The organism is Streptomyces sp. NPDC045955 (assembly GCF_056430805.1).
Genome location: NZ_JBWKKY010000007.1, coordinates 113896 through 170249, shown reverse-complemented (window position 1 = coordinate 170249; position 56354 = coordinate 113896). Strand labels below are relative to the sequence as shown.

Genomic DNA, 56354 nt, shown 5'->3' with positions numbered 1-56354 from the left:
ACGTGGACACGGACCCGCGGCCCCGCATCATCGTGGCCCTCTTCGGCGGAGTGATTCGCGTCACCGAGCGACTGTGGTCCGCGGGGGACGACCTCACCCTCGAAGGAATGCGCCAACTGACCGCCACCTACCTCGATCAGGTGGGTCCGGCCCTGGCCGGGAACTGGCGTACAGATCAGTCCCCTTAGCACATCCACCGAAACGTGATCCCGGTCACTTGGTTAACGCGAGACCCTCTCGTTCTCCTAGTGTGTCCTTTCAGTGACTTCCTTCGACACCACCCCGCAGCTGAACGTCTGGCGCGCACTGCTCGCTCTGGCCGTCGTGTTCGTGATGCTGGCCACCACCGGCTGGACCGCCCTGCGCAACCAGCGGGGCGACTCGCCCCTCCAGGCCTCGCTCTCCGCCTGGGAGCACGGCCGGATCGGCGGCTACCGACTGCCGGACCCGCAGTCCCAGCCGACGAAGCTCGCCCGCTTCTTCTCCTCGCTCACCGAGCGGGACCGCGCGAACCTGGTCCGCAAGTACCCGCTCGCGGTCGGCAACATGAACGGCGCCCCGGTCGAACTGCGCTACCGCGCCAATCGCGTCGCGCTCGGCAAGGCACGCGAGGTCGAGCGGGAGCGCATGCACGACAGCCGTCTCACCCCGTCCGGGAAACTCGAGGCGCGCCGCCGGATGCACCGCTTCGAAGACCTCATGGAGAAGGGCCGCCACATCCTCGCCTTCGACCCCGAGGGTTCGGGGCGGGTGGCGGAGGTCTTCGGCGACCTGCGCGAGGCGGACCGGGTCTCGGTCGTCGTGCCCGGCGTGGACACCAACCTGCTCACCTTCCAGCGCACCCAGCGCAAGTACGCGGCGCCCGTCGGCATGGCCGAATCCCTGTACGCGGCCGAGCGGACGGCGAGCCCCTCGACCCGTACAGCGGTGATCGCCTGGGCCGACTACACGGCACCCAGCGGACTCGGCATCGACTCGGCCACCGCGATGCGCGCCGAGGAGGGCGCCGTACGGCTGAACGCGCTGGTGCGGGCGCTGCCGGGCAGCTCGCCGGTGTCGCTGTTCTGCCACAGCTACGGCTCCGTGGTGTGCGGGGTCGCCGCGCACTCGCTGCCGGGCCGGGTGTCCGACATCGCGGTGGCCGGCAGCCCCGGCATGCGCGCGCAGAAGGCCGCCCAACTGCACACCACCGCCCGGGTGTGGGCCATGCGGGACGCCGACGACTGGATCCAGGACGTGCCGTACCTGGAGTTCGGCGGGCTCGGCCACGGGGCCGATCCGGTGTCCACCGGGTTCGGTGCGCGGGTGCTGTCGGCGCAGGGTGCGAAGGGTCACGCCGGCTACTTCGAGCCGGGTACGGCAAGTCTGATGAATTTCGCAGAGATCGGCGTTGGCGCATACCGCTCGGTGCACTGCGCGCACGAAGACGGCGTCTGCCGGACCGGTTTGTCCGGCACGGCCGCGGCCTGACGCGCGTAGAGGCGAAGAAACTGCGGTCTGCTCGGGAGGGGGACGGAGGAGCGCGTGCCGCATACGATGAGCCGCATGGGTGACGTACTGGCCGGATTTCATGCCGCCTGGGAGTTCGAGTCCGACTCCGTGCTCATCCGCTACGAACGGGGGATTCGAACACCCAAGCTCTTCCAGGCGCTGGGGGAACGCCGTGTGCCCCTGGACGCGATCGCCGGCGTGACGCTGACGCGCGGCAAGCGCGGCACGGTGGTGCTGCGCGTCGAGCCCCGGCCCGGTGCGGATCCGTTGATGGAGGCCGCCGCCGGGCAGCTCAAGGACAGCGGCGATCCCTACCGGCTGGTGCTGCCCGCCGAGCGCGAGGTCCTCGCGGAGTACTACGCCGACGAGTTGCGGTCGCTGCTGACGGAGTCGGAGTCGGGGCCGGCGGATCGGTTCCTCGTGGAGCCGCCGAAGGGGCCGCTGTCGTTCAAGGCCTACGACGGGAAGGCCTCGTTCGACGGGCGGACCGTGAACTTCCGGTGGTTCTGGACGGGGGCGTCGTCGGCGAAGTGGAAGGCCGGGGACCAGAGCTTCCCCGTCGGGGAGCTGAACGGGGTGGAGTGGCGCTCGCCCGAGGTCTTCGAGGGGCATCTGCGGTTGTTGCGGCGCGACGAGTCGGGGGCGGGGGCTGCCGCGCAGGCCGACCAGGATCCTGCCGCGGTGGTGTTCGGGCTGGGGTACGGGCCTGTGCACGAGTCACTGCCGTTCGCCGCGGCGGTGCTGGCGGCGGTGCGGGCGTCGAGTCCGGTGGCGGCCGTGTCCGCGGCGGGGCCGCGGCGTGATCCCGCGGACATCGCTGAGCGGATTCGGCATCTCGGGGAGCTGCATCAGGCCGGGTTGGTGACGGATGAGGAGTTTTCGGTCAAAAAGGCCGAGTTGCTGGCGGAGCTTTAGCGTCTGCGAGGTTCTCGCCGTGGGCGGGCGCGGGTTGTGCGTGGTTGATCGCGCTCACGCGGCGGAGCCGCATATTGACACAGCCCCGCGCCCCTGAGGTTCCTCTCACTCCCGTCCGGCGGACGTGAAGGCCATGTCCGCGTAGCGGTTGCCTGCCACCTGGGCTGCTATCGGGTCCAGGAGGGTCAGTTCCTCGTCCGTCAGGACGATCCTCGTCGCTGCCGTGTTCTCCTCCACCCTGGACGGCTTGCGGGTGCCCGGGATCGGGATGACCGGGAGGTCGTGGACAGCCGCCTGCTGCTGGACCCAGGCCAGGGCGATCTGACCCGGGGTCGCGTCGTGGGACGAGGCGATCGTGCGGATCGGCTCCAGCAAGGCGGCGTTGCGCGCCGCGTTGTCCCCCGTGAAACGGGGCTGCTGGCGGCGGAAGTCGTCGGAGGACAGGTCCTCGGCCGTGGCGAAGGAGCCCGTGAGGAAGCCGCGGCCGAGCGGGGAGTACGGGACCAGGGCCACGCCCAGGTCGCGGGCCGCGGGGACGACCTTCGGCTCGATGTCACGGCTGAACAGCGACCACTCGGACTGCACGGCCGTGATGGGGTGCACCGCGTGGGCGGCGCGCAGTTCGTCCGCCGTGACCTCGCTCAGGCCCAGGTGCTTGACCTTGCCCTCGCGGACCAGGTCGGCCATGGTGCCGACGCTCTCCTCGATCGGCACGTTCACATCGCGCCGGTGCATGTAGTAGAGGTCGATGACGTCGACGTCGAGGCGCTTCAGGCTCTCCTCGACGGCCTGGCGTATGTAGGGCGAGTCGTTGCGGACGATGCGGCGCGTCGGGTCGTCCGGGGGGATCGACAGGGCGAACTTGGTCGCGATGACGACCTCGTCGCGGTGTGCCTTGAAGAACGGTGACAGGAACCGCTCGTTCTCGCCGGCGCCGTACGCGTCGGCCGTGTCGTAGAGGGTGACGCCCAGTTCGAGCGCCCGTTCGAGGGTGGCCCGGGACGCGTCCGCGTCCGAGGGGCCGTAGCCGAAGCTCATGCCCATGCAGCCGAGGCCCTGGACGCCCACCTCCGGGCCGTTGTCGCCGAGCTTCGCCGTCGTGATCCTGCCGTCCGTCATCGGGACCTCTCCGACGCCAGGGCCCGCCCGGCGTCCGCGTAGAAACTGATCTTCCGGTCGAGCACGGCGAGCGTGCCCCGGAGTTCGTCGATCCTGGCCAGCACGTCCTCGCGCGTCGTCTTCAGCAGCTCGAAGCGCTCGCCGTAGGTGTGGTCGCCCTCACGCACGAGTTCCGCGTACCTGACCATGTCGGCGACCGGCATGCCCGTCAGGCGGAGCTTGCCGACCAGGTCGAGCCAGTCGAGGTCGCGGTTGGTGTAGCGTCGCTGGCCGGTGTGGGACCGGTCGATGTGCGGCATCAGGCCGATGCGCTCGTACCAGCGCAGAGTGTGCGCCGTCAGGCCGGTCAGGGCGACGACCTCGCTGATCGTGTACCGGTCCTCGCCGTCCGGACGCCGGTTCTGCTGGGGCGGGCCGGCGCAGCTGTCGGTCCTGGTACCCGTGGTCTCCATCACCGTCATGACCCCAACGCTAGAACCTTGGAGTGCACTCCAAGCAAGCGCGGACGGTAAGAAATCGGCAGGACGCTTCTTGATCCGGCTGGTTAGCGTAGGGCGTCATGAGTGCCGTACGCCGCGCCCTGCCCGAGGACGCCGAGGAAGTCCTCCGCCTGCGCCAGATCATGATCGACTCGTTGTTCGGTGACCCCTCCGCCGTCTGGCACGGAGAGTCGCTCCCCACCCTGAGGGCCAAACTGGGCGAGTCGGACGGGGACTTCACGGCGTTCGTCGTGGACCACCCGGAACGGCCGGGGGCGCTGGCGTCGCTGGTCGCCGGGACGATCGACTACCGCATCGGGAAGCCGGGCGACCCGCGGGGCAGGGTGGGCTTCGTCTTCAGCGTCGCCACCGACCCGTCCGCCCGGCGCCGTGGATACGCGCGCGCGTGCATGACGACGCTGCTGGAGTGGTTCCGCGAACGCGGCGCCCGGCGCGTGCAGCTCACCGCCTCGCCGGAGGCCGAGCCGCTGTACGTCTCCCTCGGCTTCCGCCCCAAGCCCGACCCCTTGCTGGAACTGACGCTCTGAGCGCATAGGCTCGAACGCATGTCGCTGAAGAGCCTCGCGCTGATCGAGAACTGGCCGGTTCCCACCGCCGCGGCGGGTGTCGTACGGGCGGACGGCACCGTGCCGGGTACCCACGGACCGGCCGGACAGCGGTTCCCGCTCGCGTCGGTGACCAAGCCGCTCGCCGCCTACGCGGTGCTCGTCGCCTACGAGGAGGGGGCCGTCGAACTCGACGAGCCCGCCGGTCCGGCCGGGTCGACGGTCCGGCACCTGCTCGCGCACACCTCGGGCCTCGCCTTCGACGAGCACAAGGTCACGGCCCCGCCCGGGCAGCGGCGGCTGTACTCCAACACCGGTTTCGAGCAGCTCGGCGACCACATCGCGAAGGCGACCGACATCCCGTTCGGTGAGTATCTGCGGCAGGCCGTGCTGGAGCCGCTGGGGATGACCTCGACGACCCTGGACGGCTCTCCCGCCAAGGACGGCGTGTCCACGGTCGAGGACCTGCTGCGGTTCGCGGCCGAGGTGCAGGCTCCGCGGCTGCTGGACCCCCGTACGGTCGCCGAGGCGATGACCGTGCACTACCCGGGCACGAAGGGCGTCCTGCCGGGGTACGGGCACCAGAACCCCAACGACTGGGGGCTCGGCTTCGAGATCCGCGACTCCAAGTCGCCGCACTGGACGGGCTCTTCGTCCTCGCCCCGCACGTTCGGGCATTTCGGGCAGTCGGGTACGTTCCTGTGGATCGACCCCGACGCGCGCGCCGCGTGCGTGGCGCTGACGGACCGGGCGTTCGGGCCGTGGGCGATCGAGGCGTGGCCGGCGTTCACCGACGCGGTGCGGGCCGAGCTCTAGGGTCCTGGTTCATTTCCCAGACGAGCAGCTCCGCCTCCGTCACTCCCTCGGCCTCCAGACCCTTCGCGTCGGTGATCCGGGCCGCGTCGCCGGTGCCCAGCCTCTCGCCGTCCAGGTGTACCTCACCGCGTACGACGTGCACGTACGCGTACGCCGCGTCCGGTACCGCCGTCCGCTCCCCCGGCCCCAGGCGCCGGACGTGCAGCATCGCGCCGGCCTCCGGGACGGCGTACGGCGTCGAGTCGGCGATGCCGTGGACGACCTCGTAGTACGGGTCGCCGCCGGGCCGGAGCGGGGCCAGCCACATCTGGACGAAGGTGAGGGGGCCGGGGCCGTCGTTGCGCTCCACGTGCCGCACCCCGCCCGCCGAGCTGAGCCGCTGCACGTCTCCGTGACGCACCACCGACTCGTGCCCGGTGGAGTCCCGGTGCGTCAGCTCGCCCTCGACCACCCAGGTCACGATCTCGGTGTGGCTGTGCGGATGCTCGTCGAAGCCGGCGCCGGGCGCCAGGTGCTCCTCGTTGCAGGCGATCACCGCGCCGAAACGGAGGTTGTCGGGGTCGTAGTGAGGCCCGAAGGAGAAGGCGTGCCGGCTCTCGATTCCGGCGGCCGGGTCACCGCCCTGGTAGCGCTCTTCGGCGCGCCGAATGTCCATCACGCAGTCCACCGTAGACCCGGCGACGCACCCTCCCGTCCGGATAAGGCAGTCTTGTCCCGTGCCCGAACCCGAAACCAGCAAGCACCAGGCCGCAGCCCACGACGTCCATCCGCATGCCGCGACGCTGAAGCGGCTGGAGAAGTCGTCCGGATCGCTCGCCGCGCAGGCCATCGCGCGGATGGACGAGACGCTGCCCTGGTACCGGGCCATGCCCCCGGAGAACCGTTCCTGGATCGGTCTCGTCGCGCAGGCGGGTATCGCCGCCTTCACCGAATGGTTCCGGCATCCGGACGCCCCGCAGGCCATCTCCACCGACGTGTTCGGAACCGCGCCGCGGGAACTGACCCGGGCGATCACGCTGCGCCAGACCGTGGAGATGGTGCGCACCACCATCGAGGTCATGGAGTCCGCGATCGACGAGGTCGCGGCCCCCGGCGACGAGCGGGTGCTGCGCGAGGCCCTGCTCGTGTACGCCCGGGAGATCGCCTTCGCCACCGCCCAGGTGTACGCGCAGGCCGCCGAGGCGCGCGGCGCCTGGGACGCCCGCCTGGAGTCCCTGGTCGTGAACGCCGTGCTCAGCGGCGAGGCCGACGAGGGCGCCGTCTCGCGCGCCGCCGCCCTCGGGTGGAACTCCCCCGAGCACGTGTGCGTGGTGCTCGGCACCGCGCCCGACGGGGACAGCGAGCTGACCGTCGAGGCCATACGGCGCGCGGCCCGCCACGCCAAGCTCCAGGTGCTCACCGGGGTGCTCGGCGACCGGCTGGTCGTCATCGCGGGCGGCAGCGACAACCCGCTGGCCGTCGCCAAGTCGCTCATCGGCCCGTTCGCGGCCGGACCGGTCGTGGCGGGCCCCGTGGTGCCCGACCTGCAGGCCGCGACCCGGTCCGCGCAGGCCGCCGCGGCGGGCCTCAAGGCGTGTTCCGCCTGGCAGGACGCCCCGCGCCCGGTCCTGGCGGACGACCTGCTTCCGGAGCGGGCGATGGCCGGCGACCCCTCGGCCCGCGACCAACTGGTGGAGGAGATCTACAGACCGCTGGAGGAGGCCGGGGCCGCGCTCCTGGAGACCCTCAGCGTCTATCTCGAGCAGGCGAGCAGTCTCGAAGGCGCCGCCCGGATGCTGTTCGTGCATCCCAACACCGTCCGCTACCGGCTTCGACGTGTGACTGACGTCACCGGCTGGTCACCCTCCGATGTACGCTCTGCGTTCACCCTGAGGATCGCGCTGATCCTGGGGCGTCTGGTCGATGGAGATCTCCAGCCCTAAGGTTTTGTCGAGGCTCGACAAAACCCCCTCGTGTTCTTCGTCCCTGTCCCCACGGGCGGCCGTGCCCGTCCCCAAGAGAGAGTGTGAGAGTGCTCGTACTCGTCGCTCCCGGCCAGGGCGCCCAGACGCCCGGCTTCCTGTCAGCATGGCTCGACTTCCCCGGTGTCCGCGGTGCCCTCGAGGCCTGGTCGGACGCCGTGGGACTCGACCTGATCCGTTACGGCACCGAGGCCGACGCGGAGGAGATCCGCGACACCGCGGTGGCTCAGCCGCTGCTGGTCGCGGCCGGACTGGCGTCCGCGTACATGCTCTTCGACGACCCGGCCGAGCTGCCGAGCAAGGTCGGTGCCCTCGCCGGTCACAGCGTCGGTGAGATCACCGCGGCCTCGCTCGCCGGGGTGCTCCCCCACGAGGAGGCGCTCCGCCTGGTCCGCACCCGCGGGCTCGCCATGGCCGAGGCCGCCGCCGTCACCGAGACCGGCATGGCCGCGCTCCTCGGCGGCGACCCCGACGTGACGGTTCCGCACCTGGAGAAGCTCGGCCTGACCCCGGCGAACATCAACGGCGCGGGCCAGATCGTCGCGGCCGGCACCAAGGAGCAGCTCGCCGCGCTGGAGGCGGACAAGCCCGAGGGCGTGCGCAAGGTCGTCGCGCTGAAGGTGGCCGGCGCCTTCCACACGCACCACATGGCCCCCGCGGTCGACACGCTGGCGAAGGCCGCCGAGGCCCTGGCGCCCGGCGACCCGACCGTCACCTACGTCTCGAACAAGGACGGGCAGGCGGTCGCCACCGGCACCGAGGTGCTGGACCGTCTCGTCGGCCAGGTCGCCAACCCCGTCCGCTGGGACCTGTGCATGGAGACCTTCAAGGAGCTCGGTGTCACGGCCCTGATCGAGGTGTGCCCCGGCGGGACCCTCACCGGCCTGGCCAAGCGTGCCCTGCCCGGGGTGAGGACGCTGGCCCTGAAGTCCCCCGCCGACCTCGACGCGGCTCGCGAGCTCATCGCCGAGCAGAGCGCCTAGAAGGAGCCCGAGAGCATGGCGAAGATCAAGCCCAGCAAGGGCGCCCCGTACGCGCGGATCCTCGGCGTCGGCGGCTACCGCCCGACCCGGGTCGTGCCGAACGAGGTGATCCTGGAGACGATCGAGTCGTCCGACGAGTGGATCCGATCGCGCTCCGGCATCGAGACGCGGCACTGGGCCTCCGACGAGGAGACCGTCGCCGCGATGTCGATCGAGGCGTCCGGCAAGGCCATCGCCGACGCCGGCATCTCCGTCGAGCAGATCGGCGGCGTGATCGTCTCCACCGTCTCGCACTTCAAGCAGACCCCGGCCATCGCCACCGAGATCGCCGACAAGCTGGGCACCGACAGGGCCGCCGCCTTCGACATCTCGGCGGGCTGCGCGGGCTTCGGCTACGGCCTCACGCTCGCCAAGGGCATGATCGTCGAGGGCTCGGCGGAGTACGTCCTGGTGATCGGCGTCGAGCGGCTGAGCGACCTGACCGACCTTCAGGACCGCGCGACGGCCTTCCTGTTCGGCGACGGTGCCGGCGCGGTCGTGGTCGGCCCGGCCCAGGAGCCCGCGATCGGCCCGACCGTGTGGGGCTCGGAGGGCGACAAGTCCGACACCATCAAGCAGACCGTGCCGTGGACGGACTACCGCGACGGGACGGTCGAGAAGTTCCCCGCGATCACCCAGGAAGGCCAGGCGGTGTTCCGCTGGGCCGTGTTCGAGATGGCGAAGGTCGCCCAGCAGGCGCTGGACGCGGCCGGGATCACCGTGGACGACCTGGACGTCTTCATCCCGCACCAGGCCAACGTGCGGATCATCGACTCGATGGTGAAGACGCTGAAACTGCCGGAGCACGTCACGGTCGCCCGTGACATCCGCACCACCGGCAACACCTCGGCCGCCTCGATCCCGCTCGCGATGGAGCGGCTCCTGGCGACCGGCGAGGCGAAGAGCGGCGACACCGCGCTCGTCATCGGCTTCGGGGCGGGTCTCGTCTACGCCGCGACTGTCGTTACCCTCCCCTAGGCACGCTGTGCCGGATCATGCGGTCCGGCACAGGAGAAACACCTGCCACACCCTCTGGAACATCTACGAAGGAGCGCCGACATGGCCGCCACTCAGGAAGAGATCGTCGCCGGTCTCGCCGAGATCGTGAACGAGATCGCCGGCATCCCGGTTGAGGACGTCCAGCTGGACAAGTCCTTCACCGACGACCTGGACGTCGACTCGCTGTCCATGGTCGAGGTCGTCGTCGCCGCCGAAGAGCGCTTCGACGTCAAGATCCCGGACGAGGACGTCAAGAACCTCAAGACCGTCGGCGACGCGACCGACTACATCCTCAAGCACCAGGGCTGATCAGCCGATCAGACCCCTGGGCTGACTGCCCCGCCACCCGGCGGTGGCGCCGCTTAATCCTCGGATCCGTTGGAGAAAGAATTCCCGTGAGCTCGACCAATCGCACCGTGGTCGTCACCGGTATCGGCGCAACCACACCGCTGGGTGGCGACGTAGCCTCTACCTGGGAGGGTCTGATCGCCGGACGTTCCGGCGTCAAGCCCCTGGAGCAGGACTGGGCCGCCGATCAGGCGGTCAAGATCGCCGCCCCGGTCGCCGTGGAGCCGACCGAGGTCATCCCCCGGCCGCAGGCCCGCCGACTGGACCGCTCGGCGCAGTTCGCGCTGGTCGCCGCCAAGGAGGCCTGGGCGGACGCCGGTTTCGAGGCGAAGGCCGGCGAAGACCCCACCATCGACCCCGACCGGCTCGGCGCGGTCATCGCCTCCGGCATCGGCGGCGTGACGACGCTCCTCGACCAGTACGACGTGCTCAAGGAGAAGGGCGTCCGCCGCGTCTCCCCGCACACCGTTCCCATGCTGATGCCCAACAGCCCGTCAGCCAACGTCGGGTTGGCCGTGGGTGCCCGGGCCGGCGTGCACACGCCGGTCTCCGCCTGTGCCTCCGGCGCCGAGGCCATCGGCTACGCCATCGAGATGATCCGCACCGGCCGCGCCGACATCGTCGTCGCCGGCGGTACGGAGGCGGCGATCCACCCGCTGCCCATCGCCGCGTTCGGCAACATGATGGCGATGTCCAAGAACAACGACGACCCGCAGGGCGCGTCGCGTCCCTACGACGTGGCCCGCGACGGCTTCGTCCTCGGCGAGGGCGCCGGTGTCATCGTCCTGGAGTCCGCCGAGCACGCCGCCAAGCGCGGGGCCCGGGTGTACGCCGAGGCGGTCGGGCAGGGCATCTCCGCCGACAGCCACGACATAGTGCAGCCGGAGCCGGAGGGGCGGGGCATCTCGCAGGCCCTGCAGAACCTGCTGGAGCGCACCGACCTGGACCCGGCGGAGATCGTGCACGTCAACGCGCACGCGACGTCGACGCCGGCCGGTGACATCGCCGAACTGAAGGCGCTGCGGAAGGTGTTCGGTGACGACACCGACCACATCGCGGTGTCCGCGACGAAGTCGATGACCGGGCATCTGCTGGGTGGTGCGGGTGGTGTCGAGACGGTGGCGACCGTGCTCGCGCTGTACCACCGGGTGGCTCCGCCGACGATCAACGTGGAGACCATCGACCCCGAGGCCGAGGCGAACGCGGACGTGGTGCGGGGTGAGGCCCGGAAGCTGCCGGTCGACGGGCGTATCGCCGCGTTGAACGACTCGTTCGGGTTCGGTGGGCACAACGTGGTGCTGGCGTTCCGGACGGTTTGATCCTGCCTTACGGCGAGTGGCCCGGACTCTTCGTGAGTCCGGGCCACTCGCCGTTCTGTGTCGCGTGGTGTGCCGGGTGCGCGTCGGTGGGGGTTGTTCGAGCCCGCGCGGCGGAGCCGCATATCGAAACAGCCCCGCGCCCCTGAAAGGGGCGTTACACCACCTGGTGGAGCCAGCGCACCGGGGCGCCCTCGCCTGCGTAGCGGAAGGGTTCCAGCTCGTCGTCCCAGGGCTTGCCCAGGAGTTTGTTGAGCTCGGCCTCGAGATCCGTCTCGCCGCGCTGGCTGCGTTGCAGCGCCGCGCGCAGGCGGTCCTCGGGGATGAGGATGTCGCCGTGGATGCCGGTGACGGCGTGGAAGATGCCCAGGTCGGGTGTGCAGCTGTAGCGCTCGCCCTCGGCGGTGGGGCAGGGTTCCGCGGTGACCTCGAAGCGGAGCAGGTGCCAGCCGCGCAGCGCGGAGGCGAGCTTGGACGCCGTGCCGGCCTGGCCCTGCCAGGAGAACTCCGAGCGCCAGGTGCCCGGGGCGGCGGGCTGACGGATCCAGTCCAGGCTGACGCGCGTACCGAGCACCCCGGCGACGGCCCACTCGACGTGCGGGCACAGCGCGCGCGGCGCCGAGTGCACGTACAGAACTCCACGTGTCGTCACCGGAACCTCCGGGCAGAGCGGGACATCTTGGAAAGGGGCGGAACGGCTGTGACCGGGCGGGTCACGTTGATGGCGAGGCTACCGTGCGGTGACGCAAGGAGTGTGACGTACGGTCGGTCCCGGTGCCGGGAAACGCCCGCCATTCACCCAGGGGGACGCTTGTACGGGTGTGAGCCGTTGCACCTGATCGGTCGGGAACCCTCGTGCGTTGTTATTGGTTGGGGAGACAGGCACGGCGCGGCGAGGGGATGGACCAGGGATGCGGAAGCGAAGCCACCGCCCGCGCGTCGTTCTTGCCCTGGCCGTGGCGGCGGCCCTGGGTGCCGCCGGGTGTGACGCTGTCGGGGGCGACTCCCCCGTCCCGTCCGCCACCGCCAAGCCGTCCCCCAGGCCCACACCCCTCTGGGACCGCAGCCCGAGTTCCGTCGCGGCCGTGGGGGATTCCATCACACGGGGTTTCGACGCCTGTGACGTGCTGTCGGACTGCCCGGAGGCGTCCTGGGCGACCGGTGCGAGCCCCGAGGTCGACTCCCTCGCCGTCCGGCTGCTGGGGCGGGCGGGAGCGGCGAAGCGGAGCTGGAACTACGCCGTGACCGGGGCGCGGATGGCGGACCTGCCCGGGCAGATCGCCCAGGCCGTGCGGCGGAAGCCGCAGCTGGTGACGGTGATGGTGGGGGCCAACGACGCCTGCCGGGCCACCCCTTCGGCGATGACCCCAGTCAGCGAGTTCCGCGCCGACTTCGAGGATTCCCTGCGTTCCCTGCGCGAGGCGCTGCCCAAGGCCCAGGTGTTCGTGGCCAGCGTGCCGAACCTGAAGCGGCTGTGGTCCGAGGGCCGTACCAGCCCGATGGGCAAGCAGGTGTGGCAGCTGGGCATCTGCCCGTCGATGCTGGGTGACGCGGACGCCCTGGACTCGGCGGCCAACCTGCGGCGGAACACGGTGCAGAAGCGGGTGGAGGACTACAACAAGGTCCTCAAGGAGGTCTGCGCCAAGGACAAGCGGTGCCGCTACGACGGGGGCGCGGTGTACGACTACCGCTTCGGCACCGCCCAGCTGAGCCGCTGGGACTACTTCCACCCGAGCGTGAACGGACAGGCCCGGTTGGCGGAGATCGCCTACCGGACCGTCACGGCGGAGCGGGCCTGACACCTGGGCCTGACTTAGAGTTCCGCACATGAACGAACTCTTCGGCACACTTTCCGACAGCACGCCGGTGCACCGCTGGACCCTGGAGCGGGCGGGCGTCCGGGTGCGGGTCCTGTCGTACGGCGGAATCGTGCAGTCGATCGAGGTGCCGGACCGCGACGGCAGGGCCGGGGACGTGGTGCTGGGGTTCCCCGGCCTCGACGGCTATCTCGCTCACCCGGAGCCGTACCTCGGCGCCCTGGTCGGGCGGTACGCCAACCGGATCGCCGGGGCCCGGTTCCCGCTGGACGGGCGGACGTACGCGCTCGAACCGAACAACGGGCCGAACGCGCTGCACGGTGGCGTGCGGGGCTTCGACCAGCGGGTGTGGGAGGGGACGCCCGTCGAGCACGGGGTGCGGCTCGCGCGGGTCAGTCCGCACGGGGAGGAGGGCTTCCCGGGACGGCTGGAGGTCTCGGCGACGTACACGCTCCAGGAGAGCGGTGCGCTGCGGATCGCGTACGAGGCGGTGACGGACGCGCCGACCGTGGTGAACCTGACGAACCACAGCTACTTCAACCTGGCCGGTTCCGGTGACGCGGGCGGTCACGAGCTGCGCCTGGCCGCCTCCCGGTACACGCCGGTGGACGCGGACCTGATCCCGACCGGCAGCCTGGACGACGTGACCGGCACGCGCTTCGACTTCCGCGAGGCCCGCAAGGTCGGCGCCGGTTACGACCACAACTTCGTGCTCGACAAGGGCGTGACGGACGTCCCCGAACAGGTCGCCGAGCTGCACGACCCGGCGTCCGGGCGGGTGCTGACGGTGGCGACCACCGAACCCGGACTCCAGCTGTACACCGCCGACCATCTGGGCGAACCCTTCGCGCCCGGCGACGGCATCGCGCTGGAGACCCAGCACTTCCCCGACTCACCGAACCGGCCGGAGTTCCCGGGCACGGTGCTGCGGCCGGGCGGGGTGTACCGCTCGGAGACGGTGTACGGGTTCGGCATCCGCTAGGCCCTGTCGGGGGCCTGGGAAACCACGAGCCCCGGTCCAGGGGTCAGGTCCCGGACCGGGGCTGCTCGGTGGGGAACTTGTCCCGGATCAGACGTTAATCGTCGCGGTGATCCTGCGGTCCGTGATCGAGCGCCCGACCTGGATCTCGTACGAACCCTTCACACACGACCACGACATGGTCGTCTCGTCCCAGATCTCGAAGGCCCGGCGCGGCAGTTCGACGGTCGCCTCGACGCTCTCGCCGGGTCCGGCGTCCACGCCCGCGAAACCGGCCAGCCAGCGGACCGGGCGGGCGGGGTCGGGTTCGCTCGGGGCGAGGTAGAGCTGGACGACCTCGTGGCCGGGGCGGTCGCCGGTGTTGCGGAGGCGGACCTTCGCGGTGGTGGTGTCGGCTGCGCCTTCGATCTCGACCGACTCGTAGGTCCAGTCGGTGTAGCCGAGGCCGTGGCCGAAGGGGTAGGCGGGGGTGCGGCCCTGCTTCTCCCAGGCGCGGTAGCCGATGAAGGCGTCCTCGTCGTAGGGGAGTTCGCCGCCCTCCGGGACGACCTGGGTGACCGGGGCGTCGGCGAGGGAGCCCCAGGTGGTGGGCAGGCGGCCGCCGGGTTCGTGGGCGCCGGTGAGGACGTCGGCGAGGGCCGCGCCGCCCTCCTGGCCCGGGAACCAGGTGAGGAGCACGGCGGCGACGTCGTCGCGCCACGGCATCTCCACCGGGGAGCCGGCGTTGACGACCACCACGGTGTTCGGGTTGGCGGCGGCGACGGCGCGGACCAGGTCGTCCTGGCGGCCGGGCAGGCGCAGGTCCGTGCGGTCGAAGCCCTCCGACTCGACGCGGTCGGTGGTGGCGACCACGACGACGGCCGTGTCGGCGGCGCGGGCGGCCGCGGCGGCCTCGGCGATCAGCTCGTCGGGGTCGCGCTGCGGGTCCTCGTGGGCGAGCGTGAAGCCGATGGTCCGCATGGGGTGGTCGCTGGACGGCGGGACGGTGTAGGTCAGGGAGATCTCGACCGGTTCGCCCGTGGTCAGGTCGACCCGGGCGTGGGGCACCGGGGATCCGAAGAAGGCCGCGAAGGGGTCGCCGTCCTCGGCGGGGCGCTGGACGTCGTCGAAGTAGGTGGTGCCCGCGACGGTCAGCCTGAAGGGGCCGAGGCCCTTGATGCCGAAGGTGTGCGTGCCGGTCTCGCGCGGGGTGAAGGTGCCCGTCAGCTCGACGGTCGCCAGGGTGTCGTGGGTGACGCCGTCCGGGAGGTCGTCGCCCATCCACTGGATGTGGCCGCCGGCGGCCGAGCGGGTGCCGAGGACGGTGCCCTCCCTGTCGCGGCACACGGCGCGCAGCTCGAAGCCCTGGTCGGCGATGGGGAGTTCGGTGTTCGGGTCGGCGCCGAGGACGTAGGTGAGGCTGCCGTCGGGGAGGGCGGCGGTGAGGCCGTCGAGCGGCGAGACGGTCCGGGCGGGGAAGACGGTGGCGGAGCCGCCGCCGAGGACGCGGGCGTCGCGGGCGGCGGCGCCGATCAGCGCGATCCTGCCGGGCTTCAGCGGCAGCGCGCCGTTCTCGTTGCGGACGAGGACGAAGGAGCGGCGGGCGATCTCGCGGGCGAGCGCCTCGCCGTGGACGGGCTCGGGCAGGTCGGTGACGGCCGGTTCGGCGCCCTCCAGGACGCCGACGCGGGCGGCGAGGCGCAGCACGCGGCGGACGGCCTCGTCGACCTGCGCCTCGTCGGCCCGGCCGTCCCGTACGGCCTGCGCGAGGGCCTCGCCGTAGACGGTCCGCGGGCCGGGCATGGCGATGTCGAGGCCGCCGGCGAGGGCGCCGGTGGTGGAGCGGGCGGCGGTCCAGTCGGAGACGTTGATCCCGTCGAAGCCCCACTCGCCGCGCAGGACCTCGTTGACCAGGTAGTGGTGCTCGGTCATCGTCGTGCCGTTGACCGAGTTGTAGGCGGTCATGATGCCCCAGGGGTGGGCGTTCTCGACGATCGCCTCGAAGGGGGCCAGGTACAGCTCGCGCAGGGCGCGTTCGCTGACGAGGTTGTTCACGGTGAGGCGGTCGGTCTCGGCGTCGTTGGCGACGAAGTGCTTGACGGTGGTGCCGACCCCGCCGGACTGGACGCCCCGGACGTACGCGGCGCCGATCCGGCCCGTGAGGTAGGGGTCCTCGCTGTAGGCCTCGAAGTGGCGGCCGCCGAGCGGGGAGCGGTGCAGGTTGACCGTGGGGGCGAGCAGGACGTGGACGCCCTTGCGGCGGGCCTCCTGCGCCAGCAGCACGCCGGCCCGGTGGGCGAGCCCCGGGTCCCAGGTGGCGGCCAGGGCGGTCGGTGAGGGCAGGGCGACGGACGGGTCGTCGGCGCTCCAGTGCACCCCGCGGACGCCGATCGGGCCGTCGGACATGACCAGTGAGGCCAGTCCGGCCTCCGGCAGGGCGGGCAGGCTCCACATGTCCTGGCCGGCCAGCAGCCGCGTCTTGGCGTCCAGGTCGAGCTTGCCGAGGGCGGCCTCGACCGCCGCCTCGCGCCGTACCTCTGCTGTCTCCGCCACGTCGGCACCTCCATGTCGAAAGCCGCTGGATGTCACCATCGTGCCCGGGTTACCTGCCATGCGGTAGGTTTCGTTACCTCCTCGTGATACTTGTGTGGTTCGACATGTCGTACGGTGACGCCATGACGGCCAGGACGAGAAGCGCGGAACGGCGCGCTGAGATCGTGCGGGCCGCTCTGGAAGTGATCGCCGAGCGCGGTTACCGCGGGGCGAGCCTGGCGGCGGTCGCCGAACGGGTCGGGCTCACCCAGCAGGGGCTGATGCACCACTTCCCGACCAAGGAGGCGCTGCTCGTCGCGGTGCTCCAGGAGCGGGACCGCTGGGACGCGATGCCCGCCGGCCGGCTGCGGCTGGACCTGCTGGCCTCGCTCGTCGAGTACAACGCGATGCGTCCCGCCATCATCCAGACCTTCTCGGCGCTGCTCGGCGAGAGCGTCACGGAGGACCATCCGGCGCGCGCGTACTTCACGGAGCGCTACACCGGGGTCCGCGCCGGCCTGGCCGAGGTGCTGCGCGCCGAGTACGGCGACCGCCTGCCGAGCGGCCTCACCCCCGAGCGTGCCGCGCCCCTCCTCGTGGCGGTCCTGGACGGCCTTCAGTACCAGTGGCTGCTGGACCCGGAGTCGGTCGACATGGCGTCCGCGTTCCGGGACTTCCTGACGCTGCTGGGCGAGAACGAGGACTGACCTAGTGCCGCGGCAGGCAACGTCCGCCCCGTTGCGACGCCCGGCACCCTCCCCCACTGTCTTGAGGGCGTGGGGGGTGCCCCCACTCGCCGCACCGGCCGAAAGCCCAAGTACGTCCAGTACGAGGGCTTCCGGCCGGCACTCCCCCAGCCTTCGGCCGGGAGGACCCCCAGAGCACGCACCGGACGCCGCTGCTTGACGGGCGAACGTCGCCTGCCGCGGCACCAGCGAACGGCCGGGACGGCGGCCACGACCTCCACCTCGACGAAGGCCTCCGGCCGGAAGAGCAGGGACACCTCGAAGGTCATGCTGGTCGGCGGGGTTCCGGTGAGGAACTGCCGTCGCACCGTGCCGTATTCGTCCAGCTTCGAGATGTCGGTCAGGTACGTGCGGATGCTGATCACGTCGGCCAGGGTGGCGCCGTGTGCCTCCAGCAGGGCGGCGAGGGTCTCGAAGACGCCCCGGGTCTGCTCGGTGAGGGTGTCGCCCTCCGCGATCTGGCCGGAGACGAACAACAGGGCGCTGCCACGTCGTCGGCGAGTGGACCGCCAAGCAGGGCTACGTCGCCGCCGGGCTCGGTGTGACGCTCGTGCCGGCGCTCGCCGCCGAGGCCGTCCGTCCGGACATCAGGCTGCTGCGGGTGCTCGACGAGGGCGCCCCGGCCCGGGCGGTGTACGCGGCGACCGTGCGGGGGGCGGACCGTGACCCCGGCGGCCGTGGCCTTCCTGGGGGCGGTGCGGGAAGCCGCGGCGGCCGTCCCTTCGTGATGCGCACGCCGGCCCCGCCCATGGCGTGGACCACTCCCGTCACGCGATACTGCGGCCGTCCGGCACCACTCAGCGCACCCCACTGCGACGGAAGGCCCGAACTCCCTTGATTTCCCTGCGTATCCGGATCGGTGTCCTCGGTCTGACCCTGCTGACCGGCTTCAGCACCCCGACGGCCGCGAGCGCCGCCGGGGCGGCCCCCTCCCCCACCGTCGAGGAGCGGCGGCTCGACCGAGCCGTCCCGCAGGAGATCCTGCGGCGCTCCGGATTCGACACCGTCGCCCCGCGGTTCGCCCGGGCCCTGTACGAGGCCCGTTCCTACGCGCAGGCCCGCCGGGCCGTCGTGCGCGAGGGAACGGGGCTGTGGCGGCGGGCCGTCGACCGGGCGCAGGGGCGGGGTCCGGCGGGCGGGGACGTCAGCCGGGACGACGACCGGCCGCTGTACTGGGCGCGGCTCGGCATGACGCGTGAAGTGCGCACCTGGGAGCCGGAGTTCGGCCTGACGGACCGACAGCGGGCCGCACTGCTGGACGAACTGGAGCGCACCTCGCGCGGCCAGACGGCCATCGGGTATCCGCAGGGCAAGGGCCTGAAGCGGATTCTGGTCACCGGCTTCGACCCGTTCACGCTGGACCGGGACATCCGTATCTCCAATCCGTCCGGCGCCACCGCGCTCGCCCTCGACGGCACCGTGATCGAGACGGCGGACGGTCCGGCCCGGATCGAGACGGCCGTGTTCCCGGTGCGCTGGCAGGACTTCACGCGGGGCACGGTGGAGCGCACGCTGCGGCCGTACCTGCCGAAGGTCGACCTGTTCACGACCGTGAGCCAGGGCCGGGTCGGGCGGTTCGACGTCGAGCGGACCAACGGGGCCTGGCGGGGCGGCTTCGCGGACAACGACAACGTCGGCCGCACGGAGACCGTCCCCGTCACCGACCCGGCCTCGCAGCCGCAGTGGACGACGACCACGCTGCCGTACCGGGCGATCGTCGCCGCGGACACCGGCCGTTTCCCGGTGTACGACAACACGAGCGTCACGGAGATCCCGGCGGGCGGCACGGAGCCCGTCGTCCGCCCGGACGGGCCGACGCCCGGCTCGACCGCCCGGGCAGGCGGCGGCGGTGACTACCTCTCCAACGAGATCGCCTACCGGGCGACGCTGCTGCGGGACCGGCTGGGGCTGCACGACGTCCTGCCGGGCGGCCATGTGCACACGCCCGTGCTCCAGTTCGGCACCGGGAACACCACGGAGGTCACCGACCCGGAGTTCGTGCGGAACCGGCTGGACATCATCACGCAGGTGAGGACGATCCTGAGGGTGGCTGCTCAGGAGTCGTGACGGCAGCGTCGCCCTCCGCGCCGTCCTCCCGGTTCTCCTCGCCCAGCAGGTCCCGCGCCATGAGGGTGGCACCGGCGACCGCGCCCGGCATCAGGAACACCGCGACGAACGGGACCAGGAAGGCCACGGCCAGCGGCGTGCCGAAGCCCCAGACGAGGGTCTTGCGGGAGCGGAGCAGACCGAGGCGGGTGCGCAGTTCGACGCCGCGGCGCTGGAGGGCGACGGCGGTCAGTTCCTCCGTGAGGAAGAACCCGGTGACGAAGAACCCGATCACTGGTACGGCCGTCTGGCCGACGACGGGGATGAAACCGCACGCGAACAGCAGCACCCCCCACAGGGCGGCCCGGACGACGATCCGCAGGCTGTCCCGGGCGGAGATCCACAACTCCCGCCAGAGCGGCAGGCCCGACTCGGGCGCGTGGCCGTCCGGGGACACGTCCCGGTCGACCTTCTCGGAGAGGTTCTCGTAGAAGGGCTGCCCGATCAGCAGGGTCACCGCGGTGAACGTCACGACGGACAGGAGCAGGGCGAGGGCGAACAGCACGGCGGTCAGGAAGCCGCGGAAGAGCCCGAGCCACGGGCTCGACCAGTCGTCGGCGAACGGGGTGGCCCAGGCGACGGCGTCCTCGCCCCACAGCGCCAGTGCGACGAGCGCCGCCACGTACAGGACGAGGGTGATCAGGCCGGGGAGCAGCCCGAAGCCGTACTGCTTGCCGTGCCGGGCCACCCACCGCTGGCCCTTCAGCAGGTACCGGAAACCCACCCCGAGATCGCTCATGGGAAAACCCTATCGGGGCAGGCCGAGCCACTCCCCGACAGGGCCGTACGGGTCACCGGTGACACCAAGGCGGCCTTGTTGCCGTTGAGTCGAACCGGTACACCTCGCCGTACCGATCTCAGGAAGCCCCTCAGGAGGTACGCGTGCGCACCGCGAGAACCGTTCCTGCGAGACCTGTACTGATCGTCACCCTCACCCTCGCCACGGCGGGTTCACTCCTGCTCGGCCCCGACGCCGCCGGAGCGGACCCCAAGCCCGTCACCCGCGAGGGCTCCGCCGTGGACGACCGCGCGGCACAGGCTCCCGCGAGCGCGGCCCGGCGGGCCCTGGCCGCTCCCGAAGAGACCTCCACCGGCACGGCCACCCGCGGCTACCCCCGCCGCCAGGTCCTCTCCCCCGACCCGGAGAACCCCGGCGACAAGTCCCTGAAGCTGGGCCTCACCCCGTACCACGCGATCGCCCCGAAGCTGAACGCCCTGCAACGTCTCGGCGACCGGGTCAGCGTGGAGGTGACCGGCCGCTCGGCCGGCGGCCACCGTCTCTACCTCGTCACCGTCACCGCCCCGGAGACCGCCCGACAGGCCCGTGCCCAGGAGCGCATGCGCGAGCTGATCGAGAACGCGCCCGCGGCGGCCGCCAAGTCCCGCGAGCTCCAGCACGGTTACAAGACCCCGGTCTTCGTCAACAGCAACATCCACGGCAACGAGTGGGAGGGCACGGACGCCTCCCTGAAGATCGTCGAGCAGCTCGCGACGGCGAAGGACGCCAGGACCCGTGACCTCCTGGCGCACAGCCGCCTGTACTTCAACATCACGGCCAACCCGGACGGCCGTATCGCCGGCACTCGCGCCAACGCGGGCGGCTTCGACCTGAACCGCGACTTCGTCACCGCCTCCCAGCCCGAGACCCGCGCGATGCGGCAGATCGCCCTCGACAAGCAGCCGGCCGTCCTGCTCGACCTGCACGGCTACGTCAACGGCACCCTCATCGAGCCCACCACGCCCCCGCACGGCGAGAACTACGAGTACGACCTCTTCCTGAAGAACAGTTACGCCAACGCTCTCGGCATGGAGTCCGCCGTCAACGCCCTCGGCTACACGCCCGCGAAGGACGGCGTCGAACCGGCCCAGATCCCGTTCCGCGACCAGGAGGAGGGCTGGGACGACTGGCCGCCGATCTTCACCCCGCAGTACGCGGCCTTCCACGGCACGGTCGCCGCGCACACGGTGGAGATCCCGCTGGCGGTGAACAACGAGGAGTACGACGAACTGCCCGTCCCGGAGCTGCGCCGCCGCTCGGCGGTCAACACGGCCGTGGCGGGCGCGGCGATCCGCGCGACCCTGAACCACGTCCGGGAGCACCGCGCCTCGCTCGTCGCCGACCAGATCGAGGTCTTCCGCCGCGGCGCGGCCGGCGCCCCGCAGGTGCCGGTGTCACCGCAGACGGTCCCCGGCGTCCCCGGCATCGGCCCGGAGGACGTCTACACGACCACGTTCCCGCGCGCCTACGTCATCCCGCCCGGCGACTCCCGCACCCAGCGCTCGGCCCCGGCGGCGGCCCGCCTCGTCGACCACCTCGTCGCCAACGACGTCCGCGTCACCCGCGCCACCCGCCCCTTCCGGCTCGCCGGACGGACGTATCCCACGGGGTCGTACGTCGTCGATCTGCACCAGCCCAAGCGCGGCATGGCGAACGCGCTGCTGGCCGACGGGCGGGACATCAGCGGCAAGGTGTCGGTGATGTACGACATCTCGGGCTGGAGCCTGGGCCGCCTGTGGGGCGCCACGGTCGAGCGGGTGCCGTCGGGCAGCCTGCGGGGCGCCCCCCTGCGCCCGGTCACCGCGGCCGCACCGGTCGCCCGGGTGCCCTCGCACGGCAACCTCCGCCTGCGCCTGACCGACCCGCGCGAGGTCGCGGCCCTCAACTCCCTCCTCCGGCAAGGGGTTCCGGTACGCCGTGGCCCGGACGGCAGCGCGATCGTCCCGGCGTCGGCCCGCCGCGCGGCGGTCGCGGCCGCCCGTACGCACGACGTCTCCTTCGCGGCCACACGGCTCACCGGCGGCACGCCCCTGCACCGCCTCAGGGTCGCCGCCGCCGTCACGTCGGGTGAGCTGTTCGCCCTGCGGGAGATGGACTTCGACGTCACGCCGGTCTCGACGGCCGTCCTGAACGCGGGCTTCGACTGGTCAGGCACGGATGTGCTGTTCGTCTCCGCCGGCCTGGACCACTCCGCCCTGACCGCCCCCGCCCGCAGGGCCCTCGACGCCTTCCTCGACGACCACGGCCTGGTCGGCCGGGGCGCGACGGGAGCGGCCCTGAACGCGGCGGCGGACCGGCTGGCCGTGAAGCCGGTCGAGGGCAACACGGACGCGAACGGCGTCGTACGGACGCGGAACACGGGCCGCGTCACGCACGGCGCACCGGCGCACGCCTTCGTCTACGCCCCGCTGTGGTTCACCGACCTCGGCCCCGGCGTACGGGTGGAGCAGTCGTACGCGACCGGGAATCCGCTCGTCTCCGGGCACTGGCGCCCGCTGCGGGACGGCGCCGGCGGTCCCGCGGCGGCAGCGGGACAGGCGTCGGTGGTCAGCGGCGGCCGGACGGTCCTGTTCGGCACCGAACCCCTCTTCCGCGACCACCCCAAGGGAGAATTCCCGCAGGTGGCGAGGGCATTGTTCACAGCACACAGCGGTTCAGTTGAGGAGAGCGGATGACGCAGGAGATCCACGGCACGGTGGCCGACGGCTTCGAGGGGGTGCGCGAGGAGTTCGCCGCGTTCGTGGCCGGGGAGCGCCCCGACTACGAAGGCCAGCTGTGCGCCTACGTCCACGGACGCAGAGTCGTCGACCTGTGGGCGGGGACCGACGCGGACGCCCTCTACGGTGTGTTCTCGTCCACCAAGGGCGCCGCCTACCTGGTCGTCGCGCTCCTCGTCCAGGACGGCACGCTCGAACTGGACCGCAAAGTGACGTACTACTGGCCGGAGTTCTCGGCGGAGGGCAAGGGCGCCCTGACCCTGCGCGATCTGCTCGCGCACCGGGCGGGTGTGGTCGGCACGGACACCGGCTTCACCCTCGCGGAGCTGGCCGACGACCGCCAGCTCGCCGAACGCCTCGCCGACCAGCGGCCGTTCTGGCGCCCCGGCACGGCGTTCGGCTATCACGCGATGGTCAGCGGCGCCCTGGCCGGCGAGGTCGTGCGGCGCGCCACGGGCCGCACGCTCCAGGAGGTCTACCAGGAGCGGATCCGCACCCCGTACGCCCTGGACTTCCACCTGGGCCTGCCCGCGCCCCACGAGCCGCGCTTCCGCACCACCCAGCCGATGGCCCCGACCCCGGAGCAGCAGGCCCTCCTCGACACCATGCCCACGGGTCCGCACACGCTCGCCTCGATCGCCTTCAACCGCAACGCCGCGGAACCGACCGACCTCGCCTCGGTCCCCAACATGCCGCTGGTGCGCGCCAAGGGCCCGGCCTCGGTGGGCGGGGTGGCGTCCGCGCGGGGCCTGGCCGGGATGTACGCGGCGGCGATCAGTGAGGTGGGCGAGCAGGCGCCGCTGCTGAAGCCGGACACGGTGGCGGAGTTCGGCCAGATCCACTCGGTCGGCTACGACCTGGTGTCACGTGCCCACAGGTCGTTCGGCCTCGGCTTCCAGAGCACGGCCGACGTGGCGCACCCGTTCCTCGGCGCCGGGACGATCGGGCACAGCGGCGCGGGCGGCTCACAGGCCTTCGCGGACCCGTGGAGCGGCCTGGCGTACGGCTACACGCGCCGCCGCTTCGCCTTCCCGGGCGGCGCGGCCCCGGAGAACGACCGCCTGGCGAAGGCGATCCACCAGGCGGCGCTCGCCCTCTGAGCCCCGGGCACGGACGGAGGCCGCACCCCACGTCCAAGGGTGCGGCCTCCGCGTACGCAACGACGGCGGCCGGACCAGCGTCACTTACCGCATACCGGAAACCACCGGAAGGTGTCAGAGCTTGACGATCATCTTCCCGGTGTTGTCACCGCGCAGCACGCCCAGGAACGCCTCGAGGTTGTTCTCGATGCCCTCGACGACGGTCTCCCGGTACTTCAGCTCACCGGAGGCGACCCAGGGGGCGACCTCGCGCACGAACTCCGGCTGAAGGTCGTAGTGGTCGCCGACCAGGAAGCCCTCGATACGGCCGCGGGTCTGGATCAGACGGGCGAGGTTCCTCGGGCCGGGGGCGGGCTCGGTGTTGTTGTACACGGAGATCATCCCGCAGACGGCGATCCGCCCGCCCTCGTTGAGGGAGCCGATGGCGGCCTCCAGGTGATCACCACCGACGTTGTCGAAGTACACGTCGATCCCGTCGGGAGCCGCAGCACGCAGCTGCTTGCCCACGGGGCCGTCCTTGTAGTTGAAGGCGGCGTCGAAGCCGTACTCGTCGACGAGCAGCTTCACCTTCTCCGCCGACCCGGCGGACCCGATGACCCGTGAGGCGCCCTTCAGCTTGGCGAGCTGCCCGACCTGGCCGCCCACGGCGCCGGCGGCACCGGACACGAAGACGGTGTCGCCCTCCTTGAAGGCGGCGGTGCGCAACAGCCCCGCGTAGGCGGTGAGGCCGGTCATGCCCAGCACGCCGAGGTAGGTTGACAGCGGCGCGGCGTCCGGGTCCACCTTGACGGCGTTCTTCGCGGCCACGGCGGCGTACTCACGCCAGCCGAGGAAGTGCAGTACGTGGTCGCCCACGGCCAGGCCCTCGGCGTTGGAGGCCACGACCTCGCCGACGGCACCGCCCTGCATGACCTTGCCGAGCTCGAACGGGGCGACGTAGGACTTCGCGTCGCTCATACGTCCGCGCATGTACGGGTCCACGGAGAGGTACTTGTTCCGCACGAGAACCTGCCCCTCACCCGGCTGCGGAACCTCCGCCTCGACGAAGGCGAAGTCCTCGGGCTTCGGCCAGCCGACGGGGCGGCTGACCAGGTGCCACTCGCGGCTGACGGTGGGGAGGGCGGAGGTGTCGGACATGATGCGCCTTTCCACTGACTCGGTTGGCTCGGTTGGGTTGGCCCGATGAAAATGCTTCAGTACCTGAAACAACCATGCTCCTGAAAATTTCAGGTTGTCAAATAACCGGGTACCCTCGATTCCATGGCCTCCACCACATCCGCCTCCCAGAACAGCCACCGCCCCGATCCGCTGACCCTTGAGGTCGTCGAGCTCATCGGAGAGGTCGTGGCCCGGTTCCATGAGGACTACGAGGCGGCGGCGGCGGGACACGCGCTGACCGGGGCGCAGGCGCGGTTGCTGAGCCTGCTGTGCCTCGAACCCCTGCCGATGCGGAGGCTCGCCCAGCGGTTGAAGTGCGAGCCGTCGAACGTCACGGGGATCGTGGACCGGCTGGAGGCGCGGGGGCTGGTGGAGCGGCAGCCGGATCCCACCGACCGGAGGGTGAAGGTGGCGGCGGCGACGCGGGAGGGGCGGCGGGTGGCCCGGAGTCTGCGGGAGTCGCTGCGATTCGCCCGGGAGCCGTTGGCCGGGCTCTCCGAGGGGGAGAGAGTGGCGCTGCGGGACGCGTTGCGGGGGATGCTGGGGTGAGGTCGGGGTGCCGGCGTCAGGCCAGCTCGCGCAGCGCCTCGCCGAGCGCCGCCACTCCTTCGGCAATGGCCCCCGGCGGCGTGGCCGCGTAGCCGAGGACGAGGCCGGGACGGCCCGGCATCTGCCGGTGCCATGACAGCGGCTGGCACTTCACGCCCCGGGTGAGCGCGGCGGCGGCGAGCTCCGTGTCGGGCACCTCCGGCGCATACGTGACGGTGAGGTGCAGGCCGGCCGCCGCGCCGTGCACGACCGCGCCCGGCAGGTGCTCCGCGATGGCGTCGATCATGGCGTCGCGGCGGCGCCGGTGACGGCCGCGCAGCAGGTGCAGATGCCGCTCCAGGTCGCCGGACTCCATCAGCCGGGCGAGCACCAGCTGCGGCAGCACGGCATTGCCCAGGTCGGTGAAGCGTTTCGCGTCGGTCAGCGCGTCGAGGTGGCGGGGCGGCGGTATCACCCAGCCGATCCGCAGCGCGGGCGCGAGCAGCTTGGACACGCTGCCCATGTAGCACACCCGGTCGGCCAGCAGCGCGCGCAGCGCGGCCACCGGCGGCCGGTCGTAGCGGTGCTCCGCGTCGTAGTCGTCCTCCATGATCAACCCGCCGTCCTTCGCCCAGAGCATCAGCTCGCGACGGCGCTCGCCACTCGTCACCACGCCGGTGGGGAACTGGTGAGCGGGCGTGAGCAGCACCGCGGGGGCCCCGGTGGCGCGCAGTGCGTCGACGCGCACGCCACCGTCGTCGACCGGTACCGGTGGGGTGGCCAGGACCCCGTTCCGCAAGTGCTGACGGGTGCCGAGCGAGCCGGGGTCCTCGACCGCGACACTGTCGATGCCGTCCGCCCGCAGCACGGGGTGCAGCAGCGTGAGGGCCTGCGCGGTGCCGGCGACGACCAGCACCTCGTCGGGCTCCACCCGGATGCCGCGGCTGGTCGCCAGCCAGGTCGCGACGGCGCGGCGCAGTCGTGGGGCTCCGCGGGGATCGCCGTAGCCGAGGTTCTCGGCGGACAGCTCGGCGAGCACGGCCCGTTCCGCGCGCAGCCAGGCCGCGCGGGGGAACGCGGTGAGGTCGGGCTGGCCGGGGGTGAAGTCGATGCGCGCGCGGGCAGCGCGCAGCGCGTCGAAGACGTCGGCATCGGGTTCACCGGCGAACAGCGCGGCCGGCACCGCACGGTCGGCGGTGACGGGCGCCTGGTCCCGGCACTGCCAGGTCCCGCGGGGCGCCGACGGCTGCACGGGAGGTGCCGCGACCACCACCGTCCCACCGCGCCGACGCCCCTCGACGTGGCCGTCCTCGGCCAGCCGCCGGTACGCCTCGGTGACCACCCCGCGCGACACGCGCAGTTCGGCGGCCAGCACCCGGGTCGGCGGCAGCCTGCTGCCCACCGCCAGCCGGCCGTCGGCTATCGCCTGCCGCAGCCGCCGGGCCAGCCAGTCCGCCTTGCCGCCGACGGGTGCGTCACCGGCGTCGAGCTGCAGGAAATCGGAGCCGTAGGCCGGGGGTCCGCGGTGCGCCGACGCGGCTGCCGTCATGGGCACGCCGGCCGTCCCGTCCGCTCCCCGTCCCTGCTGGTCCACCGGGCCGATGGTGTCATACGCCACCACGGCTTCCGCGCTCACCAAGGCCCGGATCGCCAAAGACGAACTCCGGTGCGGACGGGGTGAGAACGGTCGCCGCGGGGTCGGTCGGCCAGTGCGCGGCCAGTTCCCCGGCCACCGTCTTCAACAGCTCCGGCACGACGTCGGCTCCGCCGTCGTGCATGGCCTCCGCCACCACCAGGATCCGGCTGGTCTGCTCACCGACGGCGGAGTGGCCGCTCTGCCGGTTGGTCCAGCGGCGGGCGTGCGCCCGGTCGGCGCTGTCGGTGAAAATCACCTCGCCGGGCCGGGGGTGCTCGGTGCCGCCACCGAAGGTCGTGTACTGCTCGTCACCGCGGGCGTGGCGCACCTCCAGCAGAGGGCCGGCGATGCGGTCCGCGTCGAGGACCGCCACCGGCACCGCGTAGGCGACCGAGATCGCGTTGCACAAGTCGACCACCGGATGGATGCGCGGCAGTTCTCCCTCCTTCCTCAGCCGCCGCAGCAGCGACTCCGAGGCGCAGCGGTACTGCGTCGGCTTGAGCCCCATCCGGGAGAACGCCCGCCGCCAGGCCAGCACTTCGGGGAACTCGCTCTCGCCGGAACCGGCCAGCCGCGCCGCGGCACGGGCCGTGTGTGCGGCGACGCGCGCGCCGACATCGGCGGCGGCATCGACGCCGGTGGCCCACAGCGCACCGGCGGCGAGTCCGGGGTGGCCGGACCAGATCGCGTCCGCGTGCCGGAAGCGCATCTCACCCCACCGCCAGCCACGCGCTCAGGCCCACGAAGCAGGCGGCGAAGCCCCGGCGGATGCCGGTCATCACCCTCGGCCTGGCCAGCACGCGGTGTCGTACGGCGGCGGCGCACATCCCGTACGCGGCGAAGACGACGAAAGTAAGCGCCATGAAGACGGCACTGAGCCGGAGCATCGCTGCGAGGGAGCCGGGCTCGTCGGCGGGCACGAACTGCGGCAGGAACGCGACGAAGAACATCGTGAGCTTCGGGTTGAGAAGGTTGATCAGAACCCCGGAAGCGATCACGCGGGCCGCCGGCCGGGGCTCGGCCTCCCCCGCGACGGACAGCGCCTCCTTGTCACGAAGCGTCGCCCACGCCATGTACAGGAGGTAGGCGACACCGAGGTACTTCACCACCTCGTAGGCGACGACGCTGGTGTGCAGCAGCGCGGCGAGGCCGGTGATCGTCGCCACCAGGTGCGGCACGATGCCGAGGGTGCAGCCGAGTGCGGCGACCACGCTCGCCCGGCGTCCGTGGGACAACCCGGCGGCCAGGGTGTACACCACTCCGGTGCCGGGGGTGACCACCACGACCAAGGTGGTCAGCAGGAACGCGATGCTCAAGGAGACCTCCACGACGTTCAAGGTCCTCCCACCCTGCCCCGGCCATGGTCCGGCGGACAGAGCCAAAGCAGGCCGAGTCAACGGGTCCATAAGCTCAGCGCAGCCGGCGCACCCGCAGCACCAGGTCGTGGGTGTGGTGGACGCCGGCGCCGCCGTCGGGTGCCACGCGTGGCCGTTGTTCGTCCACCTCCACCTCCCAGTCGTCGTCGAGTGCGTCGACGACCGTCGAGGGCCAGACGTAGTCGGCCGGATCGAAGCCGCTGTCGTGCGCCTGCTGCGTGTCCATCCCCGCGTGGTGTACGACGAGCAGCACGCCACCGGGCGCGACGGCGGCGAGCAGTGCTCGCTCCGCCGCGGCGTCGGGGGTGCGCAGCAAGGCCGGGTACTGGGCGGAAACCAGGTCGAAGGAGGCCGGCGGGAGCGCCGTCGCGGTGAGTTCGGCGTGTACCCAGTGCACGGCGAGGCCGGCGTCCCGTGCGTGCCCGGCCGCCCGCTCCAGCGCCACGCCGGAGACCTCGAGCGCGGTCACGTCCCAGCCGCGGCGCGCGAGCCAGACGGCGTCCGCGCCCTCGCCGCAGCCGACGTCGAGGACCCGCCCGGGTGTGAGCCCGGCGGCCTCCGCCACGAGCGCACCGTTGGGCCGGCCGCTCCACACCTGTTGCCGGCCGGCGTACCGGTTGTCCCACTCGGCCCGCACCGCGGGGTCTCCGGCGTATCCACCGGCAGGCGAAGGGAGTGCGGACGCGGGCGATGCTGCTGCGATGTCGTCGGTCACGGGCCCACCGTCACCCACCGGGTCACGGGTCCGCCACTCCTGTTGCCGGTCCGGCAAACCTTCGGGGCGATGGATCAAGGACTGGTGGCACGGGGCCCCCGCCCCGGCGCTATGCGCACCACCACAGGATGCGGTTGCAGGTCTGCGAGGGGGACGGTTCCGGGTTCGGGGGTGCGGTCGTCGGGGCCGCGGTCCGGGTGGGGGCCGGGGCCGGCCGGGCGGCCGGCGGGGCCGACGTCGGGCGGGCGGGGGGCGGGTCCGCCGAGGCCGGGTCGGAGTCCTTCGGCTCCTCGTCGTCCTTCGCGTCCTCGGACTTGCCGGCCTTCGGTGACCTGGAAGCCGACGGTGAGTCGGACACGCTGGGCGACGGGGACCCTGATGCCCCCTCAGCCCGGGCACCCTCGCCCTGGCCGCCCGTCTCCCCCGCCTCCACCGACGCGTCGCCGTCCGCCGACTCGCCCCCGGCCGCCGCCGGCTTCGGCGTCGACTTGGGCGCGTCCGTGCCGAGCTCCGCGAGGCTCAGACCGCCCGCCGCCAGCACGAACCCCGCCGCGACGAACAGCGTCCGGCGCCGCCGACGGCGATGCGCCGCGGCCTTCCGGTCCCGTCGGCTCGTCCCACCACCGGGCCCGTCACCGACCGGCCCGTGCTCGCCCTCACGCCCACGCCCGCGCCCACGTCGACGGGCGGCACGCCCCAACGACTCGCCGTCGTCGACGTGTTCACCGTCGGAGGCATCCGGCTCATCCCGCTCGTCCCGCTCGTCGGGCTGACCGGATTCATCCGAGCCGTCGTACACGCCCTCCCCGCCCTCGGGAACGGCGTCATACCCGCCGTACTCCGGCTCAGGCCAGCGCAGCGCATCGGCTGAGGTGCCGCAGCCCGGGCAGGCCAGCGCGCCGTTGAGGTGCCGTCGGCACGGGTCGCAGTAGTCCATGACGCGGGAAGATTAAGTTCCGCGCCGGTAACGTTCCTAGATCCAGCTGTGAAGGTTCTGTAGGGACACGCCGCCCTCATGGTTTCGAAACTGTCGAAACCGTTATGCGCGCGACCCATTGACACTCCCGCCGCCGCATCCTTACTGTCACGCCAGCATTTCGAACGTGTGCCGAAATCTCGAACACGTCGAACTGAGCGACAGACAGAACAGAGCCGACGAAGCTGCGAGGGAAAACCGCCGTGCGCATCACCGGAATCAGCACACACGTGGTCGGGACGCCGTGGCGCAACCTGACGTACGTCCAGGTGCACACCGACGAGGGGCTCACCGGAGTCGGCGAGACCCGGATGCTGGGACACACCGACGCCCTGCTCGGCTATCTGAGGGAGGCTGAGACCAACCACATTCTCGGTTCCGACCCCTTTGCTGTCGAGGACCTCGTCAAGCGCATGAAGTACGGCGACTACGGCCGCGCCGGCGAGATCGTGATGTCCGGTATCGCCGTGATCGAGATGGCCTGCTGGGACATCAAGGGCAAGGCCCTCGGCGTCCCCGTCTGGCAGCTGCTGGGCGGCAAGGTCACCGACAAGGTCAAGGCGTACGCCAACGGCTGGTACACCACGGAGCGCACCCCGGAGGCGTACCACAAGGCCGCTCAGGGCGTCATGGAGCGCGGCTACCGGGCACTCAAGATCGACCCCTTCGGCACCGGCCACTTCGAGCTGGACCACAAGGAGACCCTGTACGCCGTCTCCCTGATCGAGGCCGTCCGGGACGCCATCGGCCCCGAGGCCGAGCTGATGCTGGAGATGCACGGCCGCTTCTCCCCCGCCACGGCCGTCCGCCTGGCCAAGGAGCTCGCGCCGTTCAAGCCGGCGTGGCTGGAGGAGCCGGTCCCGCCGGAGAACCTCAAGGCCCTGGAGAAGGTCGCCGCCAAGGTCGACATGCCGGTCGCCACCGGCGAGCGCATCCACGACCGGATCGAGTTCCGCGAGCTGTTCGAGAGCCAGGCCGTGGACATCATCCAGCCGGACGTCGGCCATATCGGTGGAATCTGGGAGACCAGGAAACTCGCGGCGACGGCGGAGACCCACTACATGCTGGTGGCTCCCCACAACGTGGGCGGCTCGGTCCTGACCGCCGCTTCCCTCCAGGTCGGCTTCACCTCCCCGAACTTCAAGATCCTTGAGCACTTCAACGACTTCGCGGACGCGGAGATCAAGAAGGTCGTGAAGGGAGCACCGCAGGTGAACCCGGAGGACGGCTGCTTCCACCTGTCCGACGCCCCGGGTCTCGGCGTGGAGCTGGACGTCGACGCCGCCGCCGAGTTCCCGCAGCAGCAGGCCCGCTTCGACCTCTGGGCGGACGGCTGGGAGCAGCGCAAGCCCAAGAGCACCCAGTGACCGTCCCGGCCCCGGAAACCCGGAACCGGCGACCGAAACCTTCGAAAACCTGAGGAGTGACGTGAGCACCGCGGTAGTGATCGACGCCCCGGGCGAGCACCGCCTCGTCCCGCACGAGCCCCGGCGGCCCGAGGCCGGCGAGGCACTGGTGCGCGTCCACGCCTCCGGGATCTGCGGCAGCGACCGCGAGGTCTACCAGGGCAACCGCCCCGAGGGCTATGTCCGCTACCCGCTCACCCCGGGCCACGAGTGGTCCGGGACGGTCGAGGCGGTGGGCGCCGGTGTCCCCGAGTCCCTCGTCGGCCGCAAGGTCGTCGGTGAGGGCTTCCGCAACTGCCAGGTCTGCGACCGCTGCCACGCGGGCGACACGACCCTGTGCACGGCCGGGTACGAGGAGACCGGGTTCACGCAGCCGGGCGCGATGGCGGCCACGCTGACGCTCCCCGCCCGTCTCCTGCACGCCCTCCCGGACGACTGCGACCTCACGGCCGCGGCCCTCCTGGAACCGGCCGCCTGCATCGCGGCGGCCGCGCTGAAGGGGAACGCGCAGCCCGGCGAGCGCGTGGCGGTGGTCGGCACCGGCACGCTCGGCATGTTCGCCGTGCAGTTCCTGAAGGCGAACTCGCCGGCCGAGCTGCTGGTGGTCGGCACCCGCCGGGACCGTGAGGCGCTGTCGCGGCAGTACGGCGCGACGGACTTCCGCACGAAGGACCAGGATCTCCCGGACGACTTCGACGTGGTGATCGAGACGGCCGGGTCCGCGGACGCCGCCCGGATCTCCGCCGCCCTGCTCCGGCGCGGCGGCCGGCTGGTCCTGACCGGAATCCCGGCGCCGGGCGCCGACGGCCTCGACCCGACCGACCTCGTCGTACGGCAGCTGGAGGTGCACACCGTCTTCGGTGCTCCGCCGGACGCCTGGGCGCACACGGTGCGAGTGTTCGCCGCCGGGCTGCTCGACCCGCTGCCGCTGGTGACGCACGAGCTGCCGCTCGCCGAGTTCTCGCAGGCCATCGAGCTGGTGGGAGCCGGCGATCCGAAGGTGGGCAAGGTGTTGCTCCGCCCCTAGACGTACGCCGGTACGGGGGCAACCTGACGGCTCCCGTACCGGCGTACACCCAGCCTTGTCATACCCAGAGCCGCGAACCTCGTCCGAAATACCGAACCGAAGGACATTCCTGTGACCGACGCTTCCGCCACGGCAGCCCGTAGGCCCGGTGAGCAGGCGCTCACCACGCTGGGCCTGAGCGCGCCAGCCCTCGACCCCGCCGACGCCTCGCCGCACTCCTTCCCCGGCGGTGGCCGCTGGCGCACCGAGATCCCCTCGTGCGAGGGTCCCGAGGCGCTGGCGGTGGTCCTGAAGGAGGCCTCGCGGCTGGATGTGCCGATCCACCGGATCAGCCAGGGCAGCGGCGTGTGGATGCTGACCGATTCCGAGATCACCGAGATGGTCGAGTCGACGGCCGAACGCGACATCGAGCTCTGTCTGTTCACCGGCCCGCGCGGCACGTGGGACATCGGCGGGTCCACGCGCACCGACTCGCGGGGGGGCGGACTGCGCGCCCGCGGCCACGACGCCGTCGCCGGTTGCGTCGAAGACGCCGTGCGGGCCACGGAGTTGGGCGTCAAGTGCCTGCTGGTCGCCGACGAGGGCGTGCTGTGGACACTGCACCGGGCGAGAGCCGCCGGCATCATCCCGGCCGACACGACCCTCAAGGTGAGCGCGCTCATCGGGCCGGTCAACCCGGCGGCGTACGCGGTGTACGAGCGGCTCGGTGCCGACTCGGTCAACGTGCCGAGCGACCTGACGCTCGATCACCTCACCGAGATCCGCCGGGTGTCGGGCGCTCCGATGGACATGTACATCGAGGCCCCCGACGACCTCGGCGGCTACGTCCGGATGTACGAGGTCGCCGAACTCATCCGGCGCGGCGCACCGCTCTACCTGAAGTTCGGCCTCTCCAAGGCGCCCGGGATCTACCCCTACGGGCACCACATGCGGGAGCTGACCCTGGCCACGGCCAAGGAACGCGTGCGGCGCGGCCGGCTCGCCCTGGACCTTCTGGCCCGCCACGGAGCCGACGGCGACATGGCCCCGCTCGGGTCACGGCTGCCGGGCGATCTGCAACGGTTCGAAATCTCGTCATAACGTTCCGGATACTCGTCTTCACAAAAGAAGACACAGCCGACCACAATCCGACACATCTCTTCTCGGTCTTTCCGGCCCGACCCCCCGGAGCGACTTCGCACCCCAGACCGAGCCCTGCACCCACACATCAAGGATGATGATCATGCGTAACCGCAGAGCCGCTCTCGCCGCCATAGCCGGAGCCGCGTCCCTCGCCCTGACCCTGTCCGCCTGCGGGCAGAACAGCGAGGGCGGCAGCGAGGAGAGCGGGCGCAGCGCCAAGGGCGGCACCATCGGCATCGCGATGCCGACCAAGTCCTCCGAGCGCTGGATCGCCGACGGCAACAACGTCAAGAAGGACCTGGAGTCCAAGGGCTACAAGACCCAGCTGGTCTACGGCGAGGACGACCCGGACCAGCAGGTCTCGCAGGTCGAGAACCTGATCACCCAGGGTGTGAAGGCGCTGATCGTCGCGGCCATCGACAACAAGTCGATGAACAACGTGCTCCAGCAGGCCAAGGACGCGAACATCCCGGTCATCTCCTACGACCGCCTGATCCTCGGCACGAAGAACGTCGACTACTACGCGTCCTTCGACAACGAGAAGGTCGGCGAGCTCCAGGGCACCTACATCGTCGAGAAGCTCGGCCTGAAGGACGGCTCCAAGAAGGGCCCGTTCAACATCGAGCTGTTCGCCGGCTCCAACGACGACAACAACACCCGCTACTTCTTCCAGGGCGCGATGAACGTCCTGCAGCCCTACATCGACAAGAAGCAGCTCGTCGTCCGCTCCGGCCAGACCAAGCTCAACCAGGTCACCACCCTGCGCTGGGACGGCGGCACCGCCCAGAAGCGCATGGACGACATCCTGACCTCGGCCTACAAGCGCGAGCGGGTCGACGCGGTCCTCTCCCCCTACGACGGCATCTCCATCGGCATCCTCTCGGCGCTGAAGTCGGACGACTACGGCTCCAAGAGCAAGCCGCTGCCGGTCGTCACCGGCCAGGACGCCGAGCTCGCCTCGGTGAAGTCGATCATCGCCGACCAGCAGTCGATGACCGTCTACAAGGACACCCGCCAGCTCGCCAAGGTCGCCTCGAACATGGTCGACGCGCTGCTGAACGACAAGAAGCCCGAGGTCAACGACACCAAGACCTACGACAACGGTGCGAAGGTCGTCCCGGCCTACCTGCTGGAGCCGGTCGCCGTCGACAAGACCAACTACCAGAAGGAAGTCGTGGACTCCGGCTACATCAAGGCAAGCGACCTCAAGTAACCGCCGGCTCACTCTGATTGGAAGGCACGACCATGGCGGGACCCGTCCTGGAAATGCGCTCGATCGTCAAGACCTTTCCCGGCGTCAAGGCGCTGTCGGACGTCACGCTGACCGTCCGGCAGGGCGAGGTCCACGCCATCTGCGGGGAGAACGGCGCCGGCAAGTCGACCCTGATGAAGGTCCTCTCCGGCGTCCACCCGCACGGCACCTACGAGGGGGACATCCTCTTCGAGGGCGAAGTCTGTGAGTTCAAGGACATCCGGGCGAGCGAGCAGCGCGGCATCGTCATCATCCACCAGGAACTGGCGCTGTCGCCGTACCTCTCCCTCGCGGAGAACATCTTCCTCGGCAACGAGCACGCCAAGGGCGGGTTCATCGACTGGAGGGAGACGCTGCGGCACGCCACCGAGCTGCTGCGGCGGGTCGGGCTCAGCGACCACCCCGACACCCGCGTCGCCGACATCGGCGTGGGCAAGCAGCAGCTCGTGGAGATCGCGAAGGCCCTGTCGAAGAAGGTGAAGCTGCTCATCCTGGATGAGCCGACCGCGGCCCTGAACGACGAGGACAGCGACAAACTCCTGGATCTCATCCTGGAGTTGAAGAAGCAGGGCATCACCTCGATCATCATCTCCCACAAGCTCAACGAGATCCGCAAGGTCGCCGACTCGGTGACGATCCTCCGCGACGGCCAGACCATCGAGACCCTCGATGTGAAGGCGCCGGAGACCACCGAGGACCGGATCATCAGCGGCATGGTGGGCCGTGACCTGGAGAACCGCTTCCCGGAGCGGTCGCCGCACGAGCCCGAGGAGGGCGTGGCGCCGGCCCTGGAGATCCGGGGCTGGACCGTGTTCCACCCGATCGACCAGCAGCGCAAGGTCGTCGACGACGTCTCCCTGACGGTGCGGCGCGGCGAGATCGTCGGCATCGCGGGCCTGATGGGCGCCGGCCGTACCGAACTCGCCATGAGCGTCTTCGGGCGGACGTACGGCCGGTACGCGGGCGGCACGGTCCTCAGGGACGGCAAGGAGATCCGTACGAAGTCCGTCCCGGAGGCGGTCAAGCACGGGATCGCGTACGTCACCGAGGACCGCAAGCACTACGGCCTCAACCTCATCGACACCATCAACCGGAACATCTCGCTGACCGCCCTGAGCAAGGTCGCCAAGCGCGGTGTGGTCGACGAGCACGAGGAGCGGCAGGTCGCCGAGGGCTTCCGCAAGTCCATGAACATCAAGGCGCCGACCGTCTTCGAGCCGGTGGGGAAGCTGTCCGGCGGCAACCAGCAGAAGGTCGTCCTCAGCAAGTGGATCTTCTCGGGTCCGGAAGTACTGATCCTGGACGAGCCGACGCGCGGGATCGACGTCGGTGCCAAGTACGAGATCTACACGGTCATCGACCAGCTGGCCGCCCAGGGCAAGGCGGTCGTCTTCATCTCCTCCGAGCTGCCCGAACTGCTCGGCATGTGCGACCGCATCTACACGATGGCCGCGGGGCGGCTGACCGGTGAGTTCTCGCGGGCCGAGGCCTCCCAGGAATCGCTGATGCGTCAGATGACGAAGGACAAAGAGGTAACCCGATGAGCACGGACGTAACCGCCAAGAGCCCGGCCCCCGCGCCGCCGGGCAAGAGCGGAGGGGCCGCGGCCGACGGCCTGCTGCAGCTGGTGATGGACGGCATGCGCCGCAACATGCGGCAGTACGGCATGCTGATCGCGCTCGGCCTGATCGTGGTGCTGTTCGCCGTGTGGACCGACGGCGACCTGCTGCTGCCGCGCAACGTCTCCAACCTGGTCCTCCAGAACAGCTACATCCTGATCCTCGCGATCGGCATGATGCTGGTCATCATCGCGGGCCACATCGACCTGTCGGTCGGCTCACTGACGGCGTTCGTGGGCTCGATGGCCGCCGTGTTCATGGTCAAACAGGACCTTCCGTGGCCGCTCGCCGTGGTGCTGTGCCTGGCGGTGGGCGCCGTCGCGGGTGCCGTCCAAGGGTTCTTCATCGCGTACGGCGGCATACCGTCGTTCATCGTGACCCTGGCGGGCATGCTGATCTTCCGCGGTCTGACCGAGATCTTCCTGGAGGGCCAGACGCTCGGCCCGTTCCCGGAGGGCCTCCAGAAGGCCGCCAACGGCTTCCTGCCCGAAGTCGGCCCGAACACCAACTACCACAACCTCACGCTGCTGCTGGGCTTCGCGATGATCGCCTTCGTGGTCTTCCAGGAGGTCCGTGACCGCAGGCGGCAGCAGGAGTTCGACCTGGACGTCCCGCCCACCAAGCTGTTCCTGCTGAAGCTGGTCGCGATCGGCGCCGCCGTGCTGACGCTGACCATGCTGCTGGCCAGCTACAAGGGCGCCCCGATCGTGCTGCTCGTCCTGGGCGTGCTGCTCGTCGGCTTCGGCTACGTGATGCGCAACGCGATCATCGGCCGCCACATCTACGCCATCGGCGGCAACCTGCCCGCGGCCAAGCTGTCGGGTGTGAAGGACAAGAAGGTCACCTTCCTGGTCTTCCTGAACATGGGCATGCTCGCGGCCCTGGCGGGTCTGGTCTTCGCCGCCCGCTTCAACGCGGCCTCTCCCAAGGCCGGCCTCAACTTCGAGCTGGAGGCGATCGCGGCCTCGTTCATCGGCGGCGCGTCGATGAGCGGCGGTGTCGGCACCGTCCTCGGCGCGATCATCGGTGGCCTGGTCCTGGGCGTGCTGAACAACGGTATGAACCTCGTCGGCATCGGCACCGACTGGCAGCAGGTCATCAAGGGCCTGGTGCTCCTGGCGGCGGTCGGGTTCGACGTGTGGAACAAGCGCAAGGTCGGTTCGTAAGTCGTACCGGGCCCCGCCGGAAGGTGGGGCCCGGTTCTGTCCCACGCAGTTTCCCAATGAAGCGGAGCCGCACATGGAACTGAACAGACGCACGGTCATCGCGGGAGCCGCGGCTGCGGGCTTAGGCGCCACCACGCTCGGCGGCACGGCACACGCGACGGGAGGAAGGAAGCCGGTGAAGTCGCTCTTCGGCAAGCTCGCCGACGGCACCAAGGTCCACAGCTGGTCGCTGCACAACGGCGGCACCCGCCTGAAGGTCCTCTCCTACGGGGGCATCGTCCAGTCCCTGGAGATCCCCGACCGCCGCGGCCGCTACGCCAACGTCTCCGCGGGCTTCGACAACATCGACGACTACGTCGCCAAGAGCCCGTACTTCGGCGCGCTGATCGGCCGCTACGGCAACCGTATCGGCCAGGGCAAGTTCACCCTCGACGGCAAGAACTACCAGCTCTCCGTCAACGACGGCGAGCAGAGCCTGCACGGCGGCGCCAAGGGCTTCGACAAGCGCGTGTGGGACGTCGAGCCGTTCACCGAGGGCTCCGACGTCGGCCTGCACCTGTACTACACGAGCGTCGACGGCGAGATGGGCTACCCGGGCACGCTCAAGACGAAGGTGACCTACACCCTCACCCGGCACGGTGACTGGCGCATCGACTACGAGGCCACCACGGACAAGGCCACCGTCGTCAACCTCACCAGCCACGTCTACTGGAACCTGGCCGGTGAGGGCAGCGGCACCATCGAGGACCACGAGCTGCAGATCACGGGCTCCCGCTTCACGCCCACCGACTCGGGTCTGATCCCGACGGGCGAGCTGGCGAAGGTCGCGGGCACGCCCTTCGACTTCCGCAAGGCCAAGCCGATCGGCCGGGACATCCGCGTCTCCCACCCGCAGCTGGTCACCGCCAAGGGCTTCGACCACAACTGGGTCCTCGACAAGGGCATCACCGCCCGCCCCGAGCACGTCGCCACCCTGCGCGACCCGGCCTCCGGCCGCACGATGAAGATCGCCACGAACGAGCCGGGCCTGCAGTTCTACTCCGGCAACTTCCTCGACGGCACGCTGACCGGCCCGTCGGGCCGCACCTACCGGCAGGGCGACGCGCTCTGCCTGGAGACGCAGCACTTCCCGGACTCGCCGAACAAGCCGTCGTTCCCTTCGACGGTGCTGCGGCCCGGGCAGACGTACCGGACGACGACGGTCCACACGTTCGGCTGCTGACCGTCTTCACAGGTGGCACACATTTTCCTGAGGGAAACGTCAGTGGTTGAACAGTGTCACCGCAGCCTCCGTATCTAAGGGCGGCCCGCGCTCCCCCGCGCGGGCCGTCCTTAAACGTCGGGTCCGGTCGTCCCCAGCGGATCCGCCCTATACGGAGGTTCCATGGCCGACAACGTCACGTCGCTGTTCCGCAGCACCGCGGCGCACAGCCCGTCGATGGCGGCGTTGACACGTGAGGGCGGCGAGGGCGCGGGACCGGTGGACTTCTGCATCCCCTGCAACCCGTACTTCCCGACCCCGGCCATGTTCGACGAGATGTCGGCCAGACTCCGCGACATCATCACGTACTACCCGTCCAGCGCCGACACCATCACGGCGGAGCTGTGCAGCCTGCTCCAGCTGCCGCCGCAGTGCGTGGCGATGGGCAACGGCTCCACCGAGCTGATCACCTGGATCGACCACCTGCTCGTCCGCGAGTCCCTCGCCATCCCGGTCCCCACCTTCGGCCGCTGGACCGACCAGCCCATGGAGACCGGCAAGCGCGTCGACATGTTCCCGCTCCAGGAGTCCAGCGGCTTCGCCCTCGACCTCGCGCAGTACGCCGAGTTCATCCGCGCCCGGGGCACGCGCGTCGCCGTGATCTGCAACCCCAACAACCCCGACGGCGGCTTCCTGCACAAGCACGCCATCGTCCAGTTCATGGACGCCATGGCCGACCTCGACCTGGTGGTCATCGACGAGTCGTTCCTGGAGTTCGCGGACGCCGAGGCCGAGCCGAGTGTCGTGCAGGAGGCGATGCTGCGGCCCAACGTCATCGTGCTGCGCAGCCTCGGCAAGAACTTCGGCCTGCACGGCATCCGCTTCGGCTACCTGGTCGCCAACCCGGCGCTCGCCGGGCGGGTCCGCTCCATGCTGCCCAAGTGGAACCTCAACTCCTTCGCCGAGCATGTCGTCTTCATGCTGAAGGAGCACGGCGCCGAGTACGCGCAGAGCCTCCAGCAGGTCCGGCGCGACCGCCTCGACATGGCCAGCCAGCTGTCCGCCCTGCCCGGGCTGACGGTCTACCCGTCGCAGGGCAACTTCCTCTTCGTGCGCCTCCCCGTGGGCGCCGAGGGCACCGTGGTCCGGGACCGGATGCTCACCGAGCACCGGATCCTGGTCCGCGAGTGCGGCAACAAGATCGGTTCGTCCAGCCGCTTCCTGCGTCTCGTCGTGCGCCCCCAGGTGGACGTGCGTCGCCTGGTGTCCGGCCTGGAACTGGTGCTCTACGGGACGTCCAGGAGGGGAGCCGCCGTACCCGAGCTGGGCAACGGGACCAGCTACAGCTCGGGTACGGCGGCAGTGGACCGTCTGGTGAGCGAGACCAACGGATCCGGCATGCGCGGCCTTGCCGCTCAGGCCACCGGCGGCGGCCTTCCCGGGCCCGCCGCCGCTCCGGCTGCCGCCGGCACCGGTATGCCGCTCCCCGCCGCCGCGTCCGCCGTGCCGGCGGGTGCCGTGTCCGCCGGGCCGGGCGGTGGGATGCCGATGCCGGCGGCGGCGCAGGCCGGGCAGGGCGGGCAGACAGGGCCGGGTGGGCAGTCCGGGCTGGGTGGGCAGTCCGGGCAGATGGGGCAGCAGCAGATGCCGCGGGCCGTCCCGCAGTCCATGCCCCAGTCCGTGCCGCAGCCAGCTCCGCAGCCCGTGCCGCAGCCGACCCCGCAGCCGGCGCCCCAGCCCATGGCCGCGCCGTCGCCGCCGCTGGCGCCTGTGGCGCAGGCGCCCGCTCCGGTCCCGGCGCCTGCCCCGGCTCCCGTGCCGGCCGCCACCGGGCCTACGCCGCCGGGGGTTCCCGCGCGGGGTGGGTTGACGGCGGCGCAGGTCAGGGGGACGAATGGGCTTTCGCCTGCGCCGGCGACCGGGTGGCCGGGGGCGCAGGCGTGGCCCAATGCGGCAGGGATGGGGCAGGCCGGGTAGTTCGGCGGGTGCGGGTGGGGTGTGGCTTGTCGCGCCCACGCGGCGGAGCCACACATCGGACACAGCCCCACGCCCCTGACTACTTAAACCGCTGTCAGTTTCCACTGCTGGCAGGTGTTGTTGAGCCATGACCACTGGCGTACATCGGCGCTGTCCGCCGTGGAGCAGTCGGCGACGTCGGCCACCTTCCCCGTGGCCTGGTTGGCGATGCGGACGTAGCCGCTGTCCGTGGCGATGAAACGGAACCGCTGGCACGTGTTGTTCAGCCACGACCACTGGCGCAGATCGGCTCCGTCGGCGGCCGAGCAGTCGGCGGTGTCGAGGACCTTGCCGGTGGCGACGTTGACCAGGCGGTGGGTGTCGTCGCCGAGGTCCTCCAGGCGCCATCGCTGGTTGGCGTTGCCATTGCAGGCGTACTGCATGACGTTGGCTCCGTCGGCCGACGAACCGCCCGCCACGTCCAGGCACTTGCCGCTGTTGCGGTTGGTCACCCTGTACGTCGTCGAGGTGCTGGAGGGCTCCCCGGAGGGCCCGGGGAGGGAGGCTCCCAGCCGTACCGGCGTGCCGAAGTTCGGCGTGCCGTCGGAGTTCCAGGTGAACTTCTGCGCCCGGGTCGTACGGCCGTTGTCGCAGCCCTCGGAGGCGGAGTCGTTGGCGTGGTAGACGATCCAGTTCTCGCGGCCGTCGGGTGAGGTGAAGAAGCCGTTGTGGCCGGGCCCGTACACCCCGTTCGCGTCACTGCGCTGGAAGACGGGCGTGGACTTCTTCGTCCAGGAGGAGGCGGACAGCGGGTTGGAGCCGGTGAGCTCCAGTTGCCCGAGTTTGTAGTCGGGCGTCCAGCAGCCGCTCGCCGAGTAGACCAGGAAGGTCCTGCCGCCGCGTTGCAGCACCTCCGCGCCCTCGTTGACGGTGCCGCCCTGCCGTTCCCAGGCGTACGTCGGTGTCGAGATCGTCGCGTAGGAGCCGCTGACGGTGTACGGGGTGGACATCGGCGCGATGACGAGGTTCTGCGTCCCGCCGGTGGTGATCGCACTGCCCAGCATGTACAGCCGGCCGCCCACGTTCATCAGGCTCGGGTCCAGCATCCAGGCGGAGTTGAGCTGCCCCTTGTAGGTGTAGGGGCCCATGGGGTCGGACCCGGCGCTCTCCAGCACGTGGCTGCGCTGCGTGGGGTTGTAGTCGGACACGTTCTGCCCGGCGACGTAGTACAGGTACCAGCGGCCGCCCACGAAGTGCAGCTCCGGAGCCCAGATGTTGCAGCACCGGGAGGCGGCGTCGCCCTTCCACACCTGCACGCTGGGCGCGGTGGAGAGCCCGGCGAGGGTGGCGGACTTGCGGATGGTGATGACGTCGGTCCAACTGGTCGTCACCAGGTAGTAGTTGCCGTCGTGGTAGGAGATCCAGGGGTCGGCGCCCTTGACGGACTTGACCGGGTTGGCGAACGAGGCGGCGCTCGCGGTGGGCTGGCCGGCGGTGAGGGCGAGCAGCAGGACGGCCAGCAGGGTCAGTAGGCGACGGGCCATCCGCTGCTCCAGTTCAGGAGGTTGACGCCGAGCTTGGGCGTGCCGCCCGCGTTGCCGTCGTAGTAGTGGTAGACGATCAGGTCGCCGTCGGCGTCCTTCAGGATCGACTGGCCGCCGGGGCCGATGACGCTGCCGTGCGATTCGAGGACGGGCGTGCCGCCGTTGTTCATCAGGTCGACGCCGTTCTTGTCGCGGTACGGCCCGGTGATGCCGGACGCGCGGCCGACCTTGACCTTGTACGTCGAGCTGGTGCCGTTGCAGCACGTGTCGTACGAGGCGAAGAGGTAGTAGTACCCGTTCCGCTTGACGATGAAGGGCGCCTCGACGGCCTTGGTGCCGGTGGGGCGGGAGGCGAGCGAGTAGCGGGTGGTGTGGGAGGAGAGCTGCTTCCCGGTGGACGGGTTGATCTGGATCATCTTGATCCCGGTCCACCAACTGCCGAAGGACAGCCACCACTTGCCGTCGTCGTCCACGAACAGGTTCGGGTCGATGGCGTTGAAGTCGCTGGCGGAGTTCGACGTGTAGACCGTGCCCTGGTCGGTCCAGCTGCCCGGTTGGCCGGTGCTGGACGTCGCGAGGCCGATGGCGGAGGTGTTCGAGCCGAACTTCGAGACGGAGTAGTACATCAGGTACTTGCCGCCGTGGTACGAGATGTCCGGCGCCCAGGCCTCCGGGACGGAGGAGTAGCTCCGCCACCAGCCGGGCCGGCTGGAGAAGGCGTCACCGCCGTTGCGGAAGGCCGTGCGGTCACCGGACGTCTTACTGGCGATGCCGCCGCCGGTCGCGTAGAGCAGGTACTGACCGGACGAGGTGCGGACCATCGACGGGTCGTGGGTGACGATGTCGCCGGTGACCCGGCCGGGGTTGGGGTACGCGGACGCCGCGCTCGGCATCAGGGCGAGCAGGGCGGCGGCGGGGAGGGCGAGCAGGGCGGTTCTCCTGCGCAGGATGGAGCGGCTCATACGGTCCTCCTTGCGGTGGGGGAAAAGCTGACCGATATTTCGAACAGCGATCGCAAGTTCGAACGGACCGTAGAATCGAACCCGTTGCGCGTCAATGGTCCGCGCAGCAACGAACCGCTCGGCTGACGTCGGCACACGGACCGGCACATAGCCCGGAACGCAACCCGGAACACTGACCGGCGTTCGTCACCGCCGTCCGCCGAACTCCCAGGCGTGCACCTCGACATCGGCATAGCGCCCCCGCGTCAGCACCCCGCGCGCCGTCTCCCCGTCCGGTGCCCGGACCAGCGCCGCCGTGCCCAGCCAGGCGGAGCCGTCGTCGGAGAGCAGGGGGCCGTAGGCGATCAGGTCGTCCGAGTCGGGTGGCGTGTCGAGGCCGGCCGCCGCCTGGGCCGAGCCCAGCCCGAGAACGAGGTAGCGGTTGCCCGTCGTCGGGCCGCCGGGGAAGTCCCACATGGTGCGGCCCAGGACGTTGTGCCAGCGGCGCAGCATCACGTCCCGGTACGCCCCGGCCTGGTAGTTGGGCTCGTCGAAGGCGAAGGCGCGGGCGGTGGCGGGGTCCGGCAGGTCGAGGATGTGGACGCTGCCGGTGGGGGTTTCGCCGTCAGCGGCGAAGGTCGGGCCGCGGGCGATCATCTCGGCCGTGTACCGGTCCATGTAGGACCAGTGCCGCTCCAGCAGCTCCTGGCGCAGCGGCAGCGAGCCGGGGCGATCGCGGTGGTAGCAGAAGAACTCCATGCACGCAGACCCTTCCCCAAGGCCCGGCAGCAGCTCAAGCAGGTTTCCGGGGCGGGTGCCGGCGTACAGGCGGTCCGGCAGCAGCGCCGGTTCGATTCGCCCGGCAGTTGGGCAACCGCGCATGATTGGGCGGCCCACCCGGCCCAACGACCCGGTGGGCCGCCCCCATCCCGTCAGGACTTCCCCGGGCACTCCTTCCACGCCATGTGGTACACCGTGCTGATGTCCCCGTCCGTCGAGTCCATCGTCATGAAGCTGACCTTGTCTGCCGACTGGGTGCCGGCGTTGACCCGGAGTTCGGTGTTGATGTTGAAGTTGCGCTGGACTCCGCAGGGCGCGTAGACGAGTTGGGCCCAGTCCGTCTCGTCGGTCGCCTGCCAGTTGTCGTTGTAGGGGCCGCTGAAGGGGTGGTTCCTGGACACCGTGCTCGGCGAGCCCTGGAAGTAGTACGAGGCCCGCTGGGAGCCGCTCGCGCCGCGCTGGAGGGAGGCGAAGCCTCGGTAGTCGGCGCTGGCGATGGCGTACGTGAAGCCCTGCGGCACGTGGACGATCAGGCTGAGCTGGCAGTTCCTGCGGAACGCGGTCGGGTCGGAGCCGCCGCCGGCCTGGGCGAGGTAGTCGCTGTAGGTGACGGTGAACGCCGTGTTGTCCTCGGAGACGGCGACCGCTGCCGTGCCCTGCGGGCAGCCGGAGCCGTTCACGGTGGCGACCTTGATGACGATCTTGTCCGGGGGCGGGTCGACGAACCCGGGGGACGGGGGTTGTGCGGGGAGTGCGCTGGTGAGGAGCGCGGCGATCGCGCCGCTCAGAAGCAGGCCACCGGCCATGGTTCTCCCATCCGTTCGTGGGGGGTGGAACGCCGAGTAAGCATGGGCATGTCAAAGCGACAGCTCATGTACACCCGGCCTGTGACCATTCCATGAAGGACCTGTGAAGGCCGGGAGCGGTCGCATCGTACGCATGGCGGAGGGGCCCGGCCAGGGCGGTCTCCGGCCATTCACAGTGGCGGAATCACACCGGGACGAGGGGCGCGGGCCCGTCCCCGCGTGCCCCGTCGACACCAGCAGTACCGGCGGGCGCATAAGGTGCGTTACCAGTGCGTCAGACCCAGGACACCTCGAGGACGCGATGAGGATCACCCAACGGCACCCCCGCGGACGCGGCCCGTCACGGGTTCTCCCAGGCCGCCGGTTCCGCCGCCGCCCGCTCCACCGGCTCGGGCAGCGCGCCCGCCGCGCGGTCGGCGATCGTCACGCCCTCCAGGATCCCGCGCACCTCGGCCCGCAGGGCGATCCACAGCGGCAGCAGCGGCTCGGCCGTGCCGGCGTGGGCGAGGCCGGCCGGGGGCTCGCCGCGCACCGGGACGATCGGTCCGTCCACGGCCCGGATCACGTCCGCGACCGTGATCCGAGCGGCCTCCCGGGCCGGCCGGTAGCCGCCGCCCCCGCCGCGCCGGCTGTCGACGACACCGCCGCGCCGCAGATCGCCGAGGATCCCCTCCAGGAACTTGTGGGGGATGTCCTGCGCGGTGGCGACGGCCTCCGTCTTGACCGGCCCTTCGCCCTGCCGGACGGCCAGTTCCACGACCGCTCGTACCGCGTAGTCCCCACGTGCCGAGATCCTCGTACGACCATGGTCGCGGTCCCGTAGACAATGACCCACCAGCACCACGTACGGCACGGCAGCACAACAGGAGGCGCTCCCTTGGAGCTCAGCAGGCGTACCTTCCACGCTCTCGCCGGCACGGCGGCGCTCGGCTTCGCGCTGACCGGCAGCGGGTCGCCCACCTCCGCCAACCCGGCACGGACGGTGCGCACGGGCCCGCCGCCCCCGGTGCCGAGCGCCGACGGCAGGCGGCACGAGGTCGGCTTCGACCGGTACTCGCTGCTGGTCGACGGCCGCCGCCTGGTCCTCTGGTCGGGCGAGCTGCACCCCTTCCGGCTGCCGAGCCCGTCCCTGTGGCGGGACATGCTGGAGAAGATGCGTGCCCACGGCTACAACGCCGTCAGCGTGTACGTCGCCTGGAACTACCACTCCCCCGCCCCCGGCCGGTACGACTTCACCGGTGTGCGCGACCTGGACCTGTTCCTGCGCATGGCCGCCGAGACCGGCCTGTACGTGATCCTGCGGCCCGGCCCGTACATCAACGCCGAGGTCGACGCCGGCGGCTTTCCCGGCTGGCTGACCGCGACCGAGGGCACGGCCAGGACCTCCGACCCGACGTATCTGCGGTACGTCGACGAGTGGCTGACCGCCGTCAACGCCGTCGTCGCGAAGCGCCTGTTCACGCGGGGCACGGGCACGGTGCTGCTGTACCAGATCGAGAACGAGTACGACGCGCACGTCGACGAGCCGGCCGGGCGCGCCTACATGTCCTACCTGTACGAGAAGGTCCGCGCCGACGGTATCGACGTGCCGCTGTTCCACAACGACAAGGGGCGCAACGGGGCCTGGGTGCCTGGGTCGTTCGGCACCGGCGGGGAGAAGGGGCGCTGGCTGTACGGGTTCGACGGGTATCCGGAGCCGGACGAGGTGCCGCCCGACTGGGGGCACTTCGGGGCCGGCGGGACGAAGGGCGGGGCCACGGCCAGTCCGCGCACGCCCGGGTTCCTGCCCGAGTTCGGCGGGGGCTGGTTCGACCCGTGGGGCGGGTCCTGGTTCGACGGGAAGGGCTACGCCGAGGCGCGCCGGACCCGGGACGCGGCGTACGAGCGGCGCTTCCACCTCACCAACCTCGCCAACGGCATCACGCTGCACAACGTCTACATGACGTACGGCGGCACCTCCTGGGGCTGGCTGCCCGCGCCGGCCGTCTACACGTCGTACGACTACGGGGCCGCGTTCGACGAGGCCCGCAACGCCACCCCGAAGCTCGCCCCGATGCACCAGATCGGGCAGTTGCTGCGGTACGTGCCGGACCTCGCCAGGCTGAACCGGGCGAAGGCCGTACGCGCCGCCGACGAGCGGATCAAGGTCTACCACCTGGCCAACCCCGACACCGGCGCCCACTTCTACGTGCTGCGCAACGACTCCGGCGAGGCGGTGTCCTCGACGCTGCCGGACGCCGGGATCGACGGGCCGGTCACGGTCCCGGCGCGGGACGCCAAGCTGATCGCCGCCGGGCTGAAGCTCGGGCAGCGGACGCTGGTGCACGCCACCGTGCAGCCCATGCTGAGCCTGACCGCCGGGCGGCAGGAGATCGCGGTGTTCGCGGGCCGGCGGGGCGATCTGGCGCAGGTCGTACTGGACTGCGCGGACGAGCCGACGCCCATGCGGCTGGACGCGGAGCCCGCGTGGTCCTGGAACCTCGGCAAGCTCAACGTCACCGCTCCGCTCGGCGCCGGCGGGCTGAGCCGGGTGCGCGTCGAGGGCGACGGCGTGGACACGCCGATGCTGCTGCTGTTCGCCGACGATGCGACGGCCCTCAGGCTGTGGCCGTACGAGACGCCGTCCGGCTCGCTGCTCGTCTACGGCCCGGCGCTGCTGCGGTCGGCCACGCTGCGCGGCTCCACGGTCCACCTCACCGGCGACACCACCGCGCAGACCGGCCTGGAGGTGTGGGGGCCGCGCGGGATCACCCATGTCACGTGGAACGGGCGTCCGGTGCCCACCCGGATCAGCGCCTCCGGCAGTCTGCTGGCGCTGCGGCCGCTGCCCGGCGTGGCCCGGCCGGCGCTGCCCGCCCTCGACGGCTGGCGGCGGCGGACCGAGAACCCGGAGGCCGAGCCCGGCTTCGACGACTCCGGCTGGACGGCGGCCGACAAGAAGACGTCGTTCAGCACGACGCCCGTGCCCGACGGGCAGCCCGTCCTGTTCGCCGACGACTACGGCTTCCACTACGGCGACGTCTGGTACCGGGGCGAGTGGACGGACGGACGCGGCCTGGAGTCCGTGTCCCTCGACTACAGCACGGGCACGCAGGGCCTGCTGATGGCCTGGCTGGACGGCGAGCCGCTGGGCACGCACCGGATGCCGGTGCCGGACAAGGACCAGGCGCGGCAGGGCACGTGGACGGCGAAGGCCGCTTTCCGCCTGCCGAAGGAACTGCGGAAGAGGTTGCATGCGCAGGGCCCGGGGCAGCGGCATGTGCTGTCCGTGCTCGTCCGGCCGATGCAGCACGACATGGACGGCACGTCGCGCGACACGCACAAGGCGGCGCGCGGGCTGACCGCCGTGACCTTCGAGGGCGCCTCCCCGAAGGTGACCTGGCGGATCCAGGGCGCGTCGGCGCCCGATCCCGTGCGCGGGCCGATGAACAACGGCGGGCTCCACGGGGAGCGCGAGGGCTGGCATCTCCCCGACTACGACGACGGGGACTGGAAGGACGCCGAACTGCCGCGTGCCGACCGGCGGCAGGGCGTCACCTGGTACCGGACGGACTTCCGGCTCGATGTCGAGCCCGGCGTCGACGCCTCCATCGGGCTCGTCCTCGACGACGACCCGAAGCGGGCCTACCGCGTCCAGATCTTCCTCAACGGCTGGAACATGGGCCAGTACATCAACGACGTAGGGCCGCAGCACACGTTCGTGCTGCCGAACGGGATCCTGCGCACACGTGGTGCCAACACACTGGCGTTGGCGGTGCTGTCCGACGGGACCACACCGGCGGGGCCGGGGGAGGTGCGGCTGACACTGCTGGGGGCCGCCGCCGGAGGGGTGCCGGTCACGCCGGTGTGACCGGATCGAGCCGTCCCCGTGCATTGCCTTCTGGGGCAGGCTGGGCCACCGTTTGGCCTTTCAGGGCTGCCGACAAGGGAGGGGAACCTCGTGCGAAGACGGCGTTTCATCGGTGGATTAGGCGGAGTGGTCGGGGCCGGGCTCGGGCTCGCCCCGATGCGGGGCGCGACGGCCTGGGCGGCTCCCGGGCTCCTGGGTGAGGCCCGCGAGTGGGAGGTGGTCGCCACCCCCGCGGCCACCCCGGCCGCGCATCTGCTCGACGTGGCGGCATCCGGTCCGGACCTCGCCTGGGCCGTGGGCGAGGAGGGCCGCAACGGCGGTGTCCGGGGGACGGCGCTGGCCCTCGTGTGGGAGGGCACGGCCTGGCAGCGCACCGGCCCCGCCTTCAGCGGCTATCTGGGCTCCGTCGCCGCCGCGTCCGACGGCCGCGCCTGGGCCGTCGGCTCCGACACCTCCGGCACCGCCCGGCTGCTCACCTGGGACGGACTGACGTGGCGGGAGGCCGACTTCCCCGGGCGCGGGGCGCCCAGCACGTCCCTCGCCGCCGTCACGACCGGCCCCCGGGGCCACGTCTGGGTCTCCGGCCGGAACAGCGACGGCTCGGTGCTGCTGCACGGTCATCTGGACAAGTGGACCTGGCTGGAGGCACCCCCGGCCACGACCACCGTCCCGCCCTACGGCATCCACCGCGCGCCCTGCGGCGACGTCTGGGTCTACGGCAGCGAGCTCGTCGCCCGCTGGGACGGAGCGGCCTGGACCGTGCTGCCGGCGCCCGGCGGAATCCGCGCCGGCTTCACCGGGCTGCTCGCGGTCGCCCGCGACGACATCTGGATGACGGGTTACGACTACGGCGTCGGCGGCCCGCCCGGCAAGCCCCCGGGCGTCCGGCTGCTGCACGGGGACGGCAGCGGCTGGGAGAGCGTGACGGCGCCGTTCGGCGTGGGCATGCTGAGCGGCATCGTGGGCGACGCGCAGGGACGGCCCGACCGAATCGCCGGGTGGGACTTCTGGGACCAGACCCGGGCCCACTACCTGCGGTGGGACGGCACGGCCTGGGTGAGCGAGCGGGGGCCGGTGGCCACGACCCCCGTCGTCATGAACGCCCTTGCGACCGTGCCTGGTTCGGGCGGCTACTGGGCGGTGGGGACGACGTCGTCCTCGCCGTCCTCGTCCGCCCGGCTGCACATCGAACGCTGACGCGCCGGACCGGCTGTCACGCCAGCCGGATCACGTTCCAGGACAGCGGCTCCAGGACGGCACTCAGCGTGCCGTCCCGGAGGGCCGTGCCGTCGACCGCGTGCGGGGCCACCCGCTCGGGGTCGTCGAGGGTGTTGCGGGCGTCCGGGTCGGCGTCGGCGAGGGCGCTGTGCTCGACGACCGACGACAGGTCGAGGCCGTTCAGCGCGACCTCCAGCGGCAGCGACTCGGTGCGGCTGCGGTTCACCGCGAAGACCGTGACCGTGCCGTCCTCGGCGCGCACGGCGGTGGCGTGCAGCAGGTCCGTCTCGCCGTACTTCTTCGTCTCGTACGTCGGCGAGTCCACCCGGACGTCGAGGACCTGGCCGCGGCCATACCTGGCGGCCTGGGCGAACGGGAAGAACGTCGTCTGCCGCCAGGCCGGGCCGCCCGGCTCGGTCATGATCGGCGCGATGACGTTGACGAGCTGGGCCAGGCAGGCGACCGTCACGCGGTCGGCGTGCCGCAGCAGGGCGATGAGGAGCGAGCCGAAGACCACGGCGTCGGTGACGCTGTAGTTGTCCTCCAGGAGTCGGGGCGCCTCGGGCCAGTCGTCCTGCTCGAAGGTCTTCGCGTGCGACTCCCACTCGGGGAGGTACCAGACGTTCCACTCGTCGAAGGAGAGGTTGATCCGCTTCTTCGACTTGAGCTTCGCGCCCACGTGGTCGGCGGTCGCGACCACGTTGTCGATGAAGGACTCCATGTCGACGGCGGAGGCCAGGAAGGAGTCGATGTCGCCGTTCTCGGGCCAGTAGTAGGCGTGCAGTGAGATGTAGTCGACGAGGTCGTACGTCTCCTCCAGGACGGTCGCCTCCCACTCGGCGAACGTCGGCATGGACTGGCTGGAGGAGCCGCAGGCGACGAGTTCGACGCCGGGGTCCATCTGGCGCATGGCCCGGGCCGTCTCGGCGGCGACGCGGCCGTACTCCTCGGCGGTCTTGTGGCCGGTCTGCCAGGGGCCGTCCATCTCGTTGCCGAGGCACCACAGCTTGATGCCGAAGGGGTCCTTGTCGCCGTGGCTGACGCGGAGGTCGGACAGGGCGGTGCCCTGGGTGTGGTTGGCGTACTCCTGGAGTTCGAGGGCTTCCGCGACGCCTCGGGTGCCGAGGTTGATGGCCATCATGGGCTCGGCCTGGGGGCCGATCTTGCGGAGGAAGTCGATGTACTCGGAGAGGCCGAAGCGGTTCGGCTCCGTCGAGTGCCAGGCGAGGTCGAGGCGGCGGGGGCGGTTCTCCGCGGGGCCGACCGAGTCTTCCCACTTGTAGCCGGAGACGAAGTTGCCGCCGGGGTAGCGGACGGCGGTGACGCCGAGTTCGCGGACGAGGTCCAGGACGTCCTGGCGCAGGCCCTTGTCGTCGGCCGTGGGGTGGTCGGGTTCGAAGATGCCGGTGTAGACGCAGCGGCCGAGGTGTTCCACGAAGCTGCCGAAGAGGCGGGGGTTGACCTCGCCGACGGTGAAGGCTGGGTCGAGAGTGAAGCGGGCGGTGTGCATGTTCGCCTTTCGGGGTGAGTGGTTCTGCTCGGTGGCGGCTGTGGGTTCGGGGCGACCGGCTACTGCCCTGCCAAGCCCGTATGGGCCACGCCCGCCACTATCTGCCTCTGGAAGAACACGAAGACGATGATCAGGGGCAGGCCCGCCATCAGGCCGCCGGCCATGAGCTGGGCCCACTGGATGCCGTAGGAGTTCATGACGGTCGCGATGCCGTTCGGCATGGTCATCAGGTCGGGGTTGTTGGTCACCATGTACGGCCAGAGGAAGTTGTTCCACGAGGCGATGAACGTGAAGATGCCGACCGCGGCGAGGGAGGGGCGGGAGAGCGGGAGGACGATGGTGAAGAAGACGCGCCAGCGGCCCGCGCCGTCGATGAAGGCGGCCTCCTCCAGTTCGCGCGGGATGCCCTGGAAGAACTTGTAGAGGATGTAGACCATCGCGGCGGGTGCGCACTGCGGCAGGATCATGCCCCAGTAGGTGTCGACCATGCCCAACTGCTGGACGGTGGTGAACAGCGGCACGCCGAGGACGGCGGGCGAGATCATCAGGCCCGCCATGACCAGGCCCATCAGGGCGTTCTTGCCGCGGAACTCGGTGCGGGCGAAGCCGTATCCGGCGAGTGCGCTCACCAGCAGCACCACGGACGTCACGCAGACCGAGACGACCACGGAGTTGACGAACCAGTTGGTGATGTTGCCGGTCTCGAAGAGGGCCTTCCAGGCCTGGCCGGTGAAGTCCCGCGGGAGCCAGTGCGGCGGTACCTCCACCGCCTCGGTCTCCGACTTGAGGGAGGTGAACAGGGCCCAGGCGAAGGGGGCCAGGAAGGCGGCCGAGACGGCTGCGCCGAGGAGGGTCAGGACGATCTGACTGGGGGTCCACGGCTTGCGGGGCTTCACCGGTACGGCGGTGGTCATCGGGCGCTCTCCTCACGGTTGCGCAGCAGCCACATCCGGGCGAGGGCGACGGCCGCGATGATCACGAAGAAGATGACGGAGATCGCGGAGGCGTAGCCCACGCGGTAGCTGGTGAAACCCTCTTCGAGGGTGTACTGGACGAAGGTGCGGGTCGATCCCTCGGGCCCGGGGAGGAAGTCCATCATCACGACGGCCTGGTCGAAGACCTGGAGCGAGGCGAGGATCTGGAGGGCGACGACGAGGCCGGTGATGTTGCGCAGCATCGGCAGGGTGATGTGGACCATGCGGTGCCAGGCGTTCGCGCCGTCGAGCTTGGCGGCCTCGTAGAGGTGGCCGGGGATGCCCTGGAGCGCGGCCAGGTAGAGCAGGAAGCTAAAGCCGACCGTCCACCACAGGGTCTGGATGACGATGGCGAGCATCGCGTACGACTTGTCGGTCAGCCACGGCGTCTCGATGCCGAAGACGTGGTTGATCATTCCGGTGCCGGGGTTGAACAGCCACTGCCACAGGTTGGCGGCGACGGTGGACGGCAGCAGGAACGGGGCGAAGAAGCACAGCCGCCACAGCCACGTGCCGCGCTCGATGTGGTGGGCGAGCATCGCCAGGAGGAAGGCGAGGACCGTGATGCAGGGGACGACCAGAAGCGTGAAGTACGCGCTGTGGCCGAGGGAGTCCCACATCAGCGGGTCCTTGAGGGCCTCGCGGTAGTTGTCGAGGCCGACGAAGCTCGCGCCCTCGCCCGAGATGTTGGCGTCCGTGAAGCTGAGGTAGACACCGCGCAGCAGCGGCCAGATCACGAAGAGCGTGAACAGCAGGAGGAACGGGGCGACGAACCAGCCGCCGTGCTGGAAGCCCTGCGGCCGGCGGAGGGTGGCGCTGTCGGCGGCGGTCCTTGCGCGGGAGGGTGCGGTGATGGTCTGGGCGCTGGTCGCCATCATGCGGTCGCACCTCCTTGTGCGGCTGTGCGGCCGTCCATGGGGTTCTTCATGGCGAGCAGTTGGGTGAGTGTGCTCTTCATCCGGCGGGCGGCGGTCTCCGGCTTGGTGGAGCCCGTCGTCGAGGCGACGACGACCGGGCCGACGCGCTGGGCGAGGATGCCGGTGGAGCCCGCGAACCACACCTTCGGCTCGGTGGCCTGGTGGTCCATGGCCGAGACGTACTCGCTCTGCGGGTTCAGCGCCTTGTACGCGGCGGTGGACAAGGTGGGCGTGTAGGCGGGGATGTGGCCGCCGGCGGCCCACTGCCGGGCGTGCCGGACGACGTATGCGGCGAGCCGGTGGGCCGCCTCGTTGGTGGCGCCGCCGCGGTCGGACTGGTGCGGCAGGACGAAGGCGTGCGACTCGGCGTGGGTGGCCGGCTTGCCGAAGACGGGCGGCAGCGGGGTCGCGCCGAAGTCGACCTTGGCCCCGGAGTAGACCGGTACCGACCAGTTGCCCTCCCAGACGAAGGGGGAGCCGTTGACGAACTGTTCGGCCCCGGCGAGGCCCGCGAAACCCGGGTCGCAGTAGCCGTCGGTGATGTGCCGACGCAGGAACTGAAGGACCTGGGTGGCCTTGCCGGTGTCGAAGGTGACCTCGGTGTGGGCGGCGTCGAACCAGGTGCCGCCGAGCTGGGTGTAGAAGGCGACGAAGAACCACCACTGGAAGTTCTGGTCGGTGGACCACATGCCGATGGTCTGCAGCCCCTTCCTGGTGGCCTTCTTGGCCTCCTTGAGGACGTCGAACCACTCGTCGGCGGAGGTGACGGGCACGATCCGGCCGTCGTCGCCGAGCAGGCCCGCCTTCTTCAGCACGTCCTTGCGGTAGAAGCAGAGCTGGACGTGGATGTCGAGCGGGAGGGCGTAGAGCTTGCCGTCGATGACGGCGCGCTTCCACAGGGCGGGGCTGAAGTCGGCTTCCCGTACGCCGTACTTGGCGAGCAGGCCGACGTCCCAGGGGTCCAGGAAGCGGCCGGGTGAGAAGCCCGTGACCCGGCCGAGGTGCATGACGCCGAGGTCGGGTGCGCGGTTGCCCGCGGCGGCCATGGCGAGCTTGGTGTAGAAGGGGCTGCCCCACTGGAGGGTGGAGTCCTTCACCGCGATGTCCGGGTTGGCCTTACGGAAGGCGTCCAGCATCGCGATCATGTTGTATCCGTCGCCGCCGCTGAAGAGGTTCCAGTAGCGCACGCGGGTGTCGGCGTCGGCGGCGAGTGCGTCGGCGCCCGTGCCGACGGCGGCGAAGCCGAAGCTGCCCGCGACGAGGAGTCCTCCGAGCCCGCCGAGTAGCTGCCTGCGATTCAGGTCAGGTCGTCCCATGCCCTGCCCTTGCTGTCGTGTTCGATATACCGGAAGGTGCTCGTGACTTCGAACGGGACGGTAAAGAGGAAGCGCTTTCTCGTCAATGGTCGGCCCGGAGCTTTGGGCACGACTTTCGAGCAGGAAAGGTCGTTCCCCGCTGCACTACCGGCACCGGATCGCATGACGCGAACACTTTCGGGCGCGTAGGCTCGGACGCGCGGCCAAGCCGCCGGCCGGCGCTGAGAAGGGGGAGCGATGGACATCGCGGGCGCGCGAGTGCGAGCCGCCACCGCGCTCAGGCGCTCGCGACGTGGTGCCGCCATGCGCCGCCTGGCCACCGAACTCGCCGCCGCGGTCCGGGCGCGGGAGCAGGTCCCGGACGGCGTGCGGTCGTTGTGCCGGGCGCTGTGCGAGGAGATGAGCGCGCGGCGGGGCGGGCGTCCGGTCGAGCTGCGTTTCGAGCGGTTCCCCGACGAGATCGACGTGACCGGGCTGTGGGTGGAGTTCCAGGACTTCGACCTGGTCATCGTCGAGGAACGGGCCGAGGCGATGCAGCAACTGGTCATCCTCGGCCATGAGTTGTGGCATCTGCACGCGGGGCACGGCCACCACCATGTCGCCGGTACGGCGGCGGCCCGGGCCCTGGACCGCGAGCCCGGCTGGAAGTCCGTGGCACTGACGGTGGCGGCGCGGGACGGCTCGCGCGAGCGGGACGAGGCCGACGCCGACGCGTTCGGGCACCGGCTGGCCGCCGCGTTCCGCTCCTTCGCGGACGGCACCGCCCGGGACGAGCCGAACGCCGCGCTCGATCCGGTGCGGCGGTCGATGGGTTACCGCGGAGGCGGCGCGCGATGACCCACGCACGGGACGTCCTCGACACCTTCTCCGTCTCCTTCTGGCTGCCGATCGGCGCGCTGACCGTCGCCCTGGTGATGAAGCTGCCGAGCCTGGTGAGGATGTGGCGGGACCCGATGCTGCGGGCCGTCGGCGGGCTGCTGCTGTTCGCCTGTGCCGTGTTCGTCTTCGCGTCCCCGTCGGTCATCGGCTGGACCAACCGCGTCACCGGCGTGCCGAACATCGCGGCACCGCTGGTCTATTCGCTGCTCACCGCGCTGTGCGCGTCCTGGCTGCTGCTGATCGTCGCCTGGCGCAACGGCCTGGCCGACCGCTCGGCCTCCACGCGCCGCGCCGCAAGCTGGGTCGTCTTCGCCTACGCGGGCGTGGTCGTCGCCCTGTGGGTGCTGTTCTGGCTCGCGGACGTCCCCGTGGAGCGCCGCCGGGACCTGGACACGTACTACGCCACCACGCCCTTCATGCGCGAGGAGATCCTGCTCTATCTCCTCGCGCACACCGTGGCCTGTTCGGTCACGGCCCGGCTGATCTGGAACTGGGTGCGCACCGACGGCCTCGACGCCTGGCTGCGCTGGGGCCTGAGGTTCCTGGGCGTCGGCTACGCGACGAACCTGCTCTTCGACGTCGCCAAACTCACCGCCGTCATCGCCCGGATGACCGGCCACGATCTGGACTGGCTGAGCACCTACCTGGCGCCCTCGGCCGCCTGCCTGTCGGCCACCATGGTCGCGATCGGCTTC

At 70.9% G+C, this 56354-nt stretch carries 51 protein-coding genes and 1 pseudogene (2 of these 52 only partly in view); 30 read left to right on the top strand and 22 right to left on the bottom strand.

Annotated elements, in window-relative coordinates:
- From AC07F0_RS16660 to AC07F0_RS16650, 3 genes are all read left to right on the top strand, one after another.
- Window positions 1–188 carry the end of a TetR family transcriptional regulator gene (locus AC07F0_RS16660; protein WP_478979501.1) on the top strand. It extends 445 nt beyond the left edge of the window, so the window shows 188 of its 633 coding nt (coding positions 446–633); its start codon lies off the left edge, out of view; it ends in the stop codon at window positions 186–188.
- A gap of 73 nt (window positions 189–261) precedes the next feature.
- Complete coding sequence (locus tag AC07F0_RS16655) at window positions 262–1470, top strand: alpha/beta hydrolase family protein (protein ID WP_478979498.1); 1209 nt, start codon at window positions 262–264, stop codon at window positions 1468–1470.
- A 66-nt stretch (window positions 1471–1536) separates the two neighbouring features.
- Window positions 1537–2406, top strand: coding sequence for a DUF4429 domain-containing protein (locus tag AC07F0_RS16650; RefSeq protein ID WP_478979915.1), 870 nt, complete (start codon window positions 1537–1539; stop codon window positions 2404–2406).
- Between the two features lie 105 nt (window positions 2407–2511).
- Here the strand turns inward: AC07F0_RS16650 and AC07F0_RS16645 are convergent, their stop codons facing one another.
- Window positions 2512–3525, bottom strand: a complete 1014-nt coding sequence (locus AC07F0_RS16645) for an aldo/keto reductase (protein ID WP_478979495.1) — start codon at window positions 3523–3525, stop codon at window positions 2512–2514.
- The gene (locus AC07F0_RS16640; RefSeq protein WP_466346196.1) at window positions 3522–3986 is read right to left on the bottom strand and encodes a MerR family transcriptional regulator; all 465 of its coding nucleotides are present in this window, start codon (window positions 3984–3986) and stop codon (window positions 3522–3524) included. Before AC07F0_RS16640 ends, AC07F0_RS16645 begins: the two co-directional genes overlap by 4 nt.
- A 98-nt stretch (window positions 3987–4084) precedes the next feature.
- Here AC07F0_RS16640 and AC07F0_RS16635 point away from each other — a divergent pair, with 98 nt between their 5' ends.
- Both AC07F0_RS16635 and AC07F0_RS16630 read left to right on the top strand, forming a co-directional pair.
- Window positions 4085–4552, top strand: a complete 468-nt coding sequence (locus AC07F0_RS16635) for a GNAT family N-acetyltransferase (protein ID WP_478979492.1) — start codon at window positions 4085–4087, stop codon at window positions 4550–4552.
- Window positions 4553–4570: 18 nt separating this feature from the next.
- The gene (locus AC07F0_RS16630) at window positions 4571–5386 is read left to right on the top strand and encodes a serine hydrolase domain-containing protein (RefSeq protein WP_478979489.1); all 816 of its coding nucleotides are present in this window, start codon (window positions 4571–4573) and stop codon (window positions 5384–5386) included.
- On the opposite strand, the gene AC07F0_RS16625 is transcribed toward AC07F0_RS16630, so the two are convergent.
- Window positions 5358–6041 carry a pirin family protein gene (locus tag AC07F0_RS16625; RefSeq protein WP_478979913.1) on the bottom strand — a complete coding sequence of 228 codons (684 nt, stop codon included), beginning with the start codon at window positions 6039–6041 and terminating at the stop codon, window positions 5358–5360. The two genes, AC07F0_RS16630 and AC07F0_RS16625, sit on opposite strands and share 29 nt — an antisense overlap.
- 61 nt (window positions 6042–6102) lie before the next feature.
- On the opposite strand from AC07F0_RS16625, the gene fasR reads away from it, so the two are divergent.
- The 5 genes from fasR to fabF all read left to right on the top strand — a co-directional run bounded on the left by fasR (window position 6103) and on the right by fabF (window position 11035).
- A complete protein-coding gene (gene fasR / locus AC07F0_RS16620; RefSeq protein WP_356929093.1) occupies window positions 6103–7308 on the top strand; it encodes a fatty acid biosynthesis transcriptional regulator FasR in 1206 nt (401 codons plus the stop codon).
- Window positions 7309–7397: 89 nt separating this feature from the next.
- Entirely contained in the window at window positions 7398–8330 is a 933-nt protein-coding gene (locus AC07F0_RS16615; protein ID WP_478979486.1) for an ACP S-malonyltransferase, read from the top strand.
- A gap of 15 nt (window positions 8331–8345) precedes the next feature.
- Window positions 8346–9347 (top strand): beta-ketoacyl-ACP synthase 3, encoded by a 1002-nt coding sequence (locus AC07F0_RS16610; RefSeq protein ID WP_478979484.1) that lies wholly within the window; start codon window positions 8346–8348, stop codon window positions 9345–9347.
- A gap of 81 nt (window positions 9348–9428) precedes the next feature.
- On the top strand, window positions 9429–9677 hold the full coding sequence (locus AC07F0_RS16605; RefSeq protein WP_003989952.1) for an acyl carrier protein: 249 nt from the start codon (window positions 9429–9431) through the stop codon (window positions 9675–9677).
- An 86-nt stretch (window positions 9678–9763) separates the two neighbouring features.
- Complete coding sequence (gene fabF, locus AC07F0_RS16600; protein WP_478979481.1) at window positions 9764–11035, top strand: beta-ketoacyl-ACP synthase II; 1272 nt, start codon at window positions 9764–9766, stop codon at window positions 11033–11035.
- A gap of 154 nt (window positions 11036–11189) precedes the next feature.
- Here fabF and AC07F0_RS16595 read toward each other — a convergent pair whose 3' ends face one another.
- On the bottom strand, window positions 11190–11684 hold the full coding sequence (locus AC07F0_RS16595) for a DUF3145 domain-containing protein (protein WP_010048534.1): 495 nt from the start codon (window positions 11682–11684) through the stop codon (window positions 11190–11192).
- Between the two features lie 259 nt (window positions 11685–11943).
- Between AC07F0_RS16595 and AC07F0_RS16590 the strand changes: the two genes are divergently transcribed.
- Together AC07F0_RS16590 and AC07F0_RS16585 are read left to right on the top strand one after the other, a co-directional pair.
- Window positions 11944–12831: an SGNH/GDSL hydrolase family protein gene (locus AC07F0_RS16590; protein WP_478979478.1), complete on the top strand. Its 888-nt coding sequence runs from the start codon at window positions 11944–11946 to the stop codon at window positions 12829–12831.
- A 28-nt stretch (window positions 12832–12859) separates the two neighbouring features.
- Window positions 12860–13831 carry an aldose epimerase family protein gene (locus AC07F0_RS16585; protein WP_478979475.1) on the top strand — a complete coding sequence of 324 codons (972 nt, stop codon included), beginning with the start codon at window positions 12860–12862 and terminating at the stop codon, window positions 13829–13831.
- An 87-nt stretch (window positions 13832–13918) separates the two neighbouring features.
- Here the strand turns inward: AC07F0_RS16585 and AC07F0_RS16580 are convergent, their stop codons facing one another.
- Window positions 13919–16399, bottom strand: a complete 2481-nt coding sequence (locus AC07F0_RS16580) for a beta-glucosidase H (RefSeq protein ID WP_478979911.1) — start codon at window positions 16397–16399, stop codon at window positions 13919–13921.
- Window positions 16400–16464: 65 nt separating this feature from the next.
- On the opposite strand from AC07F0_RS16580, the gene AC07F0_RS16575 reads away from it, so the two are divergent.
- Window positions 16465–17046 (top strand): TetR/AcrR family transcriptional regulator, encoded by a 582-nt coding sequence (locus AC07F0_RS16575; RefSeq protein WP_436728804.1) that lies wholly within the window; start codon window positions 16465–16467, stop codon window positions 17044–17046.
- Here AC07F0_RS16575 and AC07F0_RS16570 read toward each other — a convergent pair.
- Window positions 16956–17561 carry a RidA family protein gene (locus tag AC07F0_RS16570; protein WP_478979473.1) on the bottom strand — a complete coding sequence of 202 codons (606 nt, stop codon included), beginning with the start codon at window positions 17559–17561 and terminating at the stop codon, window positions 16956–16958. The two genes, AC07F0_RS16575 and AC07F0_RS16570, sit on opposite strands and share 91 nt — an antisense overlap.
- An 11-nt stretch (window positions 17562–17572) precedes the next feature.
- Between AC07F0_RS16570 and AC07F0_RS16565 the strand changes: the two are divergent.
- Window positions 17573–17813, top strand: a pseudogene (locus tag AC07F0_RS16565) (LysR substrate-binding domain-containing protein); the annotation flags it as partial.
- 106 nt (window positions 17814–17919) lie between these two features.
- Complete coding sequence (locus tag AC07F0_RS16560) at window positions 17920–19152, top strand: pyroglutamyl-peptidase I (protein ID WP_478979470.1); 1233 nt, start codon at window positions 17920–17922, stop codon at window positions 19150–19152.
- Here the strand turns inward: AC07F0_RS16560 and AC07F0_RS16555 are convergent.
- Complete coding sequence (locus AC07F0_RS16555) at window positions 19106–19930, bottom strand: EI24 domain-containing protein (RefSeq protein ID WP_478979467.1); 825 nt, start codon at window positions 19928–19930, stop codon at window positions 19106–19108. The genes AC07F0_RS16560 and AC07F0_RS16555 overlap by 47 nt on opposite strands.
- A gap of 143 nt (window positions 19931–20073) precedes the next feature.
- Here AC07F0_RS16555 and AC07F0_RS16550 point away from each other — a divergent pair, with 143 nt between their 5' ends.
- Together AC07F0_RS16550 and AC07F0_RS16545 are read left to right on the top strand one after the other, a co-directional pair.
- A complete protein-coding gene (locus AC07F0_RS16550; protein ID WP_478979464.1) occupies window positions 20074–22644 on the top strand; it encodes a M14 family zinc carboxypeptidase in 2571 nt (856 codons plus the stop codon).
- Window positions 22641–23786: a serine hydrolase domain-containing protein gene (locus tag AC07F0_RS16545; protein WP_478979461.1), complete on the top strand. Its 1146-nt coding sequence runs from the start codon at window positions 22641–22643 to the stop codon at window positions 23784–23786. The genes AC07F0_RS16550 and AC07F0_RS16545 overlap by 4 nt, the downstream gene beginning before the upstream one ends.
- A 114-nt stretch (window positions 23787–23900) precedes the next feature.
- Here AC07F0_RS16545 and AC07F0_RS16540 read toward each other — a convergent pair whose 3' ends face one another.
- Window positions 23901–24923, bottom strand: coding sequence for an NADP-dependent oxidoreductase (locus AC07F0_RS16540; protein WP_478979458.1), 1023 nt, complete (start codon window positions 24921–24923; stop codon window positions 23901–23903).
- 123 nt (window positions 24924–25046) lie between these two features.
- On the opposite strand from AC07F0_RS16540, the gene AC07F0_RS16535 reads away from it, so the two are divergent.
- Entirely contained in the window at window positions 25047–25493 is a 447-nt protein-coding gene (locus tag AC07F0_RS16535) for a MarR family winged helix-turn-helix transcriptional regulator (protein ID WP_478979455.1), read from the top strand.
- Between the two features lie 16 nt (window positions 25494–25509).
- On the opposite strand, the gene pdxR is transcribed toward AC07F0_RS16535, so the two are convergent.
- The 5 genes from pdxR to AC07F0_RS16510 all read right to left on the bottom strand — a co-directional run bounded on the left by pdxR (window position 25510) and on the right by AC07F0_RS16510 (window position 30136).
- Window positions 25510–27021: a MocR-like pyridoxine biosynthesis transcription factor PdxR gene (gene pdxR / locus AC07F0_RS16530; RefSeq protein ID WP_478979909.1), complete on the bottom strand. Its 1512-nt coding sequence runs from the start codon at window positions 27019–27021 to the stop codon at window positions 25510–25512.
- A gap of 58 nt (window positions 27022–27079) precedes the next feature.
- Complete coding sequence (locus tag AC07F0_RS16525) at window positions 27080–27817, bottom strand: B3/B4 domain-containing protein (RefSeq protein WP_478979452.1); 738 nt, start codon at window positions 27815–27817, stop codon at window positions 27080–27082.
- A 1-nt stretch (window position 27818) separates the two neighbouring features.
- The gene (locus AC07F0_RS16520; protein WP_478979449.1) at window positions 27819–28424 is read right to left on the bottom strand and encodes a LysE family translocator; all 606 of its coding nucleotides are present in this window, start codon (window positions 28422–28424) and stop codon (window positions 27819–27821) included.
- Window positions 28425–28518: 94 nt separating this feature from the next.
- Window positions 28519–29199 (bottom strand): class I SAM-dependent methyltransferase, encoded by a 681-nt coding sequence (locus AC07F0_RS16515; protein ID WP_478979447.1) that lies wholly within the window; start codon window positions 29197–29199, stop codon window positions 28519–28521.
- A 109-nt stretch (window positions 29200–29308) separates the two neighbouring features.
- Window positions 29309–30136 carry an SCO2400 family protein gene (locus AC07F0_RS16510; protein ID WP_478979444.1) on the bottom strand — a complete coding sequence of 276 codons (828 nt, stop codon included), beginning with the start codon at window positions 30134–30136 and terminating at the stop codon, window positions 29309–29311.
- Window positions 30137–30378: 242 nt separating this feature from the next.
- Here AC07F0_RS16510 and AC07F0_RS16505 point away from each other — a divergent pair, with 242 nt between their 5' ends.
- The 8 genes from AC07F0_RS16505 (at window position 30379) to AC07F0_RS16470 (ending at window position 40945) form a co-directional block, all read left to right on the top strand.
- Entirely contained in the window at window positions 30379–31542 is a 1164-nt protein-coding gene (locus AC07F0_RS16505) for a mandelate racemase/muconate lactonizing enzyme family protein (protein ID WP_436731215.1), read from the top strand.
- A gap of 61 nt (window positions 31543–31603) precedes the next feature.
- Window positions 31604–32608, top strand: coding sequence for a zinc-dependent alcohol dehydrogenase (locus AC07F0_RS16500; protein ID WP_478979441.1), 1005 nt, complete (start codon window positions 31604–31606; stop codon window positions 32606–32608).
- A 111-nt stretch (window positions 32609–32719) separates the two neighbouring features.
- Window positions 32720–33688, top strand: coding sequence for a hypothetical protein (locus tag AC07F0_RS16495; protein ID WP_436731217.1), 969 nt, complete (start codon window positions 32720–32722; stop codon window positions 33686–33688).
- 142 nt (window positions 33689–33830) lie between these two features.
- Window positions 33831–34943, top strand: coding sequence for a multiple monosaccharide ABC transporter substrate-binding protein (gene chvE / locus AC07F0_RS16490; protein ID WP_478979438.1), 1113 nt, complete (start codon window positions 33831–33833; stop codon window positions 34941–34943).
- Window positions 34944–34975: 32 nt separating this feature from the next.
- A complete protein-coding gene (mmsA, locus tag AC07F0_RS16485; RefSeq protein WP_399409200.1) occupies window positions 34976–36526 on the top strand; it encodes a multiple monosaccharide ABC transporter ATP-binding protein in 1551 nt (516 codons plus the stop codon).
- Window positions 36523–37767, top strand: coding sequence for a multiple monosaccharide ABC transporter permease (mmsB, locus tag AC07F0_RS16480; RefSeq protein WP_478979435.1), 1245 nt, complete (start codon window positions 36523–36525; stop codon window positions 37765–37767). The genes mmsA and mmsB overlap by 4 nt, the downstream gene beginning before the upstream one ends.
- 73 nt (window positions 37768–37840) lie before the next feature.
- Window positions 37841–38989, top strand: coding sequence for an aldose epimerase family protein (locus AC07F0_RS16475; RefSeq protein ID WP_478979432.1), 1149 nt, complete (start codon window positions 37841–37843; stop codon window positions 38987–38989).
- A 162-nt stretch (window positions 38990–39151) separates the two neighbouring features.
- Window positions 39152–40945, top strand: a complete 1794-nt coding sequence (locus AC07F0_RS16470; RefSeq protein ID WP_478979429.1) for a pyridoxal phosphate-dependent aminotransferase — start codon at window positions 39152–39154, stop codon at window positions 40943–40945.
- A gap of 83 nt (window positions 40946–41028) precedes the next feature.
- On the opposite strand, the gene AC07F0_RS16465 is transcribed toward AC07F0_RS16470, so the two are convergent.
- The 5 genes from AC07F0_RS16465 to AC07F0_RS16445 all read right to left on the bottom strand — a co-directional run bounded on the left by AC07F0_RS16465 (window position 41029) and on the right by AC07F0_RS16445 (window position 45830).
- Window positions 41029–42468: a family 43 glycosylhydrolase gene (locus AC07F0_RS16465; RefSeq protein WP_478979426.1), complete on the bottom strand. Its 1440-nt coding sequence runs from the start codon at window positions 42466–42468 to the stop codon at window positions 41029–41031.
- Window positions 42450–43430 (bottom strand): arabinan endo-1,5-alpha-L-arabinosidase, encoded by a 981-nt coding sequence (locus AC07F0_RS16460; RefSeq protein ID WP_478979423.1) that lies wholly within the window; start codon window positions 43428–43430, stop codon window positions 42450–42452. Before AC07F0_RS16460 ends, AC07F0_RS16465 begins: the two co-directional genes overlap by 19 nt.
- Window positions 43431–43616: 186 nt before the next feature.
- The gene (locus tag AC07F0_RS16455; RefSeq protein ID WP_478979420.1) at window positions 43617–44168 is read right to left on the bottom strand and encodes a YciI family protein; all 552 of its coding nucleotides are present in this window, start codon (window positions 44166–44168) and stop codon (window positions 43617–43619) included.
- A gap of 173 nt (window positions 44169–44341) precedes the next feature.
- Entirely contained in the window at window positions 44342–44995 is a 654-nt protein-coding gene (locus AC07F0_RS16450; protein ID WP_478979417.1) for a DUF4360 domain-containing protein, read from the bottom strand.
- Window positions 44996–45335: 340 nt separating this feature from the next.
- Entirely contained in the window at window positions 45336–45830 is a 495-nt protein-coding gene (locus AC07F0_RS16445) for an RrF2 family transcriptional regulator (RefSeq protein ID WP_478979414.1), read from the bottom strand.
- A 42-nt stretch (window positions 45831–45872) separates the two neighbouring features.
- Between AC07F0_RS16445 and AC07F0_RS16440 the strand changes: the two genes are divergently transcribed.
- Together AC07F0_RS16440 and AC07F0_RS16435 are read left to right on the top strand one after the other, a co-directional pair.
- Window positions 45873–48845 (top strand): glycoside hydrolase family 35 protein, encoded by a 2973-nt coding sequence (locus tag AC07F0_RS16440; protein ID WP_478979411.1) that lies wholly within the window; start codon window positions 45873–45875, stop codon window positions 48843–48845.
- 126 nt (window positions 48846–48971) lie between these two features.
- Window positions 48972–50042 (top strand): hypothetical protein, encoded by a 1071-nt coding sequence (locus AC07F0_RS16435; RefSeq protein ID WP_478979408.1) that lies wholly within the window; start codon window positions 48972–48974, stop codon window positions 50040–50042.
- Window positions 50043–50058: 16 nt separating this feature from the next.
- On the opposite strand, the gene arfA is transcribed toward AC07F0_RS16435, so the two are convergent.
- Genes arfA through AC07F0_RS16415 form a run of 4 tightly spaced genes read right to left on the bottom strand, consistent with a single transcriptional unit; the run spans window position 50059 to window position 54780 of the window.
- The gene (arfA, locus tag AC07F0_RS16430) at window positions 50059–51573 is read right to left on the bottom strand and encodes an arabinosylfuranosidase ArfA (RefSeq protein WP_478979406.1); all 1515 of its coding nucleotides are present in this window, start codon (window positions 51571–51573) and stop codon (window positions 50059–50061) included.
- Window positions 51574–51632: 59 nt separating this feature from the next.
- A complete protein-coding gene (locus AC07F0_RS16425; RefSeq protein ID WP_478979403.1) occupies window positions 51633–52487 on the bottom strand; it encodes a carbohydrate ABC transporter permease in 855 nt (284 codons plus the stop codon).
- Window positions 52484–53425 (bottom strand): carbohydrate ABC transporter permease, encoded by a 942-nt coding sequence (locus AC07F0_RS16420; protein WP_478979400.1) that lies wholly within the window; start codon window positions 53423–53425, stop codon window positions 52484–52486. Before AC07F0_RS16420 ends, AC07F0_RS16425 begins: the two co-directional genes overlap by 4 nt.
- On the bottom strand, window positions 53422–54780 hold the full coding sequence (locus AC07F0_RS16415; protein ID WP_478979398.1) for an extracellular solute-binding protein: 1359 nt from the start codon (window positions 54778–54780) through the stop codon (window positions 53422–53424). Before AC07F0_RS16415 ends, AC07F0_RS16420 begins: the two co-directional genes overlap by 4 nt.
- A 237-nt stretch (window positions 54781–55017) precedes the next feature.
- Here AC07F0_RS16415 and AC07F0_RS16410 point away from each other — a divergent pair, with 237 nt between their 5' ends.
- A complete protein-coding gene (locus AC07F0_RS16410; RefSeq protein WP_478979395.1) occupies window positions 55018–55617 on the top strand; it encodes a toxin-antitoxin system, toxin component family protein in 600 nt (199 codons plus the stop codon).
- Window positions 55614–56354, top strand: the 5' portion of a protein-coding gene (locus tag AC07F0_RS16405; protein WP_478979392.1) for an MAB_1171c family putative transporter. Its footprint extends 480 nt past the window's final position; the window shows 741 of its 1221 coding nt (coding positions 1–741); the start codon lies at window positions 55614–55616; its stop codon lies off the right edge, out of view. The genes AC07F0_RS16410 and AC07F0_RS16405 overlap by 4 nt, the downstream gene beginning before the upstream one ends.

What these genes read in the sequence shown, in the direction of transcription:
- AC07F0_RS16590 (WP_478979478.1), top strand. Translation starts at nt 11,944, where the DNA reads ATGCGGAAGCGAAGCCACCGCCCGCGCGTCGTTCTTGCCCTGGCCGTG.
- arfA (WP_478979406.1), bottom strand. Translation starts at nt 51,573, where the DNA reads ATGCACACCGCCCGCTTCACTCTCGACCCAGCCTTCACCGTCGGCGAG.
- mmsB (WP_478979435.1), top strand. Translation starts at nt 36,523, where the DNA reads ATGAGCACGGACGTAACCGCCAAGAGCCCGGCCCCCGCGCCGCCGGGC.
- AC07F0_RS16465 (WP_478979426.1), bottom strand. Translation starts at nt 42,468, where the DNA reads ATGGCCCGTCGCCTACTGACCCTGCTGGCCGTCCTGCTGCTCGCCCTC.
- AC07F0_RS16585 (WP_478979475.1), top strand. Translation starts at nt 12,860, where the DNA reads ATGAACGAACTCTTCGGCACACTTTCCGACAGCACGCCGGTGCACCGC.
- AC07F0_RS16450 (WP_478979417.1), bottom strand. Translation starts at nt 44,995, where the DNA reads ATGGCCGGTGGCCTGCTTCTGAGCGGCGCGATCGCCGCGCTCCTCACC.
- AC07F0_RS16535 (WP_478979455.1), top strand. Translation starts at nt 25,047, where the DNA reads ATGGCCTCCACCACATCCGCCTCCCAGAACAGCCACCGCCCCGATCCG.
- AC07F0_RS16540 (WP_478979458.1), bottom strand. Translation starts at nt 24,923, where the DNA reads ATGTCCGACACCTCCGCCCTCCCCACCGTCAGCCGCGAGTGGCACCTG.
- AC07F0_RS16635 (WP_478979492.1), top strand. Translation starts at nt 4,085, where the DNA reads ATGAGTGCCGTACGCCGCGCCCTGCCCGAGGACGCCGAGGAAGTCCTC.
- AC07F0_RS16580 (WP_478979911.1), bottom strand. Translation starts at nt 16,399, where the DNA reads ATGGTGACATCCAGCGGCTTTCGACATGGAGGTGCCGACGTGGCGGAG.
- AC07F0_RS16420 (WP_478979400.1), bottom strand. Translation starts at nt 53,425, where the DNA reads ATGATGGCGACCAGCGCCCAGACCATCACCGCACCCTCCCGCGCAAGG.
- AC07F0_RS16410 (WP_478979395.1), top strand. Translation starts at nt 55,018, where the DNA reads ATGGACATCGCGGGCGCGCGAGTGCGAGCCGCCACCGCGCTCAGGCGC.
- AC07F0_RS16460 (WP_478979423.1), bottom strand. Translation starts at nt 43,430, where the DNA reads ATGAGCCGCTCCATCCTGCGCAGGAGAACCGCCCTGCTCGCCCTCCCC.
- AC07F0_RS16575 (WP_436728804.1), top strand. Translation starts at nt 16,465, where the DNA reads ATGTCGTACGGTGACGCCATGACGGCCAGGACGAGAAGCGCGGAACGG.
- AC07F0_RS16555 (WP_478979467.1), bottom strand. Translation starts at nt 19,930, where the DNA reads ATGAGCGATCTCGGGGTGGGTTTCCGGTACCTGCTGAAGGGCCAGCGG.
- AC07F0_RS16425 (WP_478979403.1), bottom strand. Translation starts at nt 52,487, where the DNA reads ATGACCACCGCCGTACCGGTGAAGCCCCGCAAGCCGTGGACCCCCAGT.
- AC07F0_RS16645 (WP_478979495.1), bottom strand. Translation starts at nt 3,525, where the DNA reads ATGACGGACGGCAGGATCACGACGGCGAAGCTCGGCGACAACGGCCCG.
- AC07F0_RS16455 (WP_478979420.1), bottom strand. Translation starts at nt 44,168, where the DNA reads ATGGAGTTCTTCTGCTACCACCGCGATCGCCCCGGCTCGCTGCCGCTG.
- AC07F0_RS16640 (WP_466346196.1), bottom strand. Translation starts at nt 3,986, where the DNA reads ATGACGGTGATGGAGACCACGGGTACCAGGACCGACAGCTGCGCCGGC.
- mmsA (WP_399409200.1), top strand. Translation starts at nt 34,976, where the DNA reads ATGGCGGGACCCGTCCTGGAAATGCGCTCGATCGTCAAGACCTTTCCC.
- AC07F0_RS16415 (WP_478979398.1), bottom strand. Translation starts at nt 54,780, where the DNA reads ATGGGACGACCTGACCTGAATCGCAGGCAGCTACTCGGCGGGCTCGGA.
- AC07F0_RS16475 (WP_478979432.1), top strand. Translation starts at nt 37,841, where the DNA reads ATGGAACTGAACAGACGCACGGTCATCGCGGGAGCCGCGGCTGCGGGC.
- AC07F0_RS16605 (WP_003989952.1), top strand. Translation starts at nt 9,429, where the DNA reads ATGGCCGCCACTCAGGAAGAGATCGTCGCCGGTCTCGCCGAGATCGTG.
- AC07F0_RS16525 (WP_478979452.1), bottom strand. Translation starts at nt 27,817, where the DNA reads ATGCGCTTCCGGCACGCGGACGCGATCTGGTCCGGCCACCCCGGACTC.
- AC07F0_RS16545 (WP_478979461.1), top strand. Translation starts at nt 22,641, where the DNA reads ATGACGCAGGAGATCCACGGCACGGTGGCCGACGGCTTCGAGGGGGTG.
- AC07F0_RS16610 (WP_478979484.1), top strand. Translation starts at nt 8,346, where the DNA reads ATGGCGAAGATCAAGCCCAGCAAGGGCGCCCCGTACGCGCGGATCCTC.
- AC07F0_RS16470 (WP_478979429.1), top strand. Translation starts at nt 39,152, where the DNA reads ATGGCCGACAACGTCACGTCGCTGTTCCGCAGCACCGCGGCGCACAGC.
- pdxR (WP_478979909.1), bottom strand. Translation starts at nt 27,021, where the DNA reads ATGACGGCAGCCGCGTCGGCGCACCGCGGACCCCCGGCCTACGGCTCC.
- AC07F0_RS16510 (WP_478979444.1), bottom strand. Translation starts at nt 30,136, where the DNA reads ATGGACTACTGCGACCCGTGCCGACGGCACCTCAACGGCGCGCTGGCC.
- AC07F0_RS16650 (WP_478979915.1), top strand. Translation starts at nt 1,537, where the DNA reads ATGAGCCGCATGGGTGACGTACTGGCCGGATTTCATGCCGCCTGGGAG.
- AC07F0_RS16625 (WP_478979913.1), bottom strand. Translation starts at nt 6,041, where the DNA reads ATGGACATTCGGCGCGCCGAAGAGCGCTACCAGGGCGGTGACCCGGCC.
- chvE (WP_478979438.1), top strand. Translation starts at nt 33,831, where the DNA reads ATGCGTAACCGCAGAGCCGCTCTCGCCGCCATAGCCGGAGCCGCGTCC.
- AC07F0_RS16630 (WP_478979489.1), top strand. Translation starts at nt 4,571, where the DNA reads ATGTCGCTGAAGAGCCTCGCGCTGATCGAGAACTGGCCGGTTCCCACC.